At 59.9% G+C, this 57,671-nt stretch carries 49 protein-coding genes (1 of these 49 running past the window's edge); 24 read left to right on the top strand and 25 right to left on the bottom strand.

Translation table 11 applies throughout. The features are described 5' to 3' along the window. The 3 genes from ald to HNR46_RS09270 form a co-directional block, all read left to right on the top strand. Positions 1 to 1,086: the 3' portion of an alanine dehydrogenase gene (gene ald, locus HNR46_RS09280; RefSeq protein ID WP_184018061.1), read on the top strand. Its footprint begins 39 nt before the window's first position; 1,086 of the gene's 1,125 nt are visible here — the last part of the coding sequence; its start codon lies off the left edge, out of view; the stop codon is at positions 1,084 to 1,086. 83 nt (positions 1,087 to 1,169) lie between these two features. Continuing rightward, complete coding sequence (locus tag HNR46_RS09275; protein ID WP_184018059.1) at positions 1,170 to 4,259, top strand: alpha-mannosidase; 3,090 nt, start codon at positions 1,170 to 1,172, stop codon at positions 4,257 to 4,259. Positions 4,260 to 4,346: 87 nt separating this feature from the next. Further along, positions 4,347 to 5,237, top strand: coding sequence for an EamA family transporter (locus tag HNR46_RS09270; RefSeq protein WP_184018057.1), 891 nt, complete (start codon positions 4,347 to 4,349; stop codon positions 5,235 to 5,237). A 6-nt stretch (positions 5,238 to 5,243) separates the two neighbouring features. Here the strand turns inward: HNR46_RS09270 and HNR46_RS09265 are convergent, their stop codons facing one another. Continuing rightward, the gene (locus HNR46_RS09265; protein WP_184018055.1) at positions 5,244 to 6,263 is read right to left on the bottom strand and encodes a glycoside hydrolase family 43 protein; all 1,020 of its coding nucleotides are present in this window, start codon (positions 6,261 to 6,263) and stop codon (positions 5,244 to 5,246) included. 228 nt (positions 6,264 to 6,491) lie between these two features. Here HNR46_RS09265 and araA point away from each other — a divergent pair, with 228 nt between their 5' ends. Next, on the top strand, positions 6,492 to 7,994 hold the full coding sequence (gene araA, locus HNR46_RS09260; RefSeq protein WP_184018053.1) for an L-arabinose isomerase: 1,503 nt from the start codon (positions 6,492 to 6,494) through the stop codon (positions 7,992 to 7,994). 92 nt (positions 7,995 to 8,086) lie between these two features. On the opposite strand, the gene HNR46_RS09255 is transcribed toward araA, so the two are convergent. From HNR46_RS09255 to HNR46_RS09200, 12 genes are all read right to left on the bottom strand, one after another. Beyond that, a complete protein-coding gene (locus HNR46_RS09255; protein ID WP_184018051.1) occupies positions 8,087 to 8,290 on the bottom strand; it encodes a hypothetical protein in 204 nt (67 codons plus the stop codon). Positions 8,291 to 8,662: 372 nt separating this feature from the next. Then, a complete protein-coding gene (locus HNR46_RS09250; protein WP_184018049.1) occupies positions 8,663 to 9,094 on the bottom strand; it encodes a YiiD C-terminal domain-containing protein in 432 nt (143 codons plus the stop codon). Then, positions 9,091 to 9,519: a ribose 5-phosphate isomerase B gene (rpiB, locus tag HNR46_RS09245; protein ID WP_184018047.1), complete on the bottom strand. Its 429-nt coding sequence runs from the start codon at positions 9,517 to 9,519 to the stop codon at positions 9,091 to 9,093. The genes HNR46_RS09250 and rpiB overlap by 4 nt, the downstream gene beginning before the upstream one ends. Before the next feature lie 32 nt (positions 9,520 to 9,551). Then, on the bottom strand, positions 9,552 to 10,169 hold the full coding sequence (locus HNR46_RS09240) for an alpha/beta hydrolase (protein ID WP_184018045.1): 618 nt from the start codon (positions 10,167 to 10,169) through the stop codon (positions 9,552 to 9,554). Beyond that, entirely contained in the window at positions 10,169 to 11,116 is a 948-nt protein-coding gene (locus tag HNR46_RS09235; protein ID WP_184018043.1) for a VOC family protein, read from the bottom strand. Before HNR46_RS09235 ends, HNR46_RS09240 begins: the two co-directional genes overlap by 1 nt. A gap of 126 nt (positions 11,117 to 11,242) precedes the next feature. Further along, positions 11,243 to 12,073, bottom strand: a complete 831-nt coding sequence (locus tag HNR46_RS09230; RefSeq protein WP_184018041.1) for an alpha/beta fold hydrolase — start codon at positions 12,071 to 12,073, stop codon at positions 11,243 to 11,245. A gap of 48 nt (positions 12,074 to 12,121) precedes the next feature. Beyond that, positions 12,122 to 13,912, bottom strand: a complete 1,791-nt coding sequence (locus HNR46_RS09225; protein ID WP_184018332.1) for an amidohydrolase family protein — start codon at positions 13,910 to 13,912, stop codon at positions 12,122 to 12,124. Between the two features lie 2 nt (positions 13,913 to 13,914). Continuing rightward, on the bottom strand, positions 13,915 to 14,439 hold the full coding sequence (locus tag HNR46_RS09220; protein ID WP_184018039.1) for an antibiotic biosynthesis monooxygenase: 525 nt from the start codon (positions 14,437 to 14,439) through the stop codon (positions 13,915 to 13,917). Between the two features lie 98 nt (positions 14,440 to 14,537). After that, entirely contained in the window at positions 14,538 to 15,749 is a 1,212-nt protein-coding gene (locus HNR46_RS09215) for an alginate export family protein (RefSeq protein ID WP_184018037.1), read from the bottom strand. 14 nt (positions 15,750 to 15,763) lie between these two features. Further along, positions 15,764 to 16,441 (bottom strand): hydrolase, encoded by a 678-nt coding sequence (locus HNR46_RS09210; protein ID WP_184018035.1) that lies wholly within the window; start codon positions 16,439 to 16,441, stop codon positions 15,764 to 15,766. Positions 16,442 to 16,487: 46 nt separating this feature from the next. Continuing rightward, on the bottom strand, positions 16,488 to 19,448 hold the full coding sequence (locus tag HNR46_RS09205) for a serine/threonine-protein kinase (RefSeq protein WP_184018033.1): 2,961 nt from the start codon (positions 19,446 to 19,448) through the stop codon (positions 16,488 to 16,490). Between the two features lie 36 nt (positions 19,449 to 19,484). Further along, a complete protein-coding gene (locus HNR46_RS09200; protein WP_184018031.1) occupies positions 19,485 to 20,219 on the bottom strand; it encodes an RNA polymerase sigma factor in 735 nt (244 codons plus the stop codon). Positions 20,220 to 20,445: 226 nt separating this feature from the next. On the opposite strand from HNR46_RS09200, the gene HNR46_RS09195 reads away from it, so the two are divergent. Then, entirely contained in the window at positions 20,446 to 21,135 is a 690-nt protein-coding gene (locus HNR46_RS09195; protein ID WP_184018028.1) for a PEP-CTERM sorting domain-containing protein, read from the top strand. A 75-nt stretch (positions 21,136 to 21,210) separates the two neighbouring features. Next, positions 21,211 to 25,608 (top strand): TIM-barrel domain-containing protein, encoded by a 4,398-nt coding sequence (locus HNR46_RS09190; protein WP_184018026.1) that lies wholly within the window; start codon positions 21,211 to 21,213, stop codon positions 25,606 to 25,608. Between the two features lie 17 nt (positions 25,609 to 25,625). Here HNR46_RS09190 and HNR46_RS09185 read toward each other — a convergent pair whose 3' ends face one another. The 4 genes from HNR46_RS09185 to HNR46_RS09170 all read right to left on the bottom strand — a co-directional run bounded on the left by HNR46_RS09185 (position 25,626) and on the right by HNR46_RS09170 (position 31,585). Beyond that, positions 25,626 to 27,854 carry a serine/threonine protein kinase gene (locus tag HNR46_RS09185; RefSeq protein WP_184018024.1) on the bottom strand — a complete coding sequence of 743 codons (2,229 nt, stop codon included), beginning with the start codon at positions 27,852 to 27,854 and terminating at the stop codon, positions 25,626 to 25,628. Between the two features lie 5 nt (positions 27,855 to 27,859). Continuing rightward, positions 27,860 to 28,399, bottom strand: a complete 540-nt coding sequence (locus HNR46_RS09180) for an ECF-type sigma factor (protein ID WP_246418012.1) — start codon at positions 28,397 to 28,399, stop codon at positions 27,860 to 27,862. Between the two features lie 83 nt (positions 28,400 to 28,482). After that, positions 28,483 to 29,988: a hypothetical protein gene (locus tag HNR46_RS09175; RefSeq protein WP_184018020.1), complete on the bottom strand. Its 1,506-nt coding sequence runs from the start codon at positions 29,986 to 29,988 to the stop codon at positions 28,483 to 28,485. A gap of 238 nt (positions 29,989 to 30,226) precedes the next feature. Beyond that, positions 30,227 to 31,585 carry a hypothetical protein gene (locus HNR46_RS09170; protein WP_221285093.1) on the bottom strand — a complete coding sequence of 453 codons (1,359 nt, stop codon included), beginning with the start codon at positions 31,583 to 31,585 and terminating at the stop codon, positions 30,227 to 30,229. Between the two features lie 263 nt (positions 31,586 to 31,848). Between HNR46_RS09170 and HNR46_RS09165 the strand changes: the two genes are divergently transcribed. After that, entirely contained in the window at positions 31,849 to 34,128 is a 2,280-nt protein-coding gene (locus HNR46_RS09165) for a tetratricopeptide repeat protein (RefSeq protein WP_184018016.1), read from the top strand. 216 nt (positions 34,129 to 34,344) lie between these two features. Here HNR46_RS09165 and HNR46_RS09160 read toward each other — a convergent pair whose 3' ends face one another. Together HNR46_RS09160 and HNR46_RS09155 are read right to left on the bottom strand one after the other, a co-directional pair. Continuing rightward, the gene (locus tag HNR46_RS09160) at positions 34,345 to 35,337 is read right to left on the bottom strand and encodes a glycoside hydrolase family 43 protein (RefSeq protein ID WP_184018014.1); all 993 of its coding nucleotides are present in this window, start codon (positions 35,335 to 35,337) and stop codon (positions 34,345 to 34,347) included. Positions 35,338 to 35,386: 49 nt separating this feature from the next. Continuing rightward, the gene (locus tag HNR46_RS09155; protein WP_184018012.1) at positions 35,387 to 35,821 is read right to left on the bottom strand and encodes a universal stress protein; all 435 of its coding nucleotides are present in this window, start codon (positions 35,819 to 35,821) and stop codon (positions 35,387 to 35,389) included. Positions 35,822 to 35,898: 77 nt separating this feature from the next. On the opposite strand from HNR46_RS09155, the gene HNR46_RS09150 reads away from it, so the two are divergent. The 3 genes from HNR46_RS09150 to HNR46_RS09140 all read left to right on the top strand — a co-directional run bounded on the left by HNR46_RS09150 (position 35,899) and on the right by HNR46_RS09140 (position 37,690). Then, positions 35,899 to 36,324: a VOC family protein gene (locus HNR46_RS09150; RefSeq protein ID WP_343076029.1), complete on the top strand. Its 426-nt coding sequence runs from the start codon at positions 35,899 to 35,901 to the stop codon at positions 36,322 to 36,324. Positions 36,325 to 36,331: 7 nt separating this feature from the next. Next, entirely contained in the window at positions 36,332 to 37,000 is a 669-nt protein-coding gene (rpe, locus tag HNR46_RS09145) for a ribulose-phosphate 3-epimerase (protein ID WP_184018010.1), read from the top strand. A gap of 66 nt (positions 37,001 to 37,066) precedes the next feature. Continuing rightward, on the top strand, positions 37,067 to 37,690 hold the full coding sequence (locus tag HNR46_RS09140; RefSeq protein WP_184018008.1) for a hypothetical protein: 624 nt from the start codon (positions 37,067 to 37,069) through the stop codon (positions 37,688 to 37,690). On the opposite strand, the gene HNR46_RS09135 is transcribed toward HNR46_RS09140, so the two are convergent. Continuing rightward, complete coding sequence (locus HNR46_RS09135) at positions 37,662 to 38,933, bottom strand: anthranilate synthase component I family protein (RefSeq protein ID WP_343076028.1); 1,272 nt, start codon at positions 38,931 to 38,933, stop codon at positions 37,662 to 37,664. The two genes, HNR46_RS09140 and HNR46_RS09135, sit on opposite strands and share 29 nt — an antisense overlap. 116 nt (positions 38,934 to 39,049) lie before the next feature. Here HNR46_RS09135 and HNR46_RS09130 point away from each other — a divergent pair, with 116 nt between their 5' ends. From HNR46_RS09130 to HNR46_RS09115, 4 genes are read left to right on the top strand one after another with little or no spacing between them, the layout of a single operon-like run. Next, complete coding sequence (locus HNR46_RS09130) at positions 39,050 to 40,195, top strand: tetratricopeptide repeat protein (RefSeq protein WP_184018005.1); 1,146 nt, start codon at positions 39,050 to 39,052, stop codon at positions 40,193 to 40,195. Between the two features lie 5 nt (positions 40,196 to 40,200). Continuing rightward, a complete protein-coding gene (locus tag HNR46_RS09125) occupies positions 40,201 to 41,664 on the top strand; it encodes an SUMF1/EgtB/PvdO family nonheme iron enzyme (RefSeq protein WP_184018003.1) in 1,464 nt (487 codons plus the stop codon). Continuing rightward, on the top strand, positions 41,661 to 42,353 hold the full coding sequence (locus tag HNR46_RS09120; RefSeq protein WP_184018001.1) for a hypothetical protein: 693 nt from the start codon (positions 41,661 to 41,663) through the stop codon (positions 42,351 to 42,353). Before HNR46_RS09125 ends, HNR46_RS09120 begins: the two co-directional genes overlap by 4 nt. A gap of 27 nt (positions 42,354 to 42,380) precedes the next feature. Next, entirely contained in the window at positions 42,381 to 43,856 is a 1,476-nt protein-coding gene (locus HNR46_RS09115) for a hypothetical protein (protein WP_184017999.1), read from the top strand. A 109-nt stretch (positions 43,857 to 43,965) separates the two neighbouring features. On the opposite strand, the gene leuD is transcribed toward HNR46_RS09115, so the two are convergent. The 3 genes from leuD to leuC are packed head-to-tail and all read right to left on the bottom strand — an operon-like array spanning position 43,966 to position 46,968. Beyond that, the gene (gene leuD, locus HNR46_RS09110) at positions 43,966 to 44,568 is read right to left on the bottom strand and encodes a 3-isopropylmalate dehydratase small subunit (RefSeq protein WP_184017997.1); all 603 of its coding nucleotides are present in this window, start codon (positions 44,566 to 44,568) and stop codon (positions 43,966 to 43,968) included. Positions 44,569 to 44,588: 20 nt separating this feature from the next. Further along, on the bottom strand, positions 44,589 to 45,533 hold the full coding sequence (locus tag HNR46_RS09105) for a TraB/GumN family protein (RefSeq protein ID WP_184017995.1): 945 nt from the start codon (positions 45,531 to 45,533) through the stop codon (positions 44,589 to 44,591). Between the two features lie 16 nt (positions 45,534 to 45,549). Then, entirely contained in the window at positions 45,550 to 46,968 is a 1,419-nt protein-coding gene (gene leuC, locus HNR46_RS09100) for a 3-isopropylmalate dehydratase large subunit (RefSeq protein WP_184017993.1), read from the bottom strand. A 137-nt stretch (positions 46,969 to 47,105) separates the two neighbouring features. On the opposite strand from leuC, the gene HNR46_RS09095 reads away from it, so the two are divergent. Next, positions 47,106 to 48,167 carry a 3-deoxy-7-phosphoheptulonate synthase gene (locus HNR46_RS09095; protein ID WP_184017991.1) on the top strand — a complete coding sequence of 354 codons (1,062 nt, stop codon included), beginning with the start codon at positions 47,106 to 47,108 and terminating at the stop codon, positions 48,165 to 48,167. A gap of 10 nt (positions 48,168 to 48,177) precedes the next feature. On the opposite strand, the gene HNR46_RS09090 is transcribed toward HNR46_RS09095, so the two are convergent. Continuing rightward, the gene (locus HNR46_RS09090; RefSeq protein WP_184017989.1) at positions 48,178 to 48,969 is read right to left on the bottom strand and encodes a GumC domain-containing protein; all 792 of its coding nucleotides are present in this window, start codon (positions 48,967 to 48,969) and stop codon (positions 48,178 to 48,180) included. 203 nt (positions 48,970 to 49,172) lie between these two features. On the opposite strand from HNR46_RS09090, the gene HNR46_RS09085 reads away from it, so the two are divergent. The 9 genes from HNR46_RS09085 to HNR46_RS09050 all read left to right on the top strand — a co-directional run bounded on the left by HNR46_RS09085 (position 49,173) and on the right by HNR46_RS09050 (position 56,654). Then, complete coding sequence (locus tag HNR46_RS09085; RefSeq protein ID WP_184017987.1) at positions 49,173 to 50,387, top strand: M29 family metallopeptidase; 1,215 nt, start codon at positions 49,173 to 49,175, stop codon at positions 50,385 to 50,387. Positions 50,388 to 50,391: 4 nt separating this feature from the next. Beyond that, positions 50,392 to 51,135: a methyltransferase domain-containing protein gene (locus HNR46_RS09080; protein ID WP_184017985.1), complete on the top strand. Its 744-nt coding sequence runs from the start codon at positions 50,392 to 50,394 to the stop codon at positions 51,133 to 51,135. A 144-nt stretch (positions 51,136 to 51,279) separates the two neighbouring features. Then, on the top strand, positions 51,280 to 51,792 hold the full coding sequence (locus HNR46_RS09075; protein ID WP_184017983.1) for a hypothetical protein: 513 nt from the start codon (positions 51,280 to 51,282) through the stop codon (positions 51,790 to 51,792). Positions 51,793 to 51,878: 86 nt separating this feature from the next. Next, positions 51,879 to 52,019 carry a hypothetical protein gene (locus tag HNR46_RS09070; protein WP_184017981.1) on the top strand — a complete coding sequence of 47 codons (141 nt, stop codon included), beginning with the start codon at positions 51,879 to 51,881 and terminating at the stop codon, positions 52,017 to 52,019. A gap of 15 nt (positions 52,020 to 52,034) precedes the next feature. After that, the gene (gene ccoN, locus HNR46_RS09065) at positions 52,035 to 54,566 is read left to right on the top strand and encodes a cytochrome-c oxidase, cbb3-type subunit I (RefSeq protein WP_184017979.1); all 2,532 of its coding nucleotides are present in this window, start codon (positions 52,035 to 52,037) and stop codon (positions 54,564 to 54,566) included. A gap of 26 nt (positions 54,567 to 54,592) precedes the next feature. Next, positions 54,593 to 54,766 carry a hypothetical protein gene (locus tag HNR46_RS09060; RefSeq protein ID WP_184017977.1) on the top strand — a complete coding sequence of 58 codons (174 nt, stop codon included), beginning with the start codon at positions 54,593 to 54,595 and terminating at the stop codon, positions 54,764 to 54,766. A gap of 13 nt (positions 54,767 to 54,779) precedes the next feature. Further along, positions 54,780 to 55,418, top strand: a complete 639-nt coding sequence (locus HNR46_RS09055; protein ID WP_184017975.1) for a cbb3-type cytochrome c oxidase N-terminal domain-containing protein — start codon at positions 54,780 to 54,782, stop codon at positions 55,416 to 55,418. A gap of 280 nt (positions 55,419 to 55,698) precedes the next feature. Beyond that, positions 55,699 to 55,899, top strand: a complete 201-nt coding sequence (locus HNR46_RS21510) for a helix-turn-helix domain-containing protein (RefSeq protein ID WP_425491689.1) — start codon at positions 55,699 to 55,701, stop codon at positions 55,897 to 55,899. A gap of 68 nt (positions 55,900 to 55,967) precedes the next feature. Next, the gene (locus tag HNR46_RS09050; RefSeq protein WP_246418011.1) at positions 55,968 to 56,654 is read left to right on the top strand and encodes an IS30 family transposase; all 687 of its coding nucleotides are present in this window, start codon (positions 55,968 to 55,970) and stop codon (positions 56,652 to 56,654) included. Between the two features lie 400 nt (positions 56,655 to 57,054). On the opposite strand, the gene HNR46_RS09045 is transcribed toward HNR46_RS09050, so the two are convergent. Continuing rightward, positions 57,055 to 57,411 carry a hypothetical protein gene (locus HNR46_RS09045; protein WP_221285092.1) on the bottom strand — a complete coding sequence of 119 codons (357 nt, stop codon included), beginning with the start codon at positions 57,409 to 57,411 and terminating at the stop codon, positions 57,055 to 57,057. Positions 57,412 to 57,671 lie beyond the last annotated feature (260 nt).

Below are 57,671 nucleotides of genomic sequence, written 5' to 3'. Positions count from 1 at the left end.
CGGGAAATTAAGCCTCAGGAAAAACGCGTTGCCCTGATCCCCTCCACCGCCGCCGAGCTCGTCCGCCATGGCCATAAGGTCGTCGTGGAAAAAGGTGCCGGAGCCGGAGCTGGATATCTGGATGCCCTCTACGAAAAGGCCGGAGCGACCCTCGTCGATAGCCCCGAAGCGGTCTTTGAAGCCGCCGACCTCATCGTCAAAGTCAAGGAGCCGCAAGCTCCCGAAGTGGCCATGCTTGGCCCCCAACACACCCTTTTCACCTACCTCCACCTCGCCGCCGATGCCGAGCTCACCCACGGCCTCATGGCCTCCGGAGCAACCTGCATCGCCTACGAGACCATCGAGATCAACAAGCGCCTGCCGCTGTTGGAACCGATGAGTGAAATCGCCGGCCGCATGTCGTCCATCGTCGGCGCCTTCCACCTCGGCACCCAAAATGGCGGTCGCGGCACCCTCCTCGGAGGCGTTCCCGGTGTCCTCCCCGGACGCGTCTGCGTCATCGGAGGCGGATCCGCCGGCGTCAACGCCGCCCGCGTTGCCATGGGCATGGGTGCGGACGTCACCATTCTCGAAGTCGATCTCGAGCGCATGCGTTTCCTCGACGTCACGATGGGATCCGCCAACACCCTCTACTCCAACGAAGCGAACCTCATGGAGATGCTGCCCCGCGTCGACCTCCTGATCGGCGCCGTGCTGGTTCCTGGTGCCAAAGCGCCGAAGTTGATCACCCGCAAAATGCTGCGGGAAATGCAACCCGGCTCCGTGGTGGTCGACATCGCCGTCGACCAAGGCGGCTGCTGCGAGACCACCCGCCCCACGACCCACGAGAACCCCACCTTTGTTGAGGAAGACGTGCTCCACTACTGCGTGGCCAATATGCCCGCAGCCTATGCTCGCACCGCCACTCAGGCCCTTACGAACATCACTTCGAAGTACGTCCTCGAGTTCGCCAACTACGGCCTCGAAAAGGCCGTTCTCCGCACCCCCGCCCTCGCGGGTGGCGTCAACACCTGGATGGGCAAACTCACCTGCCCAGCCGTCGGCGAAGCCCACGGCATGGAGTCGGAGGTTTTCTCGGTCAACTGATCGAACCTCCCCTCCCTCCCACGCAAGAACTCCAGCGGGCTGGCGTATGGCAAACCCACCACGCCAGCCCATTTCATTTTTCCATGGAAACCCGCCTCAAGATCGAAACCCGGATCCAGCTCGCGGAAGAGCGCTTCCTCCTGCCCCTTCTCCATCCGGCCACTGCGCCCCTCGACATCACCGCTTGGGAAGCCCCCGGTGAACCCGTCAGCTGGGATGATGCCTCCGGCCAATCCTATCAACCCGCAGCCGAGGGTGACTCCTGGGGTCGCCGTTGGGGAACCACTTGGTTCCACTTCACCGGCACCCTTCCTGCCGATTGGCAGGGAAAAGACATCGTCGCCCTCATCGACCTCGGATTCGCCGAAGAAGAAGGCTTTGGCCGTGAAGGACTCGTCTGGGTCGATGGCAAACCCGTCATCGCACTCAGCCGGCGCCGTATCAGCATCCCCCTTCGCTCCATCTCCACCGATGGCCAATCCGTCGACTTCTACGTCGAAGCCGCCGCCAACCCCAAAGAGGAATGGCACTGGCATGATGGTGCCGAGCCCCCCGATCGCCCCCTCTATCGCATCACCCGCGCTCGTCTCGCCGTCTTCGACGCCGAGCTTTTCGAGTTCCTCCTCGATTTCCGCGTCTGTCGCGAGGCACTCGCAGAGATTCCCGACACCACCACTCGCCACGCCCGCCTGCTGCGAGGACTCGACCAAGCGTGCCGTCGCATGGAACGCGGCCACCGCGATTGGCTCCCCTCCGCCAAAGCCGACCTCGCGCCCCTCCTTGCCGCCACCAACGGCTCGACCACTCATACCATCACCGCCACCGGCCACGCCCACATCGATACCGCATGGTGCTGGCCCCTGCGCGAAACCATCCGCAAGTGCGCTCGCACCTTCGCCACCATGCTGGCCTACATGGAGCAACACCCGGAATTCCGATTCAGCTGCTCCCAACCGGTCCAGTACCTATGGATGAAGCACCACTATCCCAGCATCTTCGAAGGCATCCAAAAGGCCGTGAAACGAGGTCAATGGGAGCCCATGGGAGCCATGTGGGTCGAGCCCGACTGCAACGTCCCCTCCGGTGAATCGCTCGTCCGCCAACTCCTTCACGGCAAAGAGTTCTTCGACCGAGAGTTCAGCTGCAACAGCCACGAACTCTGGCTGCCCGACGTCTTTGGCTACTCGGCCGCCCTCCCGCAAATCCTCCAAAAAGCCGGAGTCGATCGGTTCCTCACCCAGAAAATCTCCTGGAACGACACCAATCGCTTCCCCCATCACACCTTCCTCTGGGAAGGCATCGACGGCACCCGCATTTTCAGCCACTTCCCCCCGGTCGATACCTACAACGCCCGCGTTGAGGCCCACGAACTTTCCAAAGCCGAACGGCAATTTGCTCAGAAAGACCGCGCCCACCGCTCGCTGATGCCCTACGGCTTCGGAGACGGAGGGGGGGGACCCACCGAGGAAATGATCGGCCGCATCCAACGCTTTGCCGACTTCGAGGGCCTTCCTCAGGTCGAGTTCGGCACAGTCGACAGCTTTTTCACCGCCGCCGAAGCCGACATCGAAGAACCCCCGGTCTGGTGCGGAGAACTCTACCTCGAACTCCACCGCGGCACCTATACCAGCCAGGCGCACAACAAACTCATGAACCGCCGCTGCGAACAATCGCTGCGCGAAGCCGAGTTCCTGCAAACCCTGGCCGCCCTCCACCGCCCCGGTCACGAACTGATCCCCACCGATCCTTGGCCCGAGCGCACCCCCTGGGACGTTCCCGGCCATGGGCCCCAAAAAGAATCCTCCCTCACCGCCTCCGCGCTCGATCGAGCCTGGAAATTGGTTCTTCTCAACCAGTTCCACGACATCTTGCCAGGCTCCTCCATCCATCGCGTCTACGAGGAAAGCCGTCGCGACTACGAAGTCATTGAAACCATCGCCAAAGCCATCAGCGAGGGCGCCCTCGACGTCCTCATGGAACCGGATGCGACCACCCTCACCGCCATCAACACCCTTGCCCACGACCGTGCCGAAGTCGTGGAATTCGATGGTGACCCCCTCTGGGTTTCCGCGGACTCCTGCGGTTTCCGTTCCTTCGAGTCCCTGCCCACCACTTTGCCCGAGGGAGTCGCCGCAGTCGTCGTCACCGAAACGGCCGAAGGCTGGCAGCTCGACAATGGCATCGTCCGCGTCAGCGTCACCTCAACCGGAATCGTCACTTCGCTCGTCGACCTCCGCACTGGGCTTGAAACCCTCGCCGCTCCCGCCAACGAATTCCATCTTCTTCGCGACTATCCCAACCGTTGGAGCGCCTGGGACATCGAAGCCTCCGCCATGGACGACTACGAAATCGTCGGTGGCAATGGCTCCGGCGAATGCCTTGAAGCCGGTCCGCTGCGTGCCGTTCTCGCCATCCACCGCGATTTCGGGTCCTCGAAGGTATCCCAGCGCATCATCCTGCGCGCCGGCAGCGCCCGGCTCGACTTCGATACCGAGATCGACTGGCGGGAACGCGACCGCGTTCTCAAAGTCGCCCTTCCTCTCGCCGTGCGCAGTGACCACTCCACCTGCGAAATCCAATACGGCAATGTCCGCCGCGCAACTCACCGCAACACCTCGTGGGATGCCGCCAAGTTTGAAATCCCGATCCATCGCTGGCTCGACCTCTCCGAACCTGGCCGCGGAGTTGCCGTTCTCAACAACGGCATCTTCGGTTGTGACATCCTAGGAAGCTGCGTTCGCCTCACACTGCTCAAAGCTGGCAGCGCCCCCGATCCTGTCGCCGATCTCGGCATCCACCGTCGCACCTTCTCGATTTTCCCCCACTCCGGCCCCGTGCTCGAGGGCGGAGTGATCGAAGAAGCCCTCGCCCTCAACGCACCCCTGCGTCTCCGCCGCGGCCGTTTCACCTGCGGCAACGAGAAATCCTGGCTCCGCACCGATACCCCCGGCCTCACTCTGGAAGCCCTCAAGCTTGCCGAGGATGGAAAAGGAGTCGTCATGCGCTGGGTCGAAAGCGCCGGTCGCTCGGCCCACGCCGCCATCCAAGCCGAACTCGACCTCTCCTTCAAGGAGTCCGATCTGCTCGAACGCCCGCTCCCGTCTGGAGAAGAACCGGGGGCCCTCACCGTTCGCGCGTTCGACATCCGCACCTTCCGCGCCACGCTTGCCTGATCTCCTACCGCCCGCACCTTCCGGTGCGGGCGGTCTTCTTCACCACAAAAGCCTTTCCATCGGCCCACGGACCGCTACCTCCGCCGGGTGTCCTGGCTGTTGCTCACCGTCACTTCCGCGGTTTTCCTCGGGCTCTACGACTTCTTCAAGAAGGCCGCCTTGCGGGTCAATGACGTCACCCCCGTGCTGTTTGGCAGCGTCGCCGCCTCCGCCCTTGTCTGGCTGCCATTGATGGTTTGGGGAGTCATCTCTCCGAGCACCCTTCCCCATCCGGCACTCGATGTCGTCCATCTCTCCGCCCGAGAGCATGCATTCCTATGGGGCAAAGCACTCATCGTCGGCAGCTCATGGCTTTGCGGCTACCATGGCCTGAAAGCCCTTCCCCTCTCCATTGCCACGCCGATTCGTGCCACTGGACCTCTTTGGACCATCGGCCTCGCGGTGCTCCTCTTTCGCGAAATGCCCAGCGCTCGGCAATGGATCGGGCTCACCGTGATCCTTTGCGCCTTCTTCGCCTTCACCTTCGTCGGCCGCCGCGAGGGCATCCACTTCCACCGGGACAAAGGCGTCTTTTTCATGATCGGAGCCACACTCCTCGGCGCCCTCTCAGCGCTCTACGACAAGTTTCTCCTTCAATCGGTCCAGCTCCCTGCCACCACCGTTCAGGCTTGGTTCACCGTCGATCTCGCCGTCCTCTTACTTCCCACCCTAGGGCCTTGGTGGCGTTCCCCCCAACGCAAGCCCTTCGTCTGGCACCCAGCCATTCCCGTCATCGGCCTCACTCTGCTCGTGGCCGATCTGCTTTACTTCCTCGCCATCAGCCAGCCGGACGCCTTGATTTCCCTGATTTCCCCGGTGAGGAGAAGCTCGGTGATCGTCTCCTTCCTCCTCGGGATCATCATTTTCCGGGAAAAACACCTCCTCGCCAAAGCACTCTGCGTCCTCGGCATCATCGGCGGCGTCCTGCTGCTGTCGTAGCTCACCCTACTCGGCCAAAGGCAGTGTCACGGTTTTCTTGCCCCTTCCCGGGTTCACGGTCTTCGCTCCCTGGGAGGTCCACTGCAGAGGATCCAAACACATCTGCCGGCGGGTTTGCTCCCCGTTCCACGAGTGGTAGACATTGAAGTACGTCGTGTCATCGGGTCCCAGCACCACCGAATTATGACCCGGTCCGATCAATTCTCCTGGGATCGTATGGATCACCGCGGCCTCGTCCTTGCTCACCGCATCCACATAGGGCCCCGTCACCGTCGCCGACGTTGCGCAGCCCACCCCATATCCCGGCGTCTGCCAATTTCCACCGGAGTAGAACAAATAGTACTGCCCCTCACGGAACACCACCGCCGGTCCCTCCACCGTGTGCCAGGCCTTCCACTTCTTCCCATACAAATCCCGATCCCGCTCATAGATCTGCCAGTCGGCAAACGCTCGCATCACCGTCGTCGTCTCTCCTTCCGGAGTCATCATATCATCTCCCAATTTCACCACCGCCAAGGCCGTGCCTGGGCGCAGGTCAAAGAAGTCTTTGGCAAAAAAGAAATACCACTGGACACTCTGCGGGTCCTTGAAGGCATGCCCATCGATCGAAAACTCCAAATCCGGAAACATCCACTTTCCCGTATCTCGGAAAGGCCCCGTGGGATGATCCGACACCGCCACCCTCATCTTCCGATTGCCGGCCCAATACAGATAAAACTTCCCATCCTTCTCCGCGATCTCTGGTGCCCAATATTCTTCGATTCCCTCGATCTTATCCAAAACCGAACCCACCGGCTCCCAATCCGTAAAATTCGTAGAGCGTAGCATCGGGAATTGTTTCCCCTCCGCGGCATTGCCAGTCCCGATCGCATACCAAGCGTCACCCGACTTGAACACATACGGGTCCGCCAAATAGCCATCCCACACCGGATTCTCATAAGAAATCGTCGGGGTTTCTGACGCCACCACAGTCCGGAGCGCCACCGCTCCCACCATCATCATCTTTAGCCAATCTTGGGTTCTCATGGGTCCGGCACCTTACGCCGCGTTCGCAGAATTTCTTCCTGAATCCCAAAAAGATGTCAGACAACCCACTCCAAGCCCCTCCCTCAAGGCCACTTCCGAAAATTGTCCGTGTTGACGAAGTTTCTCCGCGCGATGCCAGGAAAAATACCGAATCCTGCTTGCACGTCCCGCAAGGGAAACGTTTCCTAGATCAATCCAACCGACGTATCCCTCAACCCAGTTGCACCCATGGAAATGAATGAACTCGAAGTCTGGTTTGTCACCGGCAGCCAGCATCTTTACGGTCCCGAAACCCTTCAGCAAGTCGCCGCCCACTCCGAGGAAATCGCTGCGGGCCTCGATGCCAGCTCACGGATCCCCGTCAAGGTCGTCTTCAAGCCAGTGATGAAGACTCCGGACGAAATCACCGAGCTTTGCCGGGACGCCAACAACGCCGCGAACTGCATCGGCATCATCACGTGGTGCCACACCTTCTCGCCGTCCAAAATGTGGATCCGGGGGCTCGGCCTGCTCAACAAGCCGATCTGCCATCTCCACACTCAATACAATCGCGACATCCCGTGGTCGTCGATCGACATGGACTTCATGAACCTCAATCAGGCCGCCCACGGCGACCGCGAGCACGGATTCATCATGTCGCGCATCCGTCGCAAGCGGAAGGTCGTCGTCGGATTCTGGCAGGCCGATTCCGTTCAGGAAAAACTCGGAGCCTGGACCCGCGCCGCTGCCGCCTGGCACGATTGGCAAGGAGCCAAGTTCTGCCGCTTTGGCGACAACATGCGGGAAGTCGCCGTCACCGAAGGCGACAAAGTCACCGCCCAGATCAAATTCGGCTTCTCCGTCAATGGCTATGGCGTTGGTGACCTGGTGGCCAAAGTCAATGCCGCCACCGATGCGGAAATCGATGCCCTCGTCGAAGAATACGAGGCCACTTACGAAATGTCCGCGGACCTGCAAAAAGGTGGCGAACGCCATGACTCCATCCGCGAGGCCGCTCGCATCGAACTCGGCATGACCCGCTTCCTCGAAGAAGGTGGATTCAAAGGATTCACCACCACCTTCGAAGACCTCCACGGCCTCGTTCAATTGCCCGGACTTGCCCCCCAACGACTCATGGCCAAAGGCTATGGCTTCGCCGGAGAAGGCGATTGGAAAACCGCCGCTCTCGTTCGCGCCATGAAAGTCATGGCCGTCGGCCTCGAAGGCGGTACGTCCTTCATGGAGGACTACACCTATCACATGGATCCCGCAGATCCGAAGGTCCTTGGTTCCCACATGCTGGAGATTTGCCCGACCATCGCCGATGGCAAAGCCTCCCTCCAGGTTCATCCCCTGGGCATCGGTGGCAAGGCCGATCCGGCCCGCCTCGTCTTCAACACCCCGGCAGCTCCCGGCCTCAACGCCTCCATCATCGACATGGGCAATCGCTTCCGCATGCTCGTCAATGAGGTCGTCGGCACCACTGGCGAACCAATGCCAAAACTGCCAGTCGCCCAAGCCCTTTGGAAACCCCAGCCGAACTTCGAAGACGGCTGCGCTTGCTGGATCTATGCCGGCGGCGCCCACCACACGGGCTACAGCCAGGCCGTCACCACCGAGATGCTAGAGGACTTTGCCCAAATCGCAGGCATCGAACTCGTCGTGATCGACGAAGATACCAAAGTTCGCCAGTTCCGCCAGGAACTCGAATGGAACGACGTCGCCTACGGATTGCAGATCGCCTACGCCTGATCCCGCTTCGAGCTTCCTGAAGATTCCAACGCATCCAGCCGGTCACCCATTGAGGTGGCCGGCTTTTTTCGTCCCTCCCCCACCGCCATTCTTCACGAATTCCGGAAAAAGATATCAGGCGCGGTGAACATCCCAATCACCGCACACAAAGCCAACACTGCCACTCCCCAATAGCCGATCCCAAACGCCCATATTCCCACCTGCGCAAGGCATCCCAAAACACCGATTGCCATCGGCACCTTCCGGTTTCCTTGGAGATAACTCACCACCGTCACCACCACCCAGATGGCACTCACGAAATAGTACATAAACCGAGAAATGCCAGGGCATTCCTAGGCTTCAAGCCCAAGTCCACCAAGAGCTCATGGTTACACGACCCACACTCGCCGCAATGGCCAAAATGGCCAAAATGGGTCCCAAAAAAAAGCCGCACCCCCCCTCGACTTCCTCGTCGATCGGCGCCTTAGTTATCAAAGACCTTTGAATCATCATCTCCGCGATATCTGAGCATCGTAAGATGCTAATGACGAATGCTCATCCCCACCCCTTCCCCTTCGAGAAACTGCAGATAAAAACAGACTCGGCCCTTCCTTGTCCCGCTCCCGAAACAATTCCTGCATCGCGACTTCAAGGAAATCACCCGACCACCGGCCATTTCAACCTTACTCTCAACGGATCGCGACGAAATCCCCTCGAAAATCCACGGCAACTTTCCCCGCGTCCTCCATCGTCACTTGCAACTCGATCCGGGCTTTGCCTGCCCGCCGAAACTGCGCCTCAAATCTCTCCAAAACCATCCTGTCGGGCGCATGACAACGAGCTCGCAGTTCTCCACCCACCGGCAGCCGATAATCCACCTGACTCTTCCGAATCACCAGATGCGCCTCCGCATCATCCAGCTCACGCCATAGCCACGCATAGCCCGCCAGCGTCGCGACCACCGCTAAGCTGCCCCCAAATGCTGTGCCCAGATGATTGTGATTGGGCTCAAGAGGTGCCACCAATTCCAATCCACGGTGAGTCAGCTCCACCCGCACCCCCATCGACCGAGAAAGAGGAATCTGTTCGTGGAGATAGGCCTCCAATTCAACCGCTGTCATGCGTCGATCTGGCGAATGCGCTCCAAGTGCCTCCCTCCTTCAAAGGGAGTTTCCAGAAAGATCGCCACCAACTTCAGCGCCGTCTCAAGGTCCATCATCCGCTCACCCAGAGATAGCACATTGGCATCATTGTGCTGCCGCGTCAACCGGGCCGATTCCTCGTTCCACGCGAGACCACAGCGGATCCCCGCCGTGCGGTTGGCCGTGATTGCTTCGCCATTTCCCGATCCACCGAGAACAATCCCCCGGTCCACCTCCCCCGCAGCCACCGCTTCCGCCACCTGGCGAATGAACGGCACATACGACACCGATTCCGGAGAATCCGTGCCGTAGTTCGTCACCTCGAAGCCTTGCGTACGCAAATAGGCAAGAATCTCCTCTTTGTAGCGGTAACCGGCGTGATCCGAACCAATCGCGATTTTCATGGGCTGCGGCAGAACCATGAACCGTCTCCCGCTCAGCGCCAACCCCGGATCTGCTCGGAAACCCAAGCAATCTCCTCGGCAAACACCGCGTGGTCTCCTCCAGGAAACACCCAACTTGTCAGCTTCGCTTGCGCCGACTTCAGAACCTCCGTGCTCTCCAGCACCTGTGCGACCGGGATGTGAGGATCCTCCTCAGCACAAGCCAACAACACAGGCACGCCTCGCAAGTCCGAAGTCCCACGCGCAACCCCGGGCGGGCCGATCAACGCACTGCTCAAACCCGCCACAAAACCCAAACTGCACGAACGCCGATGCGCCCACTCCAGCGCGAGGCACCCGCCCTGGGAAAAGCCCATCAAACCGATGCGTTCGCTTGGAATCCCTGCGTCGCGCAGCGCGGCCACCTCCTGATCCACTTTCTCCAAAGCCTCGCTGAGCCACGGCTCATTTTCCGTCAGCGGGGCAAAAAAGCGCTGCGGATACCAACTGAATCCCGCGGCCTGAGGAGCCACCAACGCAAGATTCTTGGCCGGTAGGGCCTGCGCCAATCCCACCATATCATCCGCCGTTGCCCCGCGACCGTGGAGCAGGATCAATCCACCTTGGGCCTCCTTGGGCAGGGTACCCCATCGAAGAGTCGTCATCTTCATCAGGACAGCACTGGTGCAGGTTCCACCACTGGCAACAAGCGCTCAATTTCCGCCCGCAGGGCCTCATGCTGGCGCGGCAAACGCAATTGTGTTCCCAGAGATTCAAAATCCTCATCCACGGCAAAGCCGGGCCCCGCCGTCGCCAACTCAAACAGAATCCCTCCCGGCTCCCGGTAGTAGATCGAGCGGAAATAGTCCCGGTCCATCACCGCCGACACCCCCAGACCTGCCGATCGAAATTCCGCCTGCTTGGCTCGCTCCGCATCCACATCCGGCACGCTCCACGCCATGTGATGAATGGTTCCCACGCCGCCGAGCCCTCGCTCCCCTGCCCCTTCGATCACATCGGCATACCGGCCTGATCCTCCATCACCCACCTCATAGCGGGTGCGATTCCCCTCTCGCCTTACCATCCGGAAGCCCATGCCTTCCGTTAATAAAGCCGCTGTCAACGATGCCTCCACCACGGTGAGTTCCGCCGCGTGCAGTCCCCGCAAAGCCACCTCTTGCGGAACTCCCGCTCCGTCCCAACCACTCCGCGCGTCGAACTCGACCGCCACGATCTCCACCGGAATCCCATCGGGATCCCGGAATGACAACACTTCCTCACCAAACCGTTCCTGCCGCTCAACCTCGACTCCGTGAGATTCCAGACGACGGTGCCAAAAAGACAATGACGCCGGCGCCGCCGAAAACACCAACGCCGTGGCCTGCCCCGAACCCACCCGCCCATCGGCATCTCCTCCCGGCCAGTAGAAGAAGGTTACAATGCTTCCAGGGGAGCCATTCGCATCTCCATAGTAGAAATGGTAAGCGGACGGGTCATCAAAGTTCACCGTCTTTTTCACCTGCCGAAGACCAAGCAGGCCAACATAGAAGTCGATGCTTCGCTGCGGATCGCCACCGATGGCGGTGACATGATGGATGCCTTGAATAACGGAGTTCATGATCGTTCTGTGAAATGGGAGCCTTTGCTCCGTTGCCTGCTTGCAGACTATCTCGCATGCTCAGACCGGAGAAATGCCGACTCCGCGGGCTGAGCCTGCAGAACCGGCATACCCTCCACCCCCTGCTCAGGACCTCGCAAATTCGAGCAAATCCGCATTGAGCTGCTCCTTGCTCGTGTCCCCCAGACTGTGGGAACCGCCTGGGTAAATTTTCAGCACCGACCCCTCCACCAATGAGGACGAAAGCATCGCCGAGGTCGCAATCGGAACAATCTGATCGTCCTCCCCGTGGACGATCAACGTCGGCACATCAAAACGCTTCAAATCCTCGGTGAAGTCCGTCTCCGAAAAGGCCTTGATGCAATCATACGCATTCTTATGCCCCGACATCATCCCCTGAGCCCACCAAGAACGAATCAATCCTTCTGAAATGGAAGCCCCAGGTCGGTTGAAATTGAAAAATGGCCCACTTGCAACCTCCAGAAAGAACTGCGAGCGATCCGCCAAATAGGCCGCCCGAAACCCATCAAAAACCTCCATCGGCAATCCTCCCGGATTGGCCTCCGTCTTCAACATGATCGGAGGCACCGCACCCATCAGAACGGCCTTCGCAACACGGTGGGTTCCGTGCCGCCCAATGAATCGGGCCACTTCGCCTCCCCCTGTCGAATGCCCCACCATCATCACGTCCTTCAAATCGAGCATCTCAAATAGCTCGGCAAGGTCGTCCGCATACTGGTCCATGTGATTTCCATCCCACGGTTGGCTGGATCTTCCATGACCACGTCGGTCGTGGGCAATGCAGCGAAAACCATGGGACGCGAGGTGAAACATCTGGGCTTCCCAGGCATCGGCCGTCAGCGGCCATCCGTGGCTGAAAGTGACGACTGGGCCGTCCTTTGGACCCCAGTCTTTGTAGTAGATAAGCGTACCATCGCGTGTCGTGAACGTGCTCATGAATCCATTTCGAGGTTGGGTATTTCTAGCTCAGCTCCCCCATGGAGCTCAGAAGGCAAAACAATCGCATCCAGCGTGACCCCAGAGCGGCCCATGCCCATGCGATGGACAGCTCATCGCCTGCATCCGGGGCCCTCGGCCGTCCCAATGAGGCGCTCCGAATCCACCAAAAGTCGCAATGGGAGACCACTCAGGAAGAACCGGAATCGCAGGAGCATCGTACTTCTGAAAAGCCCCCGCAGCATAAACCGGTTTCCCCGCCACCATCGTCAGCACCGATACCAGGTCCCGAATCCGTTCCTCAGGGATCGCCAGATAGTCCTCAGATGTCACCACCAGATCCGCATGATGCCCCGGGATCAATGCGCCCTTCTCCCCATCTTCACCGGAAAACCAGGCACTGCCCCGAGTGTAGAGCCTCAGGGCTTCCTCGCGGCTCATCCGATTTCTCTCCGGATACAACTCCAGCCCACCCTGGGTCCGACCACTCACCAACCAGTAGAGTGAATGGAAAGAATTGTAGCTGGCAACCCGTGTCGCATCCGTCCCAGCACCCACCGGCACCCCCGCCTCCAGCATCCGGCGGATCGGTGGAGTCCTCTCTGCCGCCTCCGCCCCGTACCGGCCCACAAAATACTCCCCTTGAAACGACATCCGGTGCTGCACTGCGATCCCTCCACCAAGAGCCCGCACGCGATCAATATTTCGGTCACTGATCGTTTCACAGTGATCCAGAAACCACCGCAGTTCCCCCAACGGCACTTCACGATCGATGCGTTCGAACACATCGAGGAATCGTGAGATACTCTCATCGTAAGTCGCATGCAGTCGGAATGGCCAACCATTCGAAGCCAACGCCAGCACCACCGCTTCCAACTCATCCTCCAGCGAAGCCGCAAGATCAGGACGAGGCTCAAGGAAATCCTCAAAGTCAGCCGCAGAAAACACCAGCATCTCACCTGCCCCATTCATCCGGAAAAACGCATCCCCATCACCAGGGCGCGTCATCTTCATCCATCTTGCAAAATCCTCCTTCTCCTGCTGCGGACGTTGCGTGAAAAGATTGTAGGCAATGCGCACCGTGAGCTCTCCGCGATCGTGAAGCTGACGAATGATCTCATAATCCTCGGGATAATTTTGAAATCCCCCACCCGCATCGATGCAACTTGTCACCCCGAGACGGTTCAACTCGCGCATGAAATGACGAGTGGAATTCAACTGATGCTCCGGAGGCAATTTCGGACCCTTCGCGAGCGTCGCATAGAGAATCATCGCATTGGGTCGCGCCACCAGTAAGCCCGTTGGGTTGCCTTGCTTGTCCCGTTGAATCTCTCCGCCCGGGGGATGGGGAGTGTCTTTTGTGTAGCCACAAACGCGCAGGGCTGCCCGATTCAAGAGGGCCTGACAATAGAGATGCAGGATGAATACTGGCGTATCCGGAGCCGCTTCATTCAATTCGTCCAAAGTGGGCATCCGCCGCTCAACAAACTGGAACTCACTCCAAGATCCGACAACGCGCACCCATTGGCCAGGCGGAGTGATCGCGGCTTGGATTTTCAACATTCGCAACGCCTCCGCCAGCGAGGCGATCCCATCCCAACGCAGCTCAAGGTTGTAGTTCAATCCGCCACGAATCAGGTGCAGGTGGGAGTCATTCAACCCCGGAATCACGCGGTGGCCCTGCAAGTCGATCACCTCCGTATTCGGGCCGGGCTCCATCGGATCATCGCTCGTGGCCAGGATTCGGCCATCCTTGACCGCCACATGTCGAACTTCGGGCCGCGATGGATCCAGCGTGGTGACGCGCCCATTGCATAGAATCAGGTCGGGAACTTCCATATTCATGAAATCACAGGGTAAAGCCAACGACGAAACAACCGCGTCAGGTTGGGCATCACCCACCATGTCAACAGGGCGACAATCAGCCCCGTGACCACCCCATTGACGGCCAGGGGATGCCATCCCGGCAGACAGGGCCCAATCCAACGTGGCAGCAGCGAAGTCAGCGGATAGACGCCGAGAAATGTCACCACCGCCATCTTCCAGCGGGTGGGTGGAATCTGACCCGCCGCCTTGGGCAAAGAGAACCAACCCGAGATTCCTTCCATCTCTTGAATGTGTGGATCCTCTTCGGTAAGCTCGCGCAATCGCGCCATCCAATGCGCGTAGGCATCAGAAGCCGTAAAGGCCCGCCGCGCCGCCCGATCCGCAAATCGGTCCACCACCGTGTAATCCCGCGGATGCCCGTGCTCCGACCGGATCACGTGAATGCTCAAATTTCCCGGAAAACTCAGAGCAAAGCCGATGAACTCTTGCATCGCCATTTCGAAGGCCTCTTCACATCCCGGCTTCGTGCGGCGGCGCACGATCACAGTTACCGAAGGATCCACAGGTGGCAGGGGCATAAGCTTATCTCTTCCTTGGGAAGCTCCACTTCGGCGTGACCAAGAATCTCGATCAAAGCTCAAAATCCCAGCCGGAAGCTGAGCTGCAAATAGTCGGCATCCATTCCAGCCACCGCTTTGAGTGAGGAGCCCGCCTCATGGTGCGTGTATCCGAGCGACCACGTCGTGGATGGAGCGGATCGCCACTCCAACAATAAGTTCCAGGCCACTCCCAAATCCCGACTCGAAGCGGCCCCTGCCACCGGTTGGAAGGGCGGAGCATACACCGCATCCTCGGCATCGAATCGCCATTGAAAATTCACTCCGATGCTCAACATCAGATCCTCCGTCGGTTTCATCTCCACTCGCGGATTCAGATTCCAGAGATTCGAGGGCGACAAAAACCCTCCCTCATTGAAGTAGTTATTCGCTGCAAACAAGGGATGAAAGGTGTGAATAACCTCCCCGCTCTGTCCCCCGGAAATTGCATCCAATCTCAAATGCCACGTGGGCTCCCACCGCCAACCCGAGATCGCATAGCGGCCATCGAAACTCACCGCTCCCGCGATGATCTCCCGATCACCGGCACGGCCCCATTGGAACATTCCCTCCGCATCCAGACCCCATTCCCCATCAACCTTCCATCCCCGGACTCCCAACGTATGCCGAGTTTCCCGGCCCCCTTCCGGCACCACGACCGATCGTCCTTCGCGCAACCCCAAATAGTAGACATCCAGTCCCCTTCCCTCCCCGAGCGTCCGCATGCCATACACCCCCCACCAACGCTGATTCTCTGGCTCGGACCGATTGTCGAAGGAGCCAGGCCGAATCTTCACCGCTGAAGCCACCCAGGCATCCACCTGCCACCCCTCATCTCCCCGCCAGGATATCCGCACGGCATCATGAGACAGCCGCTGATTCGCCCCTTCCCGCTGCGCCAGCAAACGTCCGGAGCCATACACCAAAGACTGACGCCCAAGCTTCCATTCAAAATCTTCCACCTCGGTTCTTAGAAATCCCTGAAGCAGATCCAGGTCGTCCTGATCCGGTGGAGCCAGAGGGGCGGACTTCCCCCAGGTTTTTCCCCAAGTCCACTCAGCCACGAGACTCGTCGATGCCTCCTCTCTCCAACTCCCCAGGACTTGGAATCTTTGTTGGAGCCAAGCATCCCGCTCCAGCCCACCCAATCCCAATTCGGGATTCCGATAACTCTCGTACATCGTCCTCGCATGACCCTCCCAATGGAGATCCGCGCCCACCACCCAGGCAGACGCGGCAAGCCAGGCGATCATGCCCGTCGCGAACGTCACGCGTGGGATTTCGGCGCCACGACCTGAGGCTGCAGGGCCGATTGCGGGGCCTTGTGAACCATCGTGTAGGCATACTCGACGCCCACCCCATAGGCCCCGGCCTGACCCTTCAGAATCCCCATCAACGCATCATAGTGCTCCCGGCGCGCCCAGTCACGCTGCCACTCCAACAGGGCAGGAATGGTCGTCAATCGGGTCGCCCCTGCTTGCACCATGCGCGACATCGCCGCTTCATGGGCCGCGGGCGAGGTGGCTCCACAGCAATCATCCACCACAAAAACCTGATATCCGGCACCCAACATCTCGATGGTCGGCCAGGTCACGCAAACCTCCGTCCACAAACCCGTCATCAGAATCTTTTTGCGGCCGGTCGCCTCGATGGCCTTTCGAAAGCCTTCATCATCCCAGGAATTCATCGATGTCCTTTCCACGACGTCCTGTCCCGAGAAAACATCCAGCAATTGCGGCCAGATGTAGCCACTAAAGGACTCAGTTTCGACGGCAGTCAAAACTGCCGGCACCTGGAACTCCTTCGCCACTTTGGCGAGGAGCGTGACATTATTGATCAATGCAGCGCGATCAATGTTCGCGACGCCGAAGGTCATCTGCGGTTGGTGATCGATGAAAACCACGGCGCTGTCTTCGGCGGTGAAAAGTTGGTGATACGGATTCATGCTTCACCCCTTGCTTGGGAGAATCCGGCGAGATGTGACCCAAGAACTACTCCACTTTCTCAAGGTTCGCGAACAAGGCCCAATCTCCTCCGTCCATGCGCACTTGCAGCTGAGGTTTTTCACCCTTGTCCGGAATAAACACTTCCAGCCTCGGTTCGGTGATTCCGCGCAAATGAGTCCCGGAGATCGCCCGCAAGCAGCAACGCTCCACCACTGCAAACTCATTCACTTTTCCCGAGGGTTGAGTTTCCAGCCACCGATCACCCTGCCTCACCCAGTCCCTAGCTCCCGGATCCTCGTAGGAATATTCGAATTGAAAAGCGGTCGGGGCCCCGTCCGGCGGACCGGGCGGGCGCTCCCTCAACTGGTCAAATCCCGGAACTGCACGCAATGCCACCCACGCCTCCGAACTCTTCAACTCGGGCACTCCGGGAAAGCCTCCCGCGATCGCTTGCCCCAGCAAAGCGACCGCTCTTTCCGCAACCTCGACACTTCCCTCCCCCTGCTGCCCCGCCACCCATGCAAGAAATTCAACACCAGAAATCAGCTCCTGCCAGCGCTCGGGACGCAAACTCGCGAGCCCTTCCGCCGCTTCGATCACCTCCTCCACTCGGCCCTCTTCCTGAGCCATCTTTCCCAAAGCGTTCCAGCGCTGCGCCAGCAGGACCTTTGGCTCCTCGTCATCAGGTCGCAGCGCCGATTGCTCCCGGTGACATTCCACCGATCGTCGATAGCTCACCACCGCCGCATCCACCTCACCCCGCTCCCGCTGAAACGCCGCCAGCTGGTCCCATACAGAACCCTCCCGCGATCGGTATCGGGCGTCTTCAGGAAAGGCCTCCACCAAGGCGTGCTGAAGCGCCACCGCTTTCTCCAACTCCGCCACCGCCTCCTCCACTCTCCCCAACTGCCTCAAGTCCATCCCCACAAGGCAACGCCCCGTCGCGACCGACGACAGGTGCTCTGGATTGGACGGAAACTGCAAAGCCAGCTCCTCCCGAATTTTGATCGCCTCCTCTAACAGCGGCAGCGCCTCCGTCGGCCGGCCCCCATATGTAAAAATGTACCCAAGGTTCAGGAGAGAGGTTGCCAACAAATGCCGCTGAAATACTTCGTTCGGATGCGATTCGCATCGGTGCCGCTGCAGAGAAATCGCCCGCTGATATCCTTCAACGGCAGCCGGGTCGCCGCGCGAATGCAGTACTTTCGCCAAGTTCGACTGAGCATAGGCCACGTAGCCTTCCTCTTCCTCGGGTCGTTCCCTCTCCAGTTTCTCCGCCTCCCCAAGGGCCTCCTCAAGCAGCTTCTGCGCGCCCCCCAGCTCACTGGGATCGTGCGCCAGCAGAATCCCATGATTCACCAACAGCGTAATGAAGATCTTCCGATCAGCCACCCGCTCCGGATCTTTGGCGAGAATTCGTCGTACGATTCCCAAAGCCCTCCGCTGACCATTCCTCGCGCCCAGGTCATCATGCGCCCTCTCCCACACCGCTGCCCGATTGTTCTCAATGCTCGCCCACAACGACAGCGCATCGAGATCCTCCGGCTCCTCCTTCACCAAGGAAGCGGCAAGCGCTTCTGCCTGTTCATAGGCCCCCAGGGCCTCCGTCACCTGACCCAATTCATAGTAGATCAATCCCAATTGATTGAATGCTCCGGCGTTTCCCGCGGTGAAGGGCAAGTCCGCGCGACTTTGCGCCGCCAACTCCTCGTAAAATGGCAAGGCCGACTCCAACAGGGCACGTCTGAAATCGGAAAAATCCGCTTCCTGAAGACGGGGCTCCAGGGTCATCCGATTCAGGAACAACTCCACAGCCTCACGAGCCTTCACCAGATTTGCTTCCGATTGCACCCGCGACCTCCGCGCCTCCGACGCCTGCCAGAGACTCACTCCCGTTCCCGCCAGCAAGGCCACTGTCACCAGGACCGTCGCCATCACCCCGGCTCGATGCCGAAGGGCAAACTTGGACACCTGATATCCCCAGCTCGGAGGAACTGCACTCACCGGGTCACCGCGCAAATAGCGGCCCAGATCCCCAGCCAGGGAACTCGCCGTCGCATATCGATCACGCCGATCTTTCGCGAGCGCCTTCAACACGATGCGGTCCAAATCCCCCCGCAATCGTCGCTGAATTCCCACCAAGTCCTCACCCCGTGCTCCTGCCACTTCATCGTCCAGCAAACACTGACTCGGCTTCGGAATCACCCCATTCCGAATCTGCAAAAGAGCCCCATCATAGGGAATGTCCGAATCAAAAACATCCGGCGTCCGACCGCACATCAGCTCAAAGAGAATCACCCCCAGCGAATACACATCACTCCGAGTATCCACATCCCGGGTGCTCCCCGCCTGCTCCGGGCTCATGTAAGCTAGCGTTCCCAAAATCGCGCCAACCCGCGTCTGCAGACCGTCCCCGGCCGCTTCCCCTCCCAAAGCCTTGGCGATTCCAAAGTCGATCACCTTGGGCACGGGTCGACCATCGACCTCCGTCACTAACAAATTCGACGGCTTCAGGTCACGATGGAGAATCGCCTTCTGGTGCGCATGTTGCACCGCCAGGCACACAGGAATGAAGATCTCCAATCGCTGGCGAATCGTCAAATTCCGAGCATCGCAGTACTCCGTCAATGGCTCGCCCTTCACCCATTCCATTGCGAAATAAGGCAAACCCTCATCGTCTGCTGCGGCATCGAAAACCGCGGCAATATTCGGATGATCCATCCGTGCCAGGGCCTGGCTTTCCACCGAAAACCGAGCCATCACTTCCCGCCCGTCCATTCCTCGCTTGATTCGCTTGAGCGCCACCTCCCGCTGGATCGGTTCCCATTGCTCAGCCCTCCATACAGCCCCGAAAGCCCCTTCCCCCAACATCTCCACAAGGCGATAGCGGCCCACCACGTCGCCAGCTTGTTCCTCAAATTCCGTCTCCACCCACGCCCCAAGGTCCAGAAGGCCTGCTGCTTGCGCTGCAGACATCCGGTGGGAACGGGTCCGTCGTTCGCTCATGGCCGTGGAGCGCAAGCAGAAAGCACGCCGCTGGGTTCAGTTCCGCAACGCCGCTTGGAGCGCCGCCAATTCTCCATCCACACGCTCAGGGGTTGGCTCGTTCAAGGTTGCGCCAATCCGATCTCGCAGCCCATCCCGGAAGCGAGCCCGCAATCGACTCACCGCTTTCCTCACTGCCGTGGAACTGAGACCCAACTCGGTGGCCGCGGCTCCATAATCCGCATCGGCCACGTCGCTTGGACTCAGAAACGTCTCCAAAACCGCAAAGATCTCCCCTTTCCCTCCTGCCTGCTCGGCATCTCGAAGGTCACCCAGCGCACTGTGAAGAACCTCCATCGCCCAACTGCGATCATAGTGAGCCTCGGGAGTGGCAAAACCATCCGGTTCCGATGAATAGCGACTCTCCGCCTCGGCGGTGTCCAGTGGCACCATCTCTTGGCCACCACCACGCTTCTTGGCATGATCGCGCTGCCGCACATCGCCCATCATGCGTTGGAAGGCGGTCAATAGAAAGGTCCGCAGCCGTCCCAGCTCCCGATCCGCGCCAGCGACCAAATCCCGCTCAAGCAAATAGCGGAAGAAGCCTTGAGTCAGATCTTCCGCATCTTCATGGGAGGCACCCCGTCGTCGGGCAAAGACATAGAGCGGATACCAATAATCGGCACAGAGATGCTCCAGCGCCGCCTGACGCTCAGCGGGAGTCCCATGTCCCGCTTGCACGATGCGGGTCCATTGAGTCGGTGGAAACGACGAAGGAGAAATCGCACTCATCGGCAGCTTGCGAGATCTGCCCGGCAACGACCCCTAAGGCAAGCCCGAACCCCCACAACACCTGCGACCCCCAGCTCGCAGACCATCGACAAGTGTCCGAATGTCAGCCTGAAAGCCACTATCGGAGAAAAATTTTGGCGGTCAGGGCAGGCCGAATCCGCATGACGAAAAGACGGCCCCCTCGGTTTGGGGACCATCACTCCAAAAACCTGAACCTACCCCAATCATGAAACCCATCCTCCGCGCCATGTGGCTCCTCTCCGCAGCCAGCGTTGCCCCCCTCCATGCGGCTACCGTGTTTGCCGACGACTTCAGCGAAACAGACGGCACCGAGATCAGTGGCAAGGCTCCCGACGTCGGCTCCGCATGGACTGGCACCGCCCCCACCATCGTTGCTGGCACCTACGATTCCACCGGTGCTGGACGCGGGACGTTTGGCAACTTCACCGTCGCCCTCGGAGCTGGGCAAGTGCTCACTCTCACGTATGACTCCATGGTGCCCAATGGCGGAGCGTTCTTCACGACAGGTTGGGCGGGCGTCAGCCTCTACGCGGGTGGGTCCGAACGTCTTTTCACGGGGGATTCGGGCGTCGACACGATTTGGAGTGTCGATCAGGCCGCCGTGCTGGGGCTCAACCTGAGCAGCCCGGGCGACTCCACGGAAATCACCTCAGTGACCCTCCAATATTACTACGACACCGGGGCTTGGGCTTTTTCCACCACCTCCGGAGTAAACCTTTCCGGCACTGGTCTAGCTTTTGAGGCCTTCGATCAAATCCGCATTGCCAATGGGTCGGGCGGAGACATTCGCATCGACAACCTCAATGTCGATATCAGCGCCGTTCCCGAACCCTCGGCCTCACTGTTCGCCGGGCTTTCCGTGCTCGGACTTGGCTTTCTGCGCCGTCGGGCTTGATCCCTAAATCGCGTCCCTTCCCTGCCGGCCGGACCTGCTCCGGCCGGCCTTTTTTCGCCTCATTTTCCACCCTTCATGCATCTCATCCCTCGACTTTCCCTCCTCGCCACCGCGCTGTCATGCGCACTCGCCCACGGTTCCGACATCGGTCAGGAATCCTTCGACGGACCAGATGGACCCATCGCGGGCTCCACCGGGGGTGAGGGTTGGAACTGGGACGCTACCACCCAATCTGCCACCGACACGTCCTCGGATTGGAATGCCACCTTCGGCAACCCGACCATGACTCAGGGAGTTCTGAGAACCGATCAATCGGGTGCCCTGAGAGAATACAACGGCCCTGGAAATGGTGTCGCAAGCGACGAGGGCCTCGGTGCCCAGCGAAACACGGGTCTGCTGTATTATCGCGTCCAGTTCACCCAGCGGGATAAAAACGCATGGTCCGGCATCAGCTCCTACGACTTCGGTAGTGAACGGATCTTCTTCGGCCAACCAGGCGGACAAGGTGCCTCCCGCCGTTTCGGCATCGATCAGGGAGGAGATCAGGTTCTTGGCCGCATCGCCCCTGCCACCAACCGTCCCTACGATCTTGTCGCCGAGATCAATCCTGACTCCCAAACCCTTCGACTTTGGGTCGATCCGCAAGATGGCAATGCCGAGCCAGAAGCCTCCAAACAGCGTACAGGCTCCCATTGGTCCTCCGCCCTGCGCCTCGCCTCCGATGGGCCGACCGATTGGGATCAACTCCAGGTGACCACTCGCTGGAACGACCTAGGTCTTCCCCCGATGACGGGCACCCTGCTGGAGGAAGATTTTTCCGGCTACGTCGAGGGAGCACTTCCTGGCCAGAAAGTCCAAGGGCGCGGCTTCGGCGCCGGTGCCACCTGGCAAGGCGACTCGGCCCAGGAGTCCTCACTGGATACTCACTCCCTGCGCGCACCCAAGCTCCTGCCCCGTGGCGGACGGCTGATCACCTCGGGCGATGGAGGTCTCGGCACCACCGCCACACTTGACAGCGGTGCCTTCGACCGCGCCGGTCTGCTCGGCTCCGACGGAACCATCGGGGGTGGGCCCACCGATGGGGCGCTCTACTTCGCATTCCTAGGGCGAGCCCTCAGCGACCAAGGCAGCGGTGCCTTCGGTGGTCTTCACTTCTACCTCGGAGGACAGGAACGCACCCTGATCGGCAACGGATGGCCCGAAGGGGTCTTCGAAGCTTCTGCCGAGCACACCGCAACCACCGTCCCTTTTGCCAGCGCCCATTCCGACCAAAATGGGGGGGCGGAAGCCATCGATCGCGACCTCCACTTCTTTGTCGGGCGCATCACTTTCCATGCGGATGCCCCCGATGACCTCACTCTCTGGTTGGACCCCGACCCTGCTCAGGCGGAAATCGATCAAGCGCCTTCCCTGACCACTCAGGTCGAGGGTTTCGCCGATCTCTCCTTCGACTCGTTTCGGCTTCGAAGCGGCAATCAACATGCTTGGGAATTCGACGACCTGCGCATGGGCACCACCTGGGACTCCATCCTGCCACCGGTCTACGAGGGGGACTTGGTTCGAGTGCAAACTCTCGGCGACCGCCTGGTCCGCATCGAATTCCGCGGCCCCCAAGGCTTCGAGGATCGCGAGACTTTTACCGTGGTCGATCGCACCCGACAGGAAATCCCCAGCACCACCACCCGTGCCGAGGGAGAAACCCTGGTCACAACCGAACACTATCGCATCCGCATTCCGGACGACGTGACTTCCTTGGAAGGCATTCGCATCGAGTCTCCCACTGGCGACCTCCTCCACACCTTCGGCCCCACCCTCCCCAAGACCCCCTATCTTCCCGATCCGGGCGACTCTGCCAAAGTTTGGGTCATGGCCGATCAACCGCGCCTCATTCCTCCCTCTTGGGGTGCCACGCCCCCACCGGACGCGCAGGACCCTGAGTCGGGTTGGGACACAGGAAATGATGCCGCCGATGCCTATGTCTTCCTAACCCCAGAGGGAGCAGACGACACCTTCCGCCACGATTTCCTTCAACTCACCGGCCCGGTGCCTCTGCCACCACTCTCCACCTTTGGACTCTGGGACAGTCGTTACTTTCCTTACTCGGAGGAAACCGCTCTTGAAGTCATCGACACCTATCGGGAAAAAGCGATCCCGCTCGACATGTTTGTGGTGGATACCGACTGGCGAATCGGAGCCTCTGAAGGCTACGCCGTGGACACCCAGCTCTTTCCTCACATGGGTCGATTCCTCGATGGAGCCCACGCCCGTCATGTCGGCGTGATGTTCAATGACCACCCCGAACCTGTGGCATCGGCCGCCCTCGACCCGGAAGAACTCCAATACCGATGGAACGGACTCACTTCCATTTTTGACCTCGGCGGGGACGTCTGGTGGTACGATCGCAACTGGCACATCAGCCTGCCCGAACCCATGCCCGGAATTGCCAAAGAGGTCTGGGGCATGCGCTTGTTTCACGATATCACCGAACGCCACTTGCCAGATCGTCGACCGTTGATCATGGCCAATGTCGACGGCATCGACAATGGAGCCTGGAATGGCGCCTCTCATCCCGCCGCCCACCGCTTCCCCATCTGGTGGACCGGCGATATCTATAGTAGTTGGTCCGATCTTGGAACCGCCGTCGACCTCTCCACCCATAGCGGCATTTCCCGAATGATGCCCTACGTTCATCCCGACTGCGGAGGCCACAACACCAATCCCACTCAGGAAGGCTATGCCCGCTGGGTCCAATTCGGTGCGCTTTGCCCGGTATTCCGCCTCCATGGTGGAGCACAGGAAATTCGCTATCCGTGGGCGTATGGCGAAGAGGCAGAACAGATCGCTCGCGACTACACTCAACTCCGCTACCGGCTCCTGCCAACCTTATATGCAGCGGCTGAGCGAGCCCACCGCGATGGCACCCCGATCCTTCGCCGCGGAGATCTCGAATGGCCCGCTGAACCCGAAGCTTCCTCCGGTCGACAGTATCTTTTGGGAGACGACATCCTCGTCGCCCCCGTGACGCAACCCGGCACTTCCCTCGCCGCCTTCGATCCCGGCTTCCTCCATGCCTCGGGTGAACCTGGACTCCATGCGGAGTATTTCTCCAATCCGGACCTGAACGGCAGCCCCACCCTCACCCGAACTGATGCGTCGATCGATTTCGACTGGGGAGACGACTCACCTGGCACCGGCTTGCCCAAGGATGACTTCTCCGTGCGCTGGACCGGAACCCTCGGGCCCTTCACCGAATCCGGCACCGCTTCGATCGCCATCACAGCCGACGATGGCGTACGACTATGGATCGATGACCAATTGCTCGTCGATGCCTGGACAGGCCAAAGCGGTAGCTATCACTCCGTTTCCTTCCCTGTCACCTCAGGCCAGGAAATCCCCATCCGTGTCGAATACTACGAACGCGGCGGCGGCGCCTCCATCCATCTTGGACAAGCCGTTCCCCAACCCTTCAACTTCTGGCTACCCCCTGGCACCTGGGAAGATGCTTGGACTGGCGAACGCCTCACCGGCCCCCAAACTCTAAGCCGTTTCCTACCGCTCGATCGATGCCCCATCTTCTACCGTAGCGGAGGCGCGGTGCTAACCGTTCCTACCATGCAATTCACCGATGAGCGACCATGGGAACAAGTCGTCATCGATGCCATTGCCCCCACTGAGGACACCACCACATCCCGCCAACTCTACGAAGATGACGGCACTTCCAATGCCTATCTAACGGGCGCCTCTCGCCGAACTCAGATTGAAACCCGCCGCGAAGGGGAACGTTTCAGAGTCTCCATCCAACCCGCGGCCGGCAGCTACACTGAGGCCCCAGAAGAACGCTCCTGGACCGTCCGGCTGCACCTCCCGCCCGCCACACCCCAAGGGACTCTCTTCCTCAACGGCAAAGTTCTCCCTTGGGAAGACGAATCGGTCTCCTGGATCCCGGGCGGCGGGAACAACGACGACACCATGCCTCTTTCTGGTGCCGGATCGGGAACCCGGTCGGCGCAAGGCCCCATGGTCGAAGTTGCCCTTCCTGCAGCATCCGTCACCCTCGCACAGGAAGTCCTCTTCAGCCCACTCGACTCCGATGGCGACGGACTCACCGATGAAGAAGAAGGAACGGGCGATGCTGACGGGGATGGCGTGCCCAATCACCTCGATGATGATTCCGATGGCGATGGCCAAAGCGACGCCACCGAGGCGCGCGCAGGAACCAACCCTCTCGACCCTAGAGAATGGTTCCGCATCGAAAATATCGACAACTCAGACACCGAACAGCTTCGCATGACGCTCTCCGGAAAAGCTGGGCGCAGCTACCAAATCGAAGGCTCGACGAGCCTCACGACCGGCTCTTGGTTTCCGATCGGCGATCCCGTCGGCCCCTTGGCCGAGGCCGCAATGTTGGAATTGAAACTCCCAATTCTCGCGGCCGGGAGGCACTTCTTCCGCGTCGCTGCTCTGCGACCCTGATCCCTCCCCTCAGAAGCTCACTTCGTGGAAGCGCCCACTCTCTCCAAAGTGTGGGACGCTTCATCGAGCAAATAGGCCACCAAGGCCCAATCGAACCAAACGGCCTCAATCGGTTCCCCTTCAATGAAATCATCCTTCCCGCAATCCTGGGCCAGCTTCCGCGCCTCCTCCCAGTGACTGCGGGCAATCTTTGATCGCTCGCGGCGGGCTTCCGTCATTGCGAGCACACAGTGCAAGGCGGCGGTGCAAGACGACTTCGCATCCTTCAAAGCAAGACCTTCCCAGGCAACCCTCGACGCGGCGTTCAGATCATCCCCACGAAGATGATAGAGGCCCAAAGACAACGCGGCCCAACCTGGAAAAACGGCATCCGCAGGATCACCCAAACTCTCAACCGACGTCTCCAAGCGCGCCAACATTTCCGGACCTGCCGGTGCCGCACAGCACACCTTTAGCAAATGCTCCGCCCCCACCTGCGTGGTCGCAGGGAGGTAGCGATCGAGAATCTCTTCCCGAAACTCCGGGAAATCCGGCTGGTGTCGATACAACAACGCAATCCCACACGCCATCAAATCGGAACCCTCCAGGATCCGTGTCGACTGCTCCAAACGATTCGCCTGAATGAGCAGCCGAAAACACTCCAGCGCCTGATCCCACCGGTCGTGGGAAGCATTCCAGTCTCCCAGTGCACGAAACACCGCCGCGGCCTCCAATGAGGGCTCAATCGCCGTGATCGGATACCGCTGGCGCAGTTCATCAGCCTCCTCCACCCGATTCTGGTTCAGCAAAAAGGCCACCCGCGCCAGATTCGATCGAGCATCCGCCTGCCAGCGCAATCGCTCCTCCTCTTTCCTCGCCGCTTGTGCCTCCATCCGCAACCTCGACTGCTCATCGAGAGCTCGACGCTCCCGCTTGTAGAGCGTCGTCGTCGTGACGAGCCCCGTGATCAGCAACCCCGCGACCCCTGCCGCCACCGCACAGGCAGCGCGGTTCCTTCGGACAAACTTCCCGAGCAAATACGCACGACTCGGAGCACGCGCGGAAACCGGCAAATCCTGCAGATGGCGACCGATGTCCACCGCCAAAGCATCAACCGTTTGATAGCGATGATGCCGGGACCGCTCCGTCGCCTTCATCACAATGCCGTCGAGATCACCCGCCACTGCCGCGATCCATGCACGCACGTCGCAACCACGCACCCGCGCCATCTCGGTGGCTCTGTCCGGCGGCATCATCGCACACCGTCGCGAAGGCAACTGCATGGCTGCATTCAGCACTCGATCTCGCAGCGCCGAAACTCCCAGATTCGCCATCTCATCCTCATCCAATGGTGTCACTCCCGTCAGCAACTCATGAAGCAGAATACCTAGGCTGTAGATGTCACTGCGGGTATCCACGTCCAATCCTGCGAGGTCAATCTGCTCCGGACTCATGTACGCTGGAGTGCCGAAAAGCTCGTCATGAAAAGTGATCACCTTTCGCCCTTCGCCCAGAGGATGCACCATCTTCGCGATCCCGAAGTCAATGACCTTGGGCACCGGCCTTCCCTCGTGAGTGGCCACTAGAATATTCGACGGTTTGATATCCCGGTGGATGATCCCCTTTTGGTGCGCATGCTCAATCGCTCGACACACCTCAACGAACAACTGCAGGCGCTCAACCAATCCAAGCTGATGTCGGTCGCAATAAAGGGTGATCTTCTCCCCCTCCACCAACTCCATCACAAAATACGGTCGGCCAGCGGGTGTCGCTCCAGCATCCAGCACCCGAGAAATATGCGGGTGATCCATCAACGCCAGGGCTTGGCGCTCTGACTCAAACCGAGCAATCATCAGCTCGGTATCCATTCCCGCCCGCAGGATCTTCACCGCGACTCGGCGCTGGATCGGTTGACCTTGCTCCGCTTCGTAAATCACCCCTCCACTCCCTTCGCCGAGCCGGGCCACCAAACAATAGTCTCCCAACACCTCTCCAACCTGCTCGTCGGTCGTCACGCTGAGCGTCGAAAACGGCTCCTGCTCCGCACAACACTCGGCCGCTAGATCGCGACGTTGGTCAGCCGCCTCCAGAAAAAACCCCATCGAACGACGGCTCGCCTCCACCAATCCCCGCATCTCCTCCATCGCCTCGGGATGGTCGCCCAATGCTTGGCGCAGAAAATGATCGAGCAACTCCGGCTCGTCCATCGACAAGGCCACCTCAAGGATCGCGTTCTGCACCTCGCGCCCGAGTTCATCATCCTTCATGGCGCTCAAGACGAAGAGTTCGATCGCTCCGCCTGAATCATCTGAAAAAGCTTCGCCCGGGCGAACATCCACTGACGCTCCACAGACCTCACGCTGCGTCCCACCAGATCGGCAATTTCGCGATTTCCCAAGCCCGCATAGAACTTAAGCAGAACGATTCGGGCGGAAATCGGATCGCTTTGCTCCAATTGAATCAAACATTCGTGAATCAACAGAACGTGATCATTCCCACCAGGAAATCCAGCATCGAGGGCCTCTTCCGGTGCGATCACCTGGCGCTTGGCGGCCGACTTCTCACGTGCCCGATCCACCAAAATTCGCCGCATCGCCTGGGCGGCGGCTCCAAAAAAGTGGGCCCGATTCTCCCACGTCACCTTCTGCCCTCCCGACAGCCTCAACCACGCTTCATGCACCAAAGCGGTCGGCTGCAAAGTGAATTGCCGACTCTCGTGCCGGAGCCGGTCCGTCGCAATGCGGCGGAGCTCCTCGTACACCACCGGAAGGATCTCCTCGGTCGTCAAAGGACTGACAGTTTTTCCACTCATGGCCATCGACGAAAGATACCCACCATTCCGTCAGGAAATTGCAAAGATCCCCGGCCAATCGCAACCCGCAGGTCCGTCAACAATTAGTGCCCCTCCGACTGCCGCTCCCATGCCTCTCCTCGCTGAATCGCATCCGCTGCGACTTGGCGATCATCTTCAGAAAGCTGTCCCATCCACAATGCAGCTCCTCTGGGGTCATGTTCATGCCAACGCAGTGCCACATTCTGCAAAGCTTGATTCCGAGCCCGACCCATGGGGTAACCGTTCAACGCTTGGGCCGTATCGGCTGGATTGCTCCAAGCCCTGTTAGACATCTGGTCGGTCCAGTCGATCATGTCCTTGTCCGACATCAACCCAAGCTCGATCGCACGAGCAAAGACAATGTCTGCCACCTGAGGCGGCGGAGATCCCGTATGAACAAGCCGTTGATAAACGCTGGGGATCTGCTCGTCGGAAAGATCGTGAGCCCAGTTTACCGCTTCGTCCATGGCTGCTTCTGAAACCGGACGCATCAAATCCCTCGGAAAAGAGAACCCATAGGAATCAGAATCCCCCGCGGACGCATCGAGTTGTTCGGCAATCGTAGGGGGTGAAACCGCGGGCTTAGGATGTTTGAGCCGTTCCATCTGCATTTCCGCTTCTTTCCGAACCGTCGGATCCATCACGTCCAGAAGTGACTGGGGAATGGCGACGCGCTCTTGAGCTGCCGCACGAATCCAGCACCTCGCAATTTCTCTGCGCTCATTTAGACCCAATCTCAACTCGTGCTGATACACATCAGCCACGGCGGCTGGTTCTTCCAAACTCAAGGTTTGGACGAGAGATATCTTCCAATGTCCTGCTTCTGTAGGAGGTATGCCCAAGCGCACCAGATCCATCCGGATACAAACCTCTGGAGAGTAGGTTTCCATGCGACGAAAGAGCCTGCCGAAGTTTGACATCTTCCCCAATGCCCCATCGGGAAGTTGCTCCGTTACCGACACCACCGATCCCAAAAATCGTTCCATTTTTTCCCGTCCTCCCCATGCCGTCGCATCCGCCTGATAGAGAAGAGATATCACACCATCCGCATCTTCCTGCTCCGTGAGCCAATTTAGGGCATCCAAAGGATTCTTCTCTGCCTTCACGACCATGGCCGCTGCCTTCAACAAGCGACGCCAGGGATCACTCACAGAGCCGAGCCGATCCAACAATTCATCCTCATTCCCCGCAGCAGCCGCCTCAAGACCATGGAGCAACTCCAGATCTGCCTGAGGCATTTCGGCGATCACCCGAAAGAATCCATCGGGATTGCTCTCCGCCCACACCAACGCCAACTCCTTGAAACAAGCTCCTCGAATTTCCGCGTTTTCCATGCCCCTCGCCAGAGCCAGAATTCTGTCAGGATCCGCGACGGCCCTTTCATGCAATTGCTCACGGTATAGAGGAAGCTCCCCACTGGGACGCTCCGAGATCGCCTCTGAATTGACGCCTGCGGCAATGAATGCGACAGGGTCGGCCTCGAAAGCGAGCCGAGCCACTTCCTTGGTGAAAGCCTCCACCACCAAAGGGTCGGCATGCTGAAAGCGTTCAGCCAGAAGCCAACTCATGCGCTCAGCTTCAGGAATGGATCTCGCGAGCTCAATCGCCCCCCGTATCCCTTGCCATCGATCCTTCGTGGTTCGTATCGCCGCTTGCCATTGAGATCCTCCTCGATCATGCGAATCTCGATTCGACCGAGCTTCCACAGACGTTAGGGAACCATCGATTCTCCTCGGAGGGAGAAACCACCAACCCGCCCCCATTCCCACGGCGATGGCGACCAAGATCCCGATTCGCGTTTTCATCTCAATGCTCCGCGTTGATGATTTCCACGACTACCTGTGGTGCCTCGCCCGATTCCAAGAAATTCTGCAATCCCTCCGGATCAGCTTTCTGCCAACCTTCCACCAACCTTTGGGCTCCCGTGTTCGCTTTCTCAGCGTCGCCGATGGCCTCAATCCATTGCGCGGCTTCCTCAAAATGAGGCTGACTTTCCCAGAGAACAGATTGAACCAACATCTCTACCAGTTGGTCGCGGCTCGAGCTTGGCGATTGCGACGCAAGCCACTTCGAAAATCCCCATCGATCCTTCGAAATCCATCGCGACGCAAACCTCTCAGTCGTCTCCTCCCGCTCAAGACTCGCATCCATCGCCAAGACGGCCTCAAAGGTTCGTTGCGGTAGACCCTCGAACATTGCGTCATCAAAGGCATCGAAAGGATTATCCCTTCGCGTCATTCCCTCCTCTTCGCCAAAGAGCACCAATAACGTCACTTCTCCTCGTCGGGCACCTCCCGCCACCAACTCCGTGTAGAGGCTCAAGGCCCCGTCTGGTTGACTTTTCGCCAATCCTATCCCGGCCGAGGCCAAAGCATTTCGCTGAGAGCGCTTCGAAGGCATTCTTCGGGCAAAATCCACCGCCGCTGAAGGATCCTTTTCTGCCAGCGCAGTGACCAAGCCCGCTTCCACCCGCTGGCGAAATTCTCCTGCAGGCAGCCGATCCAGCAAGGCCCCCACTTTCTCGGCATGTGGTCTCACCCATTCTAACATGCGCTTTTCGTCGTCCCCTCCAGATCTTCCTACGGTAAATCCGGTTTTTCCCGCCCAATCAAACGCCGCTTCTGGATCCACTTTGAACCAATCTTCAAAGAGCTCACGCTCCGAGACGCCAGCTCCTCCACGCCTCGCAACTTCCATCGCTTCGCGAAAGCGCCCTTGGGAAACATAAACGGGCACTTTCTCACGGGCAACGATCTGACTTCCATGAGCCTCGATCAATTTCTCAGCCAGCTCAGGATGAGAGGCCACTAGCAACTTTCGCACCCGCGACGGTACCGCTGCATTCGAACTTTTTCGGCCTTCTGCGTAAGCCTTCTGCGGGTCAAAAGCGATCCATGCTGCCCAAAAATCCGGATCGTCTCCTGCCGCGGCACGAGCCGACTCCACATCCACTTCCACCCATCTCGCCAAAACGAGGCGGCGACAACTCGCCATGAACCGATCGTCTTTCCAAGCGTTCCACAACGTTTGCAGTTCCACGGGTCCGGCATGAGGAAGGCCAAAGGCAAGCTTCGCATAGCGCTCCGAATTCCCCTCACCCAGCAAAACATCAAGATCCATCGGCTCTGCCTCGGGAATCGTCCCCACCTCCAATCTCTCTGCCATTTTGACCGGTTCGATATGAACTTCAGGTGCGGTTGGGTGAACGCCCCCCTTCATCCATCCACCGGCCAAAACTCCGAGCCCGCATCCCGCAGCCCAATGCATCCATGAAGCCTTCATCCGTTCAACAACTACTCTCTCCCCGCAAATAGGAGCAAACAGGATCTCTGTCCCCGAAAAGTGGAGATCCCTCTCGGCATTCCCCCCCCTAACCATCCGGCTTTCCCCTTGCCCGCGGCGATCCGGCTTCCTAGCCTCCGCCCGCTATGCCCCGGAGAATTCATCGCCCGATTGCTGCTTCTCTCGCGTTCGTCACGTTCGCGGTGGGGCTCGCACCGGTGATGGCCCAGCAATCCGGGCCCTCCGCAACGGCCCCGGCCGCATTCGACCCATCGGACGTCTACTTCCAAGGGTGGTTGCTCTGCAACGACGCCGAAAAGCTTTCCAAACAAGGCAAGGCCAGCGAAGCGCTGGAGAAACTTCGTCGTGCCACCCAGCTTTTCGACACCATCTCTCAGTCCTTTCCTGAATGGAAAAAAGACATGGTGGAGAGCCGCCGTCGCAAGGTCTCCGATGCCATCGCCGAAGTGCTGCCGGATGCCCGCCGTGAGCAGGAGAAAGACGAACAGGTGCGCAGCGAACTCGAGGGTGGCGTCCTCCGCGGAGGAACTCCCGACCCGGATGGCAGCCTCCTCGACAGCGGCTTGCCCGTCGCGCCCATTCCTTCAACTCAACCCGTCGAAACCCTCGCATCCCGGCGCATTCGCGATCTCCAATCTCAGGTGGAAACCCTGAAAGCCCAGATCACTCAAGGTCCCGCCAACGGGCAGACCGATCGCCAACGTGACCGCGCGGTCGCCGAACTTCAAAGTGCCCGCGCCGAACTCGATCGCCTCCGCCGCCAGACCGCGGAAGCTCCCATGCAAGGGGAACTCGATGCTCTCGCCCGCCGCATCGACAAGCTGGAGGCCGAAAAAGCCGTCATGGGCCGCGCCCTCGATGCCTCCCGCAAGGAAACCGAAGAAGCCCGCGGCCAGGTCAGTGCCCTCCAGAACGAACGCGCTCGGCTCCTCGGACAAATCGACCAGATCAAACAGGAGCTCGCCGATACCCAACGCGATCTGGAAACCGAACGCGCCGCCGCCAATCAGGTCGTCGCCGGTCAACTCAAGCAGATCCAAGCCCTCCAAGACACCATCAAGAAGAAGGACGAGCAACTCGCCTCCGCCCACAAAACCATCGACAACCTCCAGTCGGAGCTCGGCGAACTCCGGGCCTCCTATCAAGAGGTGCAAGAAGAGCGCAACGAACTCCTCCGCGAGCGCGATCAGATGGCCGCATTGCTCAACCTCAACAAATCCGGCCAACTCGAAGCCGTCATCGATCAGAACCTCGCCCTCGACCGCGAGCTGCGCGAAACGAAAAAACGCTACGATGCCCTCCAGGAAGACAGTGATGCCTCCAAAGAGGACCTGCTCGAGGCACTTCGCGATCTCGCCATCTCAAAGCTCCGCATTCAGGAATATCGCCGCGAGAATCAGGAACAACAACAGCGCCTCAACCAACTCCAAAGCCGTCTGCGCGGGGAAGCCAGCTCCGTCACGGAGCATTCGGTTTCCTCGGATGAGGCCGAAATGGTCCGCGGCATTTTGGAACGCCAGTTGAAGATCCAAAAGAAACGCGGAGAAATCAAAGACCTCCTCATGGGGTCTCTGGGAGAAACCGCTGAGAAAGACGAAAAAATCCAACGCGCTCTGGACATTTTTCAAGGATCCGAACTGAACCTCACCGCCGAAGAACTCCGGGTCATCGAAGGTCAGGAAGTCGATGGTGTCATCATCTCCCCCTACGCCCGCCCCCGATCCGAGGTCGAACGCAGCCTCGCCGACCTCACCCGCGAACTCCAGCCCTACGAAGCAGCAGGCATCCGCGCCTACAAAAGCGGCCGCCTCTTCGCCGCCCGCGAAGCCTTCGAAATCATGATCGATCGCAATCCGGGGGATGTCGCCGCGATGTGCAAACTCGGCCTGGTTCAAAACCAACTCAACGAACCCGCCGCTGCCGCCGAGGTCTTCCGGCGCGCCACTGAGCTCGACCCGAAAAACCCCTACGCTCATCGCATGCTCGGCTACCTGATGAGCCAATTGGGCAATCATCCCGAAGCCGTCGTCGAGCTTCAACGCGCCGTCGACCTCGCTCCCACCCATGCGGAGTCCCACCTCCTCCTCGGCAATGCCCGCTTCCAAAGCGGCGACCTCGCCGGGGCCGAAGACGCCTACAAAATGGCGACCTCTTGCGATCCCACCAACGCCGAAGCCCACTACAATCTGGCCATCCTCCTGCAGCGCCTCGGTCGCAAACTTGACGCCGCCGAGGCGTACGGAAAGTCCCTACAAAACGGGGCGACTCCCAATCCTGAACTCGAAAAGAAAATCGGATCCCTCCCTGGCCCCGAAACTCAGGCGTCCGAAGAAGAACCCTCGGATTCCGACACCCCTACAGCCCCTCCCGCTGAAGACCCTCCCACCGAGCTGACGAGTCCCTGAGGCGGCACCTCGCCCCACCTTCATCTTCCTCGGAATCCTTGCCATCGTCCCCTGCACAACAGGCGGAGCGCGCGTGATAGCAAGTTTCGCACATCCCTCCATCGCCCAGCACCCATTCGGCCGGGCCGCCGCAGTCGCTGCACACGAGATCGTCCTGGGTTTTCGACTCCACTCTCCGAACTTCCTTGGATTCACCCGGACCGCAAGCCTCGCGAATCATGGCTCTCCCGACGGCACCGGGATCTTCACCCCTGCCCGTACCGGAGCCCCGATTTCCGGTGCTCCATGGGTTCGATCAAAAGTGAATGGCTGGATCTGCACCTGCCGGTCCCATCCGGCACCGGGATGCCTTGCCACATGGTAGACGATCCAGTTTTCCCGACCGTCCGGTGAGACGGTAAATGAGGCATGCCCAGGCGCAATCACTCGCCGCGAGCCCTCAAACCATGGCTTGCGGGACTTCACCCAGCTCGCTGGGTCCATCGGATCTCCACCGACCAGCTTCAAGATGCCCAGACAGTAGTGATCCGACCACGACCCACTCGCCGAGTAGATCACGAACGTGTCCTCTCCATTGACCAAAGCCGTCGGGCCTTCATTGATCCTTGGGTTCCCGCCTCGCAACTCCCAGTCATGCTCCGGTTGGGAAATTTTCACCCGTGGACCGACCGGTGTGACCGGGTCCTCCATGCGCGAAATGTAGAGATTCTGCTGCACATTCTCCGTCCCCTCCCATCCTGACCAAATGTGATACAGCTGCCCTGCATGCTCCAGGGCCGTGCCATCGATTGCCCACCGATCCTCTGCCAGATTCAGCTCTCCAGCGTGCTCAAAGGGGCCACACGGATCCGCCTCTTGACGGCGCAGCACCTGCATCCGGTGCTGGGCATTGTCGCCATCGTCCGCAGCCACATACACATACCAAACCCCACCGATCCGATGCAGCTCAGGGGCCCACAAGCCATGCGACCACGGCTTCCCACGCTCCGGGCGCCAAACCTCGACCGCCTTGCTCTTGAAAACCTTCAGCAGCGAATCAGAGGCAGCGACCCAGATCGCACCGCGCCCTGAGTAGCAATAATAGTATCGGCCCTCCTCATGAATCACCCACGGATCCGCACCATGCTCCGCCACCGGATTCGCAAAACGCTCCCTGGCCTCGCCGATGGCGACCAGCAACAACAGGGCGATCAGGAAAACGTTCCGCATGCCGGAACCCCTACGCCGACCGCCCGTCGCTTATTTCCAAAACGAAGCGTCAATCCTCCCGCACCGGCACAATCATCGTGGGCACGACCGCCTTCCGAACCATGCCTTCCGCCACGGAGCCCAGCAGCAACGACGCCACCATCCCATGGCCATGGCAGCCCAGCACCACCAACTCGGCGCCGGTTTCCTTCACATGCTCCATCAATGCATGCAGCGGGCTGCCTTCCAGCAACACCGGTTCCGCACCGCATCCCTCCGCCAATTCCAGAAGTCGGGCCTGCGCACGCTTGCGCGCCTCCTCCTGAAACAGATGCATCGCCGGAAACTCATCCGGCGTGAAGCCATAGGCCGTATACGTCGGCTCCGGCTCCACCACATGCACCAAGTGAAGCTTCGCACCAAAGGCCGTTGCCTGCTTGCCCGCTGCCTCGATCACTCCAGGCATCGAGTCCGAAAAGTCCACTGCAGCTACAATCGTTTTCATGACAATCACGACCTAACACAGCCGCTCGAAATATTCCAGTCCTCGTCATCGCGTGCAGCGGCTTTCCCACGGAATGCGTGAATTCTCCGCTGACAGCCCGGACCTCCCGCGCCATGGTCACCCCCGACATGATCCGATTTCTTCACACGCGCATCCGCGTTCAGGACCTCGACCGCTCGATCGACTTCTACTCCAAGCTCGGATACGTCGAAAAAGAGCGCAAGGCCTCCCCTCAAGGCAACCAGCTCGCCTTCCTCGAACTCCCTGGCAATGAGGTCTTTCTCGAGCTCACCTGGTCCGCGGACTACCACACAACCTGCCCGGAAGACCTCATGCACACCTGCGTGGGAGTTCCCGATATCATCGCCTACTGCGACGCCCTCGAAAAAGCCGGCCTTGAAATCTGGCCCTCCGCCTGGCGTGAAAAATTCTCCGCCGGGGAGCGCAAAATGGCCTTCGTAACCGATCCCGACGGCTACGAAATTGAGATCCTCGAATCCTGACATTTTCATGATTCCCGCCACTTGCCGCGACCGGGTCATCGCCCCATCGCTCCTCGCCGCCGATTTCTCCCAGATCGGTGCTGAAGTCACCCGTGCCATCCACTCAGGAGCCGACTGGCTCCACCTCGACATCATGGATGGCCACTTCGTCGACAACATCTCGTTCGGCCCCGCCATGGTCCAAACGGTCCACGAAACCAATGACATCTTCCTCGACACCCACCTCATGGTCAGTCGGCCGGACCATTACCTCGACCGCTTCATCAAAGCCGGAGCCGATCTGATCACCGTGCATGTCGAGGCCGACCACGACATCTCCGAAACCCTTGGACGCATCCGTGCCGCGGGCTGCCAAGCCGGACTCGCCCTCAACCCTGCCACTCCCATCGACCAGGTCCTTCCCTATCTCGACCAGATCGATCTCCTCCTCTGCATGACCGTCGTCCCCGGCTTCGGAGGACAGGCATTCATGCCCGAAGTTCTTCCCAAAATCGAAGCCGCAGCGGCTGCACGTCAATCCCAAGGTCTAGGCTTCCACATCGAAGTCGATGGCGGTATCGTGGCTGAAACCGCAGGCCTCTGCGCCCACGCCGGGGCCAACGTCATGGTGGCGGGTTCCTCCACCTTCCGGGCTCCCGACATGGCCGCCGCCATTGCGGAAATCCGCTCTGCCTGAAAACGCCTCCTGCCTTCCAATGCCCGTTTCGCCGATTCGGCAGCGGTTCTCCATCATCGTCGCTCCATGAAACCCACCGTCTTGCTCGCCAGCGCCGCCGCCCTCACCGCCGTGGCTCTCGTTGCCTTCAAGCTTGCCCCGGATTCCACCCGTGACGGTGCTTCCGATGACGGCCTCACCGCCCGTCAACTCCAGCAGGACCCCACCGACGCCGACGCCTCCTCCCTTTCCAAGAAGGCGGCCCTTCGCCCAAGCAGCGAACCCATGACCGACGATGCCATCGCGGAAATGGAAAAAACCATGACCGGCGAACACCGCGACATGTTTCGCGAGAAACGGGCGGAATTCCAACCCACCCCCGAGTCCGAAGCCCGCCTTCAGCAAATCGTTCAGGCCAACAGAGCATCCGACAAACTTCGCGAACAATTGCGCAGCGCCGTTCTCACCTCCCCTGAGAATTGGGCCGAAACCTACGCCGACCTGATGGGCGAGCACCGCGATCAATTCGCCGCTCAGCCCTCCGGTGGATGGGACAACCCAGGGAATTCCCAAGATTCCACCACCGATCCCGCCGATCTATCCGTCGATCTCGTTCGCGCCGTCGAACTCAAGGAATACTACCATAGCATCGTCGATCCTTCGCTGCCACGCTGGTACATCTTCAAAGATCCGAATCGCGCCCAGCGCTAAACGCCTTCAACGCCAGGCGGATCCCCTCTGCCTTGTGGAGCGTTTCCTCATACTCCTTTTCCGGGTCGGAGTCCGCCACAATGCCCGCACCGGCGTGGAAACGAAGTCGCGACCCCTCGCGCACCATCGTTCGGATCGCAATATTGAAACGGCTCTCCCCATCGAAGCCGAAGCATCCGATCGACCCGCAATAAATCCCCCGCGGCGCCCCCTCCAACTCGCGGATAATCTCCATGGCCCGTTTCTTCGGCGCCCCCGTGATGCTGCCCCCGGGGAAACACTCGGCCACCGCTTCCACCCCGCTCACATCGGACCGCAACCGTCCCCGCACCACCGACACCAAATGGTGGACCTGCGCCAAGGTCTCAAGGCGAAGCATCTCCGCCACCTCCACCGATCCGAACTCGCACACTCGGCCGAGATCATTGCGCAGCAAATCCGTGATCATCACCAACTCCGCGATCTCCTTCGCTGATGTCTGCAGCTCATACGCCGAACGCCGATCCTCCGTCGCATCGGCAAAACGTGGCCGCGTCCCCTTGATCGGCCGCGTCTCCACACCTCTTCCAGAAATCCTCAAAAACGTCTCAGGAGAAGACGACAGCACCTCCTTCCCATCCAACTCCAGCCATCCCGCCATCGGTGCAGGCGACACCGCCCTCAACTCCTCATAAAGCCCGAACAACGAACCCCCACTCACCTCTGCCTCAAACCCCTGCGCCACATTCACCTGATAAATGTCCCCCGCCGCAATCCACTCCAAAACACGCCTCACCGACCCAACAAAGCACTCCCGCGACTCCAACCCCTTCACCGCACCGACCCACGGTCGCTTCGCCTCCGTCACCTCGCCCAACTCATCCGCCAGACCTCCCACATCCATCCAGCCTCCACGCTCCGAATGCACCAGCATCCGTGGGTACACCCCGAACACAAACTCCCCCTCGTAGTCAATCCAGCCACACAGCCCCCCTGCGGGAAATCCCCAATCGCGCGCCGGGCCGCACTTCCCTTTCTCCAACTCCCGTTCCAACCGCGCCCGATCCTCCCGATCAAAAATCGACCCCTTCAGCACCTCCACCGGATCCGCGGCCACCAACGACACCGGCCACCCCTCATCCGCTGGGAAATTCCCCGCTGAATCCAGCCACACCCTGCCCGGCAAATGACCCAACCGGGCCGCCACCTCCAAAGGAGACAGCCCCTCCAAATCCAAACGTCGTCGCAAGTCAGGCGAACTCACAACGCACCCGTAACTTGCGTGACAAATTTGCCCATCTCGAAAATCACGAAATGCCCCCTTCCTCCCCATAACTTGGCGCTTGGATGCCCACCACCCCTCCCGCTACTTTCCCCCCCATGGCAGAAAACGCCCTCCATGCCCGCTCAGGCCTCTTCTTCCAACTCACCTGCTGGGTCCTCGGCCTCATTGCCTTCACCCAACTCCTCATCGGAGGCGTCGCCCTTGCCCTGCGCGTCGAAGCCGCTCGCGAAGTCCGCATCGAAGAAAAAATCGTCACAAAAATCGTCAACATCGCTCCCAAACCCAGCCCCCTTCCTCCCGCCAAACCCCTCGTCGCTCTGCCGCCCGCACCCGACCCCATCTCCCCCACCCGGGAACTCCCGAGTCCACGCCCCCTCTCCGCACCGCCCATCGCCGACCCCGTTATCGAACGCCTCGTCAACGAAGCCCGCACCGCTCGCGTCGCCGATGATCTCGGCAGCTCCTACCTCAAACTTGAGGAAGCCGTGGGACGCGATCCTGACGAACCCAGCGCCCTCTACGAACTCGGCCTCGTTTACGAAGCTCTCGCAGCCGCCGATCCCGACCAGATCCCCAAAGCTGCAGAAGCCTTCCAGAAAGTCTTCAATCTCGGCACCAAAGCAGGCGCGCTCTACCCCCTCGCCGCCAAAAAACTCGAGGAAGGCATCGCCCTTCCCCAGAACATGCGCGGCAAACTCTCCATCGGCCGCGTCCTCACCTTTCCCGACAACACCTACCCCGATGGGGAACGCGTCATCCTCACCATTCCCGTCTCCGCAGCCCCCGGGTCCGAACCCACTGGCGACGAATTCTTCATCAAAGTCACCTTCTTCGATAAAGACACTCAGGGAACCCTCCTTCCCAAAGGATACCAATCTCAAGACTCCTACGAGTGGGTCAGCGGGGACCTCGATTGGCTAGGCGGCCAGGAAACCCTCCGCGTCACCTACACCATCCCCACCCCCAGCGCCTCCGACATCCAGCTCTTTGGCCGCCGCAAATACTACGGCCAGGTCGTCGAACTCTTCTACAAAAACGAAGTCGTCGACGCCCAAGCCACCCCCCGGCACCTCGCCACCGAACTCAACCGACAACAAGGAGTCCAGGAAACCGAAGACCCCCTCCTTTTCAACCCGGATGGATTGCCCGACTTCGATCCCAATCTTCCCCTCTTGCCCCCCCTCGACGGCGAAATACCCGTGGATCCCATGGGTGAATTGCCTCCTTTCGACGAACGCTGAGTCCCATGGAAAACCGCCAGTTGGGCGACTACCGCCTGCTTCAATCCCTCGCCTCGGACGCCTCTCAAACCACTTGGCTCGCCGAGCAGACCTCCGTCAGCCGCAAGACCCTCATCGTCGAACTACACGACCTTTCCCTTCGCCTCGCCTTTCTCGAACAAGTCCGCGCCAAGGCCGCCGTCGACCATCCCCTCATCGCCTCGGTTTTCGAAGCCGTTAGCGACGATACCCAGTGCTTCGCCGCCCTCGAATTCCTCACCGGGGCCTCCCTGGCCGAGCACCTGCGCGATCGCATCAAGCTGCCCCCCGTTCGCCTTGCCCATGCCCTCCGCCGCACGGCCGAGGCCATGCAACAACTCTCCCGTACGGCCACGGAACCCCTCACCCCGGCCGCCATCCACATCGATGGCATCGGCAGTGTCCGGCTCGAGAACCTCGCCTGCGCCGGCCTGCCCGCCGCGGACCGGGAAATGACCGACATCCTCCACCTCGGGGAGGCTCTCCCTACCATCGTCCCCGAAAATCAACCTGGAGCAGGCCGACTCCTCACCCTCCTCGCTTGGATGCGGGGAGAGGGACTCTCCCAGCCCCTCGATTGGTCCCAGGTCCAAAACTACGCCATCGAGATCGAAAACCAACTTCTCGCCTCCCCCTCCGTCGTTGCCCCTCCTGTCCGTTCCCGCACCCATGCGACTCCCTGGCTGATCGGCATCGCTCTCGCCGCCCTACTGGGACTTGGAGGCCTCGCTCTTTCCCGCCGCCAACCCACCACCGCCCGCTCTCCACAAACTCCCAGCGAACCTCCGGTTCCGGGACCCGTGGCGGTGCCCGCCGGCGACTACCTCACGCCCGATGGCGACCCGGTCTCTCTCCCAGCCTACCGCCTCGGAGCCTGCGAAGTCACCATCGGCGAATACCTCGAATTCCTCGACGTTCTCGAAGCTTTGCCGCCCGCAGATCGACAAGTTTTCGATCCCAAAGACCAACCTTCCCACAAACGCGACCACCTCCCCAAAGATTGGGAGGCGATGCTCGCCGCCGCCCGCGGCCACGGATTCTGGGAAGGCCGCTCGATGTCCCTGAACTGCCCCGTCGTCAACGTCGATGGATGGGACGCCGCCGCCTACGCCCGCTGGGCTGGAGGCCGTCTCCCTAGCCAGCAGGAGTGGTTTGCTGCGGTCGAGTCCCCTTCCACCCTGCTGCCCGCACCTTGGGGGCCCGTCACCGATCCCCAGCCTCGCGACCTCACCCCCAATGGTCTCCACGGCATGGCGGGTTCCGTGCGAGAGTGGACCCGCGAACCTGGCATCAATCCCGCCAATCCAGCAGCACCAGCCCAGCCCATCATCATCGGGGCCTCCTTCCTGCGACCCTCCTCCGGGGCCTGGACCCGCCAATGGGTGGCCGACCTGGACCTCCACGCCGACGACCTCGGCTTCCGCATCGTCCTTTCCGCCGACACGCCATGAGCCAACTTCTCGAACTCAAGTGTACCAACTGCGGATCCACCCTTGATCCGACCGACATCTCTCCGCAGATCGCCGCGGCCCGCTGCCCCCACTGCCATTCCCTATTTGCCCTGCCGAACGCGGTCACTCAACCGATCCCCCGTGGACAGGTGGAACTCCCGGCGCGCATGTCCCTCTCTGAAGAAAATGGCCAGCTCGTCATTCGCCGCTCCTGGTTCCATCCCACCGTCTGGATCCTCGTCGCCTTTGCGACCTTCTGGAATGGCTTTCTCATCGTCTGGCACTCCATTGCCCTCTCCCATGGCATGTGGTTCATGTCCGCATTTGGCCTCATCCACACAGCGGCAGGCCTCGCCATGATCTACGCGATCCTCGCCACCTTCCTGAACACCACCACCCTTCGTGCAGGACGCGGCGTGCTCGAAGTCACACAAGGCCCCATCCCGTGGCGCGGCAACCAGCGACTCGATACGGGCAGCCTCACCCAGATCTTCTGCCGCCAAAAAATTCACCATGGCAAAAACGGCTCCTCCACCAGCTACGAAGTCGAGGCCATCTTCCACGGCAACCAACGCCGCACCCTCCTCAAAGGCATCAAGCAGGCCGATCAGGCCCTCTTCATCGAACAGCAGATCGAAAAATTCCTGCGCATCGTCGATCAACGCGTCGAAGGTGACTTCATCGGCTAGCCGCTCATTGCCTCTCCCACTCCCTTCATGGCCCCGAAAAGCCCGACCCGATCGCTCCCGCAGAAAGCACTCCGAGGAGCGGTTGCCTTCGCCGTTGCTCTCCTCTTGCTGCTCCTTCTGACACGGATCCTTTTCCGCGGAACCTCGACACAGCGCCAACTCAGCCCAGAGGGTCGACTCCTTTTCACCGCCGAGCGCACCCACAACCTGCTTGAGGACAGAGCCGTTCTCGCCCGCAAAAAGCCGCCCCTCACCTGGACCTGCTCCTACTGGTTCACCCAGCGCTACGAAGACCTCATGTCGTGGAACGCCAACCCATGGCACCGCCCGCGCCGGACTTTCGGCTCCCTCGCAACGACATCTGGAGCCCCACTCGACCCAGCGCGCGCCGCCGAAATCCAACAAACGACCCAAGCTTGGTTCCAACAGGTTCTCGCTCGCTATCCCGAATTCGAGATCAAGTTTCGAAACGTTTCGCCGGAAAACAATGGGTTCCTCCAATGGCTCGAACTCCAGGAGCGTCGGGCCGCTGCAAGCTCCTCAGGAGTCGCCGAATGGAACCTCCCGAAATGGGCCAGCGACCACCTCGACCACCAGGAACCCTTGGACCGTGAAGTCGCTCGTTTGTGGCTCACGGAAAACGCCCCCTTGATCCAGGAAATCCGCTCGATCGGACTGCTGCCCGATCAATCGTGTGCAGGCATCGACCGGAACCGCTGGTTCATCATTGAAGCCCGCTTCGCTCGCTCCGCCTGCCAAGCTCTGCTTTTGGACGCAAGACTCGCCGCCGAAGAGGGCCGCTCCGCAGATGCCCTGCGTTCAGCACAAGCCGCCCGAGGCATCTCTCACCATCTTGCAAACATCGAATCCCCTACCCTGCTCAATGAAACGATCGCCATCCTCTTGAATCAGGGACGCGAGCGCTACATCCTTGAGCAAATCTTCCCGGCGCTCCCTCCAGGAGAAAAAGACCCCCGTCGATGGGAGGCCCTCACCTTCATTCCGCCTGCACCTCCTTCTCGCTTTGCTCAGCTGATGCGCTCCGAATGGAATCTGAGCACTCAACAGTTTCTCCTGCCCATGTTGGCCCATCAAGACGATCCCTTTTACCCCCCGGATCCAGCCGATCTTCTCGACTCACACGCCCTCACCACCCTCCAGATCATGGAGAATTTCCGTTCTGATCACATGAACGACTGGGCCAGTGCACCGCCGAGCGGTTGGCCACCTCCCGACTTCTCCCACCTCTCCGCGACAAGCAACCAGATAGCCTCCCTATTTTTCCTCGGGATCGAAACTTGGAGAAAAGGGATGGCCCGTGCTCAATCCGCTGCCGCACTCCATCAAGCGGCCTGGGCCCTCCTCCGTGGCGAACCGCTACCGAACGACCCCATCTTCGATCAGCCCTATCGCTGGGACCCGGAAACTCGCGAATTGCAGGCTCCTGATACTGATGAATTCCGCGAGATGAATCTCCTGCCCGTGACCGTTCCTACTCCCTGACCTCTGAGCCGGGAGTCGCAGATTCACGATCGAACCTGCAATCCTCGGATTCCACCGCAGGGAACAGCTCTCGCGGCCCAGAGTCCATCTTGGCCGCGAGGAAGAGAGATCACACGTAGTGAAGCTTCTCGGCCGTCGCCTCAATCTGCGGGGTGTGATCGATCAACTCCTGAATCGGGTCCCAGCGACCTGAAACCAACGCATCGCGCGCCGACTCAGGGATCGCCAAATCGAACTCGTGTCCGACGCCGGAACGCACTTTCTTGGCTTCCAAATCAATCGTGATCTCCGTCGCAGGATCCGCCTCCACGGCAGCACGCAGCTCAGCAATCGCGTCGTGGGAAAGAGTCACGCAGGGCATGCCCAATGTGGTCGAATTCCCGAAGAAAATCTCCGCAAAACTCTCGGCGATCACCGCCGTGAAACCGTATTTCCTAAGCGACTGCGGTGCGTGTTCCCGCGACGACCCGCAACCGAAGTTCACGCCGGCAAGCAAGACCGTTGCTTTGGCGAAACGCTCATCATTCAGCGGGTGTTGAGTCTTCTCGCCGGTGGTCGGGTCAAAGCGCACGTCATAGAACGCGAACTCGCCGAGACCATCGAACGTCACGCACTTCATGAACCGCGCCGGGATGATGCGGTCGGTGTCGATGTCCGCACCGGGGACGAACACGCCGCGACCGGTGACTTGAGTGATTTTGTCGAGTGCCATGGATCAGTCGGTTAGAAGAATCATTCGGTGACGCGGGTGATCTTGTAGCCCTTCTCAGTGAGAAACCCGCGGACATGGTGGTTGCCAAGATAATGGGCAGTGCCCACGGCAAAAAAGTGGCTTCGATTCGGCTCCGCAGCGAGGAACTCAGCCATCTTCCCGGCCATCGCCTCATTGCGGTCATCCAGCAGACGCTTCATCAGCTTCTTGCCCAATTCAGCATGCTCGCCCTCGAGCATTTCATCGTAGTAGCGGTTCATCCACTGCTGCAGCTTCTCGTCGTCGCCAGCCACGTAGGCGGCAATCAGCCCGTCGTTGGGATTCTCCCCTTTGTCGCGGGATTCCTTCATCTGCTTCAGCGTCTCCGCCAACATGTCGACCTGCTCCTGCTCGCTCAGGTCGTCAAAAATTCGGAATTGATCTTCGGGTTTCTCAAGCGCCCGGGTCAGCTTGCCCGCTTCTTCCGCGCGGTTCCACAGAATCATATCCAAAGGCGCCTGCCCTTCGAGCTGCAACTCCAAGAGAGGCAACGTGATCGCCACCGCCCAGGTTTTGAAACTCTGCAACACGACCGAATTGAGGGCCGGTTGAATCGCGGCCAACTCCGCATCAAGCTGATCGGAAAGCTCATCCCCCAACGAATCCGTGAGGGTCTTTCCGTCTTGGCGAATGAAGTGTTGGGCCAAACCGACCTGCACCGACGGATCCATGTCGAGCTCGGCATACACCACATCGGCCCCATCCAATGCCTCGGCCGCCGTCGGATTGAGAGTTCCGACCGGCCCCTTGCCGAGGTGGATCGTCCCGAAGAGCCACGATGGCTTTTCAAGCTTTCCTCCCTCCACCTTCCAAAGCATCGGATGCACCGGATGATCCGGCTCATCGACAGCCCCCGACACCAGGGCCATGCAGCCCCAGACCAGCGCGGTCCACGCACCCAAGCTTCGGCGGAAGATCGATTTCATCGTCGCAAGAGCAATCTCAGGCAGCCGCGGTGGCAATCTCAAACACCTCGCGGGCATCGGCCACCGCGCCGTTCACGGCCGCTGCAGCCACCATTACGGGCGACATCAGAATCGTCCGGCCCGTCGGCGAACCTTGGCGACCCTTGAAATTCCGATTCGAGGAAGAAGCGCAGATCTGATCTCCCACCAGCTTGTCCGGATTCATCGCCAAGCACATCGAGCAACCTGCCCCTCGCCACTCGAATCCGGCCTCTTCGAACACCTTGTCGATGCCTTCTTGTTCACACTGGATCGCCACAATTTGCGAACCGGGCACGGCAATCGCCTGCACCCCCTCCGCCACCTTGCGACCCTTGAGGAACTTCGCCGCTTCGCGGAAATCCGAAAGACGGCCATTCGTACAGGAACCAATGAAGGCCACATCGATCTTCACGCCCTTAATCGGCGTTCCCGCCGGCAATTTCATGTAAGCCAGAGCTTCCTCAATCGTCGCCTTCTCATCCGCCGTCGTGGCCGAGGATGGATCCGGAATGCTTTCCGATACGGCGATCCCGTGATCAGGGGAAATCCCCCAAGTCACCGTAGGCTCGATCTCCGCGGCATCGATCACCACCACATCGTCATAGTGAGCATCCGCGTCGGAAGCAAACGACAACCAGCGCGCCACCGTCGCCTCCCAGTTGCTCATATCAACGTAAGGCCGGCCCTTCAAATACTCGCAGGTCTTCTCGTCCGGATTCACATAGCCACAACGTGCGCCTCCTTCGATCGCCATGTTGCAGACCGTCATCCGCTCTTCCATGGTCATTCGGTCAAAGACCTCACCCGCATACTCATACGCGAACCCGATGCCACCTTTGGCACCCAACTTGCGAATGATGTGCAGCGTCACATCCTTCGCATACACCCCCGGCCGCAACTCGCCATTCACCTCAATGCGACGCACCTTCAATGGCTCCATCGCCATCGTCTGTGTCGCCAAAACATCCCGCACCTGAGTGGTCCCGATGCCGAAGGCGATCGCCCCAAAAGCTCCATGCGTCGCCGTGTGAGAATCACCGCAGGCAATCGTGGTACCCGGCTGGGTGATGCCCTGCTCCGGACCCACCACGTGGACGATCCCTTGCTTCCCGGAAGCGAGGTCGAAATAGGTGACACCGAAATCGTCCGCATTCTGGCGCAGCGCCTGCATCATCTCCGCCGCCAACGGATCCGCCGGGGCGTCCTGATTGATCGTCGGCACAATGTGGTCGATCGTCGCGAAGGTCCGTTGCGGATATTTCACCGTCAGGCCGAGGTCGCGAAGCATGCCAAAGGCCTGCGGCGAGGTGACTTCGTGGATGAGGTGGGTGCCAATGAACAGCTGCGTGCGGCCGTCAGCCAGCGTGCCCACTTGGTGGGCCTCCCAGACTTTCTCGTAGAGACTTTTGCCCATGATTGCGTCGCCCGGTGTCGCCGGGGGGCGGGGAAGGTGCTTGAACCACCGCGCTTTGTCAAAGCGGGATCTGTGTCAGGACCGGGCGCACGCATTTGGCGCTTCCGACCGGCCCTGCCTCGCCCGTAGCTTCGGGCATGAGCTCGCGCGTCACGGACCTTCACATCGCCCGCAACCTCCCGCTTCCTGCGCCCACCGCGCTTCTCGCAGAAATCCCGCGCAGCGAGAGCCAAGCGGACTTTGTCGCCGCCTCCCGCCAAACCATTGGCTCCATCCTTTTTGGCAGCGACCCTCGGCTCCTCGTCATCGTGGGCCCCTGCTCCATCCATGACACCGTCGCCGGCTACGAATACGCCCAGCGACTCGCCGCCCTGGCCGAACGCCTCAAGGACCAACTCTTCCTCGTGATGCGGGTGTACTTCGAAAAACCGCGCACCACCGTCGGCTGGAAGGGCCTCATCATGGACCCCGCCCTCGATGGCTCCGACAACATTCCCGAAGGCCTGCGGCGTGCTCGCACCTTCCTCCGCCAAGTCATCGATCTCGGCCTACCCACGGCAACCGAACTGCTCGACCCCATCACGCCGCAATACATTGCCGATCTGATCTGTTGGTCAGCCATCGGAGCCCGCACCACCGAAAGTCAGACCCATCGCCAGATGGCCTCCGGGCTCTCCATGCCGGTTGGCTTCAAAAATGGCACCTCAGGCGACCTCGTCGCCGCCATCAATGCCGTCAAAGCCTCCGGTCGGCCCCAAACATTCCTCGGCGTTTCCGAAGATGGTGTCGCCTCGGCCGTCACCACCACGGGCAATCCGGATTGCCACGTGATCCTCCGCGGCGGCGAAAACGGCCCCAACTACGACGCCGCCTCCGTCGCCATCGCCCGCGCGTCGCTCGATGCCGCCAAGCTCCCGCCCGCCATCATGATCGATGCCTCGCACGCAAACTGCGGCAAGGACGACGCCGAAATGCCCTCAGTCTTCCAGGAAATCGTCCGCCAACGCGCTGCCGGGGACACCTCCATCATAGGTGCCATGCTCGAGAGCAACTTGGTCGCCGGAAACCAAGCCTTTCCCCAACCCCTCGAACGCCTCGTCCGCGGTCAATCCATCACCGACAAATGCATCGATTGGGAAACCACCGAAAGGCTCCTCACGGAAGCCGCTCAACATCTCGAATCGACTCTGCGACGGTAAGATCCCTGCTTCAATCTCGCCGCCGGCGACGCCACCTTTCCAACACCCCCCCCATCACCCCTCCGGCCAGCACGCCCACCCCGGTTCCCATCAGGAGATCCTTTCGAGCATCAGGCTTCGGGAAGGTGAGAGGCGCAATCACCTTCCCCTCATCTCCCTCTCCTGAGAGCTCGGGGGCCTCCATCGACTTTCCCTGCATCTCCCGGGAATAGAGAGACTCCGGATCCCCTTCAGGATTCAAAATGTTCTCCTCGCTCGCCAGACTCGCCTCCCAGTCGCTCTGGTCAGCATCCCGAGATCCTTTGGACTCCTCAAGCAAAGCCTTCATCGCTTTCCGCTTCTCCTCCACGATCGCCTCTTGCGCCGCAATCGCCTCCCGCAAGGCCTTCAAGCGCTCATCCGATTTCGCCGTCTCGATGATGACCTTTCGCCGACGATACGCGTCGGAAAGCGCATTCGCATACATCGAACAATCCCTCGCCGAAGCATCGCGGACCCAAATCTGAATCATTTGGGCCCCCGGCATCGCCTCCACCCTCACCTTTCCCGCCAGCAACCCCATCGCCCGCTCACGAGCCACGGACCAACGAGACATCAGTCCCAACTGATCGACCACCTCTCCGAGCACCGCCTCCGAAAAAACCAATGACCGCTCACTCTCCTCCAGCTCCTTGGGAGTGCCCGATGGGCTCCGCATCGCAAGCGTCGCGTGCGATTCATAAATCCACTCCGTAAGCATCATCTTCACCACCCAGAACCCAGACAATCCCCCAAGCACCAGAGCCATCAAAGCCACTTTCATCCCCACCATTCAGAACTCACGACTTTGCAGTGCAAAGCCCATTTTCTGGCAAATCAACCCACCCTGAATCCACACTCCTCCCTGGTTCCCATGAATTTCGACGGGACCCGAGAAAAGCCCTTCCCCTGAACGACCCATGACATGGCAAGAAATGCGCGAAACTCCTCTTGCGCCCCCCTCCACCGCCCCTAGGGTGACCCCTCATGAGCCCTGCCAGTCCAGCCCTCCCGGATTACCTCGCTGAGGAAATCCTGCTTCACCCCGAGAACCGCCAGTTTCCTCCCTTCGACCTCGTCAGTTTGTTGGGAACGGTGTTCGAACCCACCCAAGGCTGCCGGGTCTGCATCCTCACCGATTTCGAGGACCCTGCCCCCCTGATCAAAAACTTCACCTTCCTCACCAAAGAAGGTTTCCCCGTCCAAAAGAAAGCCCACGAAGCCTTCTATCAGGCGCTTCATGGCGGCGCCATGGAAGCTCTCGGGATGAACGGAGGCGAGATGTTTGCCTACCGCACGACTCATGGCTCCAATCTCGACCTCCAAGATGAGGTCTGGGACACGCAGGGCCAACGCCTCTCTCTCGATGCCGATATCTACCCCCACTACGATATCATCCTTTGCATCTCCACCTGGTCCGCCACCGCGCCACTGACCGCAAAATGCAAAGAATTCGGCTTCCGGGGCGCCACCCTTCACGGTCTCAACGACATCATCCTCTCCTCCGGACTCGCCGTCGACTACCACGAGGTCTCCGCTGACGCCGAACGCATTCGCCTCGCCATGACCCGCGCGGATGACATTGAGATCGACTTCGAACTCGAAGACGGCCGCGTCCTCACCGCTTGGCTCGGATTGGCCCAGCAAGAAGCCCAGAAATCCCATGGACTCTGCAACGGCACCGCTCCCGATGTCGCCAACCTTCCCGCCGGTGAAGTCTACTTCGTACCAACCGACGCAAATGGCCACTTTCCAATGAAATATGAAGACGGCACTCTCGGTGTTCTCACCGTCAAAGATCGCTGCATCATTCAGTCCGAACTCATTGCTGGAAATCCCGCCACGATCGAGGCCCACAACGCCCGCTTGGCCGATGACCCGATGACAGGAACCCTCGGCGAGCTGGGCTTCGGCACCCAGGTTCTCCCTGTCTCCGGCGCAGATATTCAGGATGAAAAAGTCCTCGGAACCTGTCACCTCGCCACCGGCCGCGACGACCATCTCGGCGGCGACATCGTCCCCGATATGTTCAAAAAGCACGAGAACTCCACCCACGACGACATCCTCTTCGCCCCTCACAAGACGCCCAACTTCAACGTCAAAGAAGTCCGCATGAACCGGGGCGGAACCCAGGAAGTCATCATCGAGAACTTCCGCCCGTCCCGCTACATCATTGACGCCCTCGCTGGCGGTCGCGATTGATCGCATGGAGAACCCCTACGAATCGGAGAAGCTCCTCTCCGAATATCTTCTCTTCCACTACGGAAGCCCTGAAGAAATCCTCCCTCCCTCCGCCCCAGCGGGAATGAGGGAAGCGCTGGACTTTCCCACACGCACCTGCTCCCGGTTTTCCCCCGGGGGCATGCGTGGCCTGGACCTTGGCTGCGCAGTCGGCCGTTCCACCTACGAAATGTCGAGGACTTGCGAGCACGTCCTCGGCATCGACTACTCCCACGCCTTCATCCGGGCTGCAGAAACCCTCAGGACATCTCCCGTCCCCTATCGACGGCACGACGAAGCCCACCGGTCCACCCCACTCGAGGCTCAGCTACCCGACGGAGTTCATCCTCAAAAAGTCCAATTCCGCCAAGGTGACGCCATGAATCTGCCCGCAGATTTGGGCACCTTCGATCGACTGCATGCGGCCAACCTCCTTTGCCGACTGCCAAACCCGGAGCACCTCCTCCAGCGTCTTCCCAGCCTCATGAACCCGGGTGGCGAATTGATCTTGGCGACTCCCTGCACATGGCTGGGAGAATTCACCCCCATGGCCCATTGGCCAAAGGGCCCCACCCTCGATTGGCTCCGGGATCACCTCACGGCCGATTTCCACCTCGTTGACGTCTCCGAGGAACCTTTCCTCATCCGCGAAACCTCCCGCAAATTCCAGTGGACCTCCTCCCAGGTCACCCTCTGGCGGCGACACGAAACTGACCAGCCCCTTTCGTAGGGCGGTTCCCTTAGGCAGGGCGGCCGAAGAGAGGAAGCCCCATCCGGCCGCAAACCGCCAAAATCCGCGCACACTTGGACATGCCACGCGGAGCGCGATTTCCTTCCGGGAATCAGGATCTGGCCAATCTCGATCCCCGCGCCCATGCCCATTTCCACACTCACGGACTTCCACCACTGGCTCCTTGCAGAGGAAACCGCAGGAGCTCCCTTCATCCTCTTGGATACCGGCGATGTTGCTCGTCCCGCCTGCGCAGCCGCCATCGCCCGCCACCTGAACGAATTCGATGAATCCTCAGGTGGCAATTGGGTCTCCCTCGGTTCCGAGGTGATTGAAACCATTGCGGCCGATCCAGCGCAGCGCCGTTTGCTGGGCCTGGTGGATTCCGCTCCCTCCGGTCCAACGCCCCATATCGACCCGATCACCTCAGTGCTGGTCGCCCTCGCCCATCGGGGAAGAATCGTCATCAATCACCCCTCCGCCACCGACCTCTTGGCGGAAATCCCCCACGGATTCCGGGCAGCTCTCGGGCTCCCAGGCGATGGCGGGGAACATTTCCACATCATTCTGGATCCCAACGGATTCCCTCAACGCTGCCTCGCGCCTCTCGTCGCCGACAGCTTCCTCGAGTGGCTGCACCACCAGCAAGCCGCCTAAGGAACGCTTTCGAAGCAGAATTCGCACATCCTCGCGCAATCCACGCGGGGACCGGATCGCTCACACCCGTTCGAATCGTTCCGACCATGAACGTCATCGCCTTGACCATCTTCGTCAGTAGCTGCCTCGCCGGCATCTTCGTCGTCTGCTTCATCGGCGAATCCCGGCGCTCGAAATCGTCGTCGCCCGAGCGCGACAGCCTCCTCCCCTTCAATGACGAAAAATAAACCGCTCTCCCAACCATGAGCACCCCAGCCAGCAGAACCACTACCATCACCTACGACGATCAGTCGGTCCGGCAGTTCATGTTCTTCTCAATCCTATGGGGATTGGTCGGCATGCTCGTCGGCGTTATCTGCGCCACCCAGCTATCCTGGTGGCAAATGAATGGCAAATTCTTGGAACAACTCACCTTCGGCGCCATCCAAGCCGAAGGCATCTCGTTCCTAACCTTCGGCCGCCTCCGCCCCCTCCACACCAACGCCGTCATCTTTGCGTTCGTGGGCAACATGATGTTCGCCGGCGTCTACTACTCCACCCAGCGGCTCTGCAAAGCCCGCATGGCGTCGGACCTCCTCTCCAAAATCCACGTCTGGGGCTGGCAACTCATCATCGTCGCCGCCGCAGTAACCCTCCCCATGGGCCTCACCCGCGGGAAAGAATACGCCGAGCTGATTTGGCCCATCAATATCGCCGTCGCCCTCATCTGGGTGATCTTCGCCATCAACTTCTTCTGGACCCTGGCCAAACGCAACGAACCCAGCCTCTACGTCGCACTCTGGTTCTACATCGCGACCATCGTCACGGTGGCGATGCTTTACATCGTCAATCACCTCTCCCTGCCCACCTCGCTCACTCACTCCTACCCCATCTTTGGGGGCCTGCAGGACGCCCTCGTCCAGTGGTGGTATGGGCACAACGCCGTCGCCTTCTTCCTCACGACCCCCATTTTGGGGATCATGTACTACTTTTTGCCGAAGGCCGCCAATCGTCCGGTCTACTCCTACCGGCTTTCCATCATCCACTTTTGGTCCCTCGTCTTCATCTACATCTGGGCCGGTCCTCACCACCTCCTTAATACCTCCCTGCCTCGCTGGTTGCAGATGCTCGGCATGCTCTTTTCGCTCATGCTTTGGGCACCCTCATGGGGCGGCATGCTCAATGGCCTGCTGACTCTCCGCGGCGCTTGGAATAAACTTCGCACAGATCCCGTCATCAAATTCTTCGCCGCCGGGATCACCTTTTACGGCATGGCCACCTTCGAAGGCCCCCTGCTTTCAATCCGTGCCGTCAACCAACTCTCCCACTACACCGACTGGACCATCGGTCACGTCCATGCCGGAGCTCTCGGCTGGAATGGCCTGATGGCCGCCGGGATGTTCTACTGGCTCGCCCCGCGCCTCTGGAAAACCAAACTCTGGTCCACCGCCTTGGCCAACCTTCACTTCTGGGTCGGACTCGTCGGCATCCTCCTCTACGTCGCCGCCATGTGGACGGCCGGCATCATGCAAGGCCTCATGCTCGGTGAAGTCGCCGAAGGTGGAACCACTCTGAAATACGAGTTCGTCGAAACCCTCAAAGCCATCCAGATCGAATACATCCTGCGCTCCTTCGGGGGCAGCCTCTTCCTCCTCGGGTTTGTCTTCTGCGCCATCAATATCTGGAAGACCGCCCGTTCCGGCCAAGCCCACAACGACACTGTCGAGGTCGCCATTCCCGAAGAAAAGATGGACGATATGGCCATCAAGGGAGCGATCTTCAACGATCCTCTCTCCTACATCGTTCTCGGCTTGGTTTGCCTTTGCCTTTGGATCTTCCTCCCGCCTCACGGGGACAAAGTCGCGCTCATCCTCACCGTCCTGATCTCCATCAAAGCCATCGCGGCATTCCGCAAAGACACCCGGAGCTGGATCAACTGGCACGAACGACTGCTCTACAACTACCTTCCATTCACTCTCCTGGTTGCCTTTGCCGTCGTCATCGGCGGTGGCGTTCAAATCGTCCCCTCCCTGATCGTCAATCGGGAGAAAAACGTCGAAGGCCGCCTCCAGGAACTCTACACGCCACTCGAACTCGCCGGGCGTGACCTCTATGTCTCTGAAGGATGTTACAACTGCCACTCGCAGATGATTCGCACCCTCCTCCCGGACGTCATGCGCTACTCCCGCGCCGGCAAAACGGATGACTACTCCCACCTCGGAGAATCGCTCTTCGATCACCCCTTCCAATGGGGATCCAAGCGCACCGGACCCGACCTCGCCCGAGAAGGTGGAGACATCGTTCAAGGCGCCAAATACATGCGCTCGGGAAAACGCGACAACGTTTGGCACTACAACCACTTCATGAATCCTCGCCAAACCTCGGAGGGCTCGAACATGCCGAACTATACCTGGTTGTTTGAGAAGAAAACCGACTTCAAGGCTCTGCCCAACAAGATCGCCGTCCAAACCCGCATTGGGGTCCCCTACCCCCCAATGAACCAACACGAAATCAATGACAACGCCCGGGTTCAGGCCGCCGAAATCGCCCAGAGCCTCGCCGCCGCCAAAGTGCTGCCGCCCGCCGGCGCTCAAAACCTCAGCGGAGATGCCCTAGCCAACTATCTGGCAGATCGTCAGGTCGTCGCCCTCATCGCCTACGTCCAAAAACTCGGAACCTACCGCATCGTCGAAAAAGAAGACGGCCCCGGCCCCGTGCCCTTGGATCCCGATTCCTACCGCAACGCCCGGAACCCGGCCCCCCAAACCCAGAAGCCCGATACGGCTGCCAACTGAAACCATCTCCCCAACTCCAAGACCCCATGTTCAAGAGAGTCATCTACGAGGAATGGTCCAACATCATTCCCATGATCGCCTTCGGCATCATGTTCACCGTCTTCCTGGTCACCACCATCCGCGCCATCCGGCTTCGCCCCGTTGAACGAGAGCGGCTCTCCACCCTCCCCCTCGACGAGGAAACCGGCCACGAATCCTAATTTCTCCACGACCATGTCTGACCCAACCGAAAGCCAGCAACCCAAACGCGGAGAGTTCGCCCAAGCAAAAGGCGAAGTCATCCTTCGTGAACACGAATACGACGGCATTCAGGAGTTCGACCAGAAACTTCCCAACTGGTGGTTGTTTACCTTCTACTTTGCGATCGCCTGGTTCGTCATCTATTGGGTGCTCTACTACCACACCGGGACCTACCGAACCGACCAGCAGAAGATCACTTCCCACCTGGTGCAAATTGAAGAACAGAAATCCGAGGCCCTCGCCGCAACCCTCTCCCAACTCGATGATCAAACCTTGATCAACGAATGGGCCACCAATCCTGAGAAAACCGCTGCCGGGGAAGCCATCTTCAGCACCAACTGCGTCGCCTGCCATGCCGCTGACTTGAGTGCGACCATGAGCGTGGGTGAACAAAAGATCCCCCTCCCAGGACTGCCTCTCAACGATGGACAATGGAAATATGGCGCCAAGCCACTCGAAGTCTTCAACCTCATCAACGACGGAACCCCCGCCGACTCAGCAGGGCACAACGGAGCGCGCATGCAGGCATGGGGACAAATCCTAACTCCTGAGCAAATTGCCGAAGTCACGGCCTTCATCATCTCCAAAAACCCCAAGGACTTCGGACTCTAAATTCACGAACACTCAAACGAGCTTCACCTTCTCCCCATCCCGCTCAAACCCGGGGCGGCTTCCCAGCGAAGCCGCCCCTCTTCTTTGCCACTCCATCAGATCTCCTGACATGAAGAAGGAGAAACCCATCCTCCAAAAAAGAGGATCGTACCCAAGGCCAGCCACGGTGGGAACCATCCATCGTTCCCCACCAACACCAAAAGCCACTACTTGGATTCATCAAGTAAGTGCAACACCCGCTCTGCGTCTTGGGAAGGGCATTGGGGCGGGTGCTGCACCTATGAAAAATCACCAGCAACTCAGCAACGACGAACGCTACCCGATCGGGGCGATGAGACGAGTGAAATTCAGCCTTCGTGCGATTGCCCGCGAGCTTGGACGGAGTCCCAGCACGATCTCCCGGGAGATTCGGCGCAACGCCTATCCGACCGATGGCCGATACAAGCCCCTGCACGCATGCCAGATGGCCCGAGGCCGCTAGGGCACGTGCTTCAGCGGATACGTGTGTGGGAGATCGTCAGGAGCCTCCTCCGGAGGAAGCTCAGCCCGATGCTCGGGGGGCTGAAACGGTTCCGGATCGTCTCCATCAGCCATGAGACGATCTACCAGCACGTCTGGGACGACCGCCGTTACGGTGGCGATCTGCACACGAATCTGCGTCAGGCTTCGAAGAAGCGGCGCAAACGGTACGCCAATATGACAGTCGCGGAAGGCTTGCAGGTAAGCGGCCGATCGCGACTCGGCCGGATCGGCGCGGAGAACCGCTCCCGCCTCGGGCACTGGGAAATGGATACAGTGCTGGGCAGCAGCAAGGCCAGCATCCTGACGCTTGTGGAACGCAAGACCGGGAATCTTCAAATCGCCAAGCTGACGGCGCGCACCAAAGAAGAAGTCTTCAAGGCAATGATGCTGCTGACGCACCGCCATCGCCGACGTTACTTGACGATCACTGCAGACAATGGGTGCGAATTTCATGGCGATCGAGAAATCGAAGAGAAGCTCTCGATGCGCTTCTACTTCGCCCCGCCGCACCACTCGTGGGAGCGTGGAACCAACGAGAACACCGCCGGTCTGATCCGGCAGTATCTTCCCAAGGCCACGAGCATGGAGAAGCTCACCCAGGAACAATGCGACTGGATCGCCACCGAACTGAACGAACGTCCGCGCGAGCGCTATAACTTCCTCACACCAAACGAACTGTTCCTATCAACCGCTAGTGTTGCACTTCACTCTTGAAGCCGCGCTTTGGTTTTTTGGGCTTTGAGGGTGTCGAGGCGAAGCTCAGACCAGCCAACGCCATCGCAAGAAACACCAGCGCGAAGCCTCCAGCGAGTACCGAAATCGGACTACCCCTGAGGGAAGACAAAATCGAAAGCTGTACATGGGTATCGGACTCACTGTAGACAAAGTATCGCGGCGACCAAAATGAAATCGCATACAGGCAGGACAATGCACATAACGCGAGATTCGCCAAGATGCTCCTCCGATCTGCAAGAAGACGCCTCATCTTGAATCTAAAGCCAACGAGCTACGAACTCGCCAGTCAATTCTTGCCGAACGTTGAAGGTGTGTCGGCCCGGGCAACTGAGACGGCCAGCTCGATTTACGGTTCAAACACTACCAGCCAACCGCTCACTCAACAAGGCCGCTGTCGAGAGTCGGCACCACCGACTTGTTCGACGGTTTGGTTTTCGGTGGCGGTGGTTGGGTAAGTCGGAACCGAGCAGTCGATCGAGGTGGGCCGAATGATGATCTGAGCAATGCGAAGAATTCGGGCGGATCCGTAGCCCCAAAGGAAGCAATTAGGGATCATCAGCGCGAAGTACCAGATGCAACTGCTGATCGGAGAAATCCCCATAGAGGTGACTGCTCCACTCAAAATCGCCAGCGGGAATGACAGAGCAATCATCACACACCAGCTCGCCCCAGCGATGCCCTCTGGCCCAACAATCATCCCGAAGATTGAAATGGCCCAAAGAGCGGCTACAGCCATCGTCAACCTTCCTCCAAGAGTTGGCTTCATTATTGTCGGGGGTTTCTGTCGAACGTCGAAGCAATGTCACTGCCTGCCGACAGCGCGCTCCGACTTCGGGGTTGAGGTTTGAGAATTCATTGGGCTTTCGACTCGGCGCGGGCAGGCAGTTGATCATCCGCGCCTTGTTGAAACTGTCGAAAAACCCCTCCCTGTTCCAGCCCGATTTCCGCCCGCTGGCCCGCCCGCTGCTTCCTCGGGACGCGAGCCATGGCACGCTT

Source organism: Haloferula luteola, from assembly GCF_014201715.1.
Taxonomy (GTDB): Bacteria; Verrucomicrobiota; Verrucomicrobiia; order Verrucomicrobiales; family Akkermansiaceae; genus Haloferula; species Haloferula luteola.
Note: the sequence above shows the minus strand (reverse complement) of the source record. Positions and strands in the feature narration are given on the sequence as shown.

Excerpts from the sequence above, each read along its gene's own strand:
- HNR46_RS09275 (WP_184018059.1), top strand. The coding sequence starts at position 1,170 with ATGGAAACCCGCCTCAAGATCGAAACCCGGATCCAGCTCGCGGAAGAG.
- HNR46_RS09265 (WP_184018055.1), bottom strand. The coding sequence starts at position 6,263 with ATGAGAACCCAAGATTGGCTAAAGATGATGATGGTGGGAGCGGTGGCG.
- araA (WP_184018053.1), top strand. The coding sequence starts at position 6,492 with ATGGAAATGAATGAACTCGAAGTCTGGTTTGTCACCGGCAGCCAGCAT.
- HNR46_RS09250 (WP_184018049.1), bottom strand. The coding sequence starts at position 9,094 with ATGACAGCGGTTGAATTGGAGGCCTATCTCCACGAACAGATTCCTCTT.
- rpiB (WP_184018047.1), bottom strand. The coding sequence starts at position 9,519 with ATGAAAATCGCGATTGGTTCGGATCACGCCGGTTACCGCTACAAAGAG.
- HNR46_RS09240 (WP_184018045.1), bottom strand. The coding sequence starts at position 10,169 with ATGAAGATGACGACTCTTCGATGGGGTACCCTGCCCAAGGAGGCCCAA.
- HNR46_RS09235 (WP_184018043.1), bottom strand. The coding sequence starts at position 11,116 with ATGAACTCCGTTATTCAAGGCATCCATCATGTCACCGCCATCGGTGGC.
- HNR46_RS09230 (WP_184018041.1), bottom strand. The coding sequence starts at position 12,073 with ATGAGCACGTTCACGACACGCGATGGTACGCTTATCTACTACAAAGAC.
- HNR46_RS09225 (WP_184018332.1), bottom strand. The coding sequence starts at position 13,912 with ATGGAAGTTCCCGACCTGATTCTATGCAATGGGCGCGTCACCACGCTG.
- HNR46_RS09215 (WP_184018037.1), bottom strand. The coding sequence starts at position 15,749 with ATGATCGCCTGGCTTGCCGCGTCTGCCTGGGTGGTGGGCGCGGATCTC.
- HNR46_RS09210 (WP_184018035.1), bottom strand. The coding sequence starts at position 16,441 with ATGAATCCGTATCACCAACTTTTCACCGCCGAAGACAGCGCCGTGGTT.
- HNR46_RS09205 (WP_184018033.1), bottom strand. The coding sequence starts at position 19,448 with ATGAGCGAACGACGGACCCGTTCCCACCGGATGTCTGCAGCGCAAGCA.
- HNR46_RS09200 (WP_184018031.1), bottom strand. The coding sequence starts at position 20,219 with ATGAGTGCGATTTCTCCTTCGTCGTTTCCACCGACTCAATGGACCCGC.
- HNR46_RS09195 (WP_184018028.1), top strand. The coding sequence starts at position 20,446 with ATGAAACCCATCCTCCGCGCCATGTGGCTCCTCTCCGCAGCCAGCGTT.
- HNR46_RS09190 (WP_184018026.1), top strand. The coding sequence starts at position 21,211 with ATGCATCTCATCCCTCGACTTTCCCTCCTCGCCACCGCGCTGTCATGC.
- HNR46_RS09185 (WP_184018024.1), bottom strand. The coding sequence starts at position 27,854 with ATGAAGGATGATGAACTCGGGCGCGAGGTGCAGAACGCGATCCTTGAG.
- HNR46_RS09180 (WP_246418012.1), bottom strand. The coding sequence starts at position 28,399 with ATGAGTGGAAAAACTGTCAGTCCTTTGACGACCGAGGAGATCCTTCCG.
- HNR46_RS09175 (WP_184018020.1), bottom strand. The coding sequence starts at position 29,988 with ATGAGTTGGCTTCTGGCTGAACGCTTTCAGCATGCCGACCCTTTGGTG.
- HNR46_RS09170 (WP_221285093.1), bottom strand. The coding sequence starts at position 31,585 with ATGGCAGAGAGATTGGAGGTGGGGACGATTCCCGAGGCAGAGCCGATG.
- HNR46_RS09165 (WP_184018016.1), top strand. The coding sequence starts at position 31,849 with ATGCCCCGGAGAATTCATCGCCCGATTGCTGCTTCTCTCGCGTTCGTC.
- HNR46_RS09160 (WP_184018014.1), bottom strand. The coding sequence starts at position 35,337 with ATGCGGAACGTTTTCCTGATCGCCCTGTTGTTGCTGGTCGCCATCGGC.
- HNR46_RS09155 (WP_184018012.1), bottom strand. The coding sequence starts at position 35,821 with ATGAAAACGATTGTAGCTGCAGTGGACTTTTCGGACTCGATGCCTGGA.
- rpe (WP_184018010.1), top strand. The coding sequence starts at position 36,332 with ATGATTCCCGCCACTTGCCGCGACCGGGTCATCGCCCCATCGCTCCTC.
- HNR46_RS09140 (WP_184018008.1), top strand. The coding sequence starts at position 37,067 with ATGAAACCCACCGTCTTGCTCGCCAGCGCCGCCGCCCTCACCGCCGTG.
- HNR46_RS09130 (WP_184018005.1), top strand. The coding sequence starts at position 39,050 with ATGGCAGAAAACGCCCTCCATGCCCGCTCAGGCCTCTTCTTCCAACTC.
- HNR46_RS09125 (WP_184018003.1), top strand. The coding sequence starts at position 40,201 with ATGGAAAACCGCCAGTTGGGCGACTACCGCCTGCTTCAATCCCTCGCC.
- HNR46_RS09120 (WP_184018001.1), top strand. The coding sequence starts at position 41,661 with ATGAGCCAACTTCTCGAACTCAAGTGTACCAACTGCGGATCCACCCTT.
- HNR46_RS09115 (WP_184017999.1), top strand. The coding sequence starts at position 42,381 with ATGGCCCCGAAAAGCCCGACCCGATCGCTCCCGCAGAAAGCACTCCGA.
- leuD (WP_184017997.1), bottom strand. The coding sequence starts at position 44,568 with ATGGCACTCGACAAAATCACTCAAGTCACCGGTCGCGGCGTGTTCGTC.
- HNR46_RS09105 (WP_184017995.1), bottom strand. The coding sequence starts at position 45,533 with ATGAAATCGATCTTCCGCCGAAGCTTGGGTGCGTGGACCGCGCTGGTC.
- leuC (WP_184017993.1), bottom strand. The coding sequence starts at position 46,968 with ATGGGCAAAAGTCTCTACGAGAAAGTCTGGGAGGCCCACCAAGTGGGC.
- HNR46_RS09095 (WP_184017991.1), top strand. The coding sequence starts at position 47,106 with ATGAGCTCGCGCGTCACGGACCTTCACATCGCCCGCAACCTCCCGCTT.
- HNR46_RS09090 (WP_184017989.1), bottom strand. The coding sequence starts at position 48,969 with ATGAAAGTGGCTTTGATGGCTCTGGTGCTTGGGGGATTGTCTGGGTTC.
- HNR46_RS09085 (WP_184017987.1), top strand. The coding sequence starts at position 49,173 with ATGAGCCCTGCCAGTCCAGCCCTCCCGGATTACCTCGCTGAGGAAATC.
- HNR46_RS09080 (WP_184017985.1), top strand. The coding sequence starts at position 50,392 with ATGGAGAACCCCTACGAATCGGAGAAGCTCCTCTCCGAATATCTTCTC.
- HNR46_RS09075 (WP_184017983.1), top strand. The coding sequence starts at position 51,280 with ATGCCCATTTCCACACTCACGGACTTCCACCACTGGCTCCTTGCAGAG.
- HNR46_RS09070 (WP_184017981.1), top strand. The coding sequence starts at position 51,879 with ATGAACGTCATCGCCTTGACCATCTTCGTCAGTAGCTGCCTCGCCGGC.
- ccoN (WP_184017979.1), top strand. The coding sequence starts at position 52,035 with ATGAGCACCCCAGCCAGCAGAACCACTACCATCACCTACGACGATCAG.
- HNR46_RS09060 (WP_184017977.1), top strand. The coding sequence starts at position 54,593 with ATGTTCAAGAGAGTCATCTACGAGGAATGGTCCAACATCATTCCCATG.
- HNR46_RS09055 (WP_184017975.1), top strand. The coding sequence starts at position 54,780 with ATGTCTGACCCAACCGAAAGCCAGCAACCCAAACGCGGAGAGTTCGCC.
- HNR46_RS21510 (WP_425491689.1), top strand. The coding sequence starts at position 55,699 with ATGAAAAATCACCAGCAACTCAGCAACGACGAACGCTACCCGATCGGG.
- HNR46_RS09050 (WP_246418011.1), top strand. The coding sequence starts at position 55,968 with ATGCTCGGGGGGCTGAAACGGTTCCGGATCGTCTCCATCAGCCATGAG.
- HNR46_RS09045 (WP_221285092.1), bottom strand. The coding sequence starts at position 57,411 with ATGGCTGTAGCCGCTCTTTGGGCCATTTCAATCTTCGGGATGATTGTT.